Here is a 55120-nt window from a genome sequence, read left to right on the forward strand (position 1 = left end):
TTGCGGGAGGAGACGGCGCTGATGTATCGCGCCTTTCCGGCAGCGCCCTCCTACGACATTTCCGTTCCGATCGACCGGCTCGGCGCCTATCTCGCGCGGATCGCGCCGTCGCTCGAGGCCATCGACGGCCTTTCGCCCTTCATCTTCGGCCATGTCGCCGACGGCAACCTGCATATCGTGCTCGACCGGCCGGGGAGCTGGATGACGGAGGCGCGGCGCGATGCCGTCGAGCAGGTGCTCTATGACGGAATTGGCGCGATGGGCGGGTCGTTCTCGGCCGAACACGGCGTCGGCTCCAAGCGCATTCATGCGCTGCTGGCGACAGGCGATCCGGTGAAGCTGGCGACGATGCGGGCGATCAAGCAGGCGCTCGACCCGAAGGGGTTGTTCAATCCGGGCAAGGTTTTGCCGGTGGCGTAAGGCCGCCTATCACACCAGCCCCTATCACACCAGCATCGAGGCGCCGCGGTCGAGATAGGTGTCGAGGAACTGCTCGAGGCGGGGGTGGCGGGGCTTGCCGAAGACCTCGGACGGCGGGCCGGAGAAGAGCAGGCGGCCCTGATCGAGAAAGCTGATCTGGCTGCCGACCGTCGCGGCAAAGCCGATCTCATGGCTGACGACGACCATGGTCATGCCCTCGGCCGCGAGATCCCGCATGACGTTCAGCACCTCGCCGGTCAGTTCCGGATCGAGCGAGGAGGTGGGTTCGTCGAACAGCATGATCTTCGGCTTCAGCGCCAAAGCTCTGGCAATGGCCACGCGCTGCTGCTGCCCGCCGGACAGCTGCGACGGATAGTGACCGGCGCGGGCCTCCAGCCCCACCTTGACCAGCTGCTCCATGGCGCGGGCCTCGGCGTCCTTCCGGCTCATCTTGTGCACGGTGCGCAGGGCTTCGCTGACATTGCCGAGCGCCGTCATGTGCGGCCAGAGATTGAACTGCTGGAAGACCATGCCGATCTTGGAGCGGATGGCGCGGTTCGTGGCGGCGGGAATGCGCTCGCGCATACCGTTCGAATTCTCCGAGAACCCGAGCACCTCGCCATCCACCGTGATGGTACCGCTTGTCGCCTCCTCCAGAAAGGCCATGCAGCGCAGGAGCGTGCTCTTGCCGGAGCCCGACGGGCCGATGAGGCAGGAGACCTGTCCGGGCGGGATCTCCAGATCGATACCGTGCAGCACGGCGGTGTCGCCGTAGCGCTTGACGAGGTTTCGGACGGCGATGGCGGGAAGGGTCATGTCGGGGAAAACCTGTATCGGGACAAGCGATGCTCGGCATAGCGGCCGAGCTTGTCGGTGACTTCCACCAGCACCCAGTAGAACACGGCGAGCAGGAAGAGCGATTCGACGAAGGCATATTGCTGGGAGCCGATGGCGCTGACGGTCAGCGTCAGTTCCGGCACGGTGATGATGGAGAGGATCGCGGTTTCCTTCATCAGGATCACGGCCATGTTGATGGCGGGGGGCAGCACCAGCATGGTCATTTCCGGCAGAAGGATGCGCCGCACGATCTGGCCTTGGCTGAGGCCGACGCATTCTGCCGCCTCGATATGGCCCTTGGGGATGGCGGCGAAGCCGGCGCGAAAAATCTCGCTGAAATAGGCGGCGCCGTAGATCGTCAGACCCAAGAGCCCGGCGGGGATGGGGTCGAGTGCGAGGCCGATGAAGGGGCCGCCGTAATAGAGAAGGAAGATCTGGATGAGGAACGGCGTGCCGCGCAGCACTTCGACGGCAAGCCCAAGCGGCCAGTCGATGATGCGGCCGCCATAGCGCCGGCCGACGGCGACGAGAAAGCCCAGTGCCGCACCGCCGATGGTGCCGGCGATCCAGAGAAGCAGCGTGACGCCGGCGCCGGAGAGAATGGCCGGGAGCTGGGCGAGAATGACGTTGATATCGAAGGTCATCGCGGCACTCCGGGCAGGGACCGCTCTATGAGGCCGCCGGTACGCGCCACCACCCAGTTGATGACGAGATAGATAAGGCCGGCGCAGGCGAAGAGCTGTAGCGGCAGAAAGGTGCTGCCCGCCAGATCCTGCGCCATGCGCGTCAGCTCGACGATGCCGACGACGGAGACGAGCGAGGAGGCCTTGAGGATGAGGATCGCCTCGTTGACGAGCGCGGGAAATGTCAGCCGCAACGCGATCGGCACCTTGATGCGGCGGAAGGCCTGGGAGGGCGTGAGGCCGACCATCTCGGCCGATTCGATCAGCCCGCGGGGCACGCTGGCAAAGCCGCCGCGCAGGTTTTCCGCCTGATAGGCCGCGGTGCAGAGCGAAAGGCCGATGATGGCGGCGACGATGCTGGGCACGTTGAGACCGATGACGGGCAGGAGATTGTAGATCAGCAGCAACTGCACGAGGAGAGGCACGCCGCGGAAGAAGCTGATGAAAATACGGGCAGGAACCGCCAGCGCGGGGCGGCCGGACAGGAGCATGCCGGAGAGGAGAATGGCAATCGCAAAGCCGATCAGGATCGACACGAGGCTGATGCCGATCGTGTAGAACGAGGCTTTGAGAAGGAGTTCGAACAGCTTGAAGGACATTGCCGGCCAATTCGTCGGGTGGGCTGTCGGACGCGGTACAGTGCGGTGCATCAGATAGGACGCACTCAGGTTCGCTGTAGCGCTTTACACCTGCTGCACCATTCCTGAAATCGATTCAGGACTAATGCAGCGGGGTGAGCGGAAGGGCGGGGCCGACTGTGCGCACATGCGTCGTGCCGGTTCAGCCCCGCTTTGGATCAGGGAACGGTCCTGATCAGAATGCCGGGTCCTTGACGGCATCCGGTGTGTCGAAGCTGGCGCCGAACCATTTTTCCTGGAGCTTGGCGAGGCGTCCGTCGCCCTTCATCTTCAGGAGGGCCGCGTCGATCGCGTCCATCAGCGGCGCGTGGTCCGCATCCTTGGTGCCGATGAAGCCGAAATAGGCCTTCTGGCCGAAGGGCGGCATCACGACCTCGAACGTATCCTTGCGCTGGCTGGCGACGAAGGCGATGTTCGGCAGGGAGTTTGCGACACCGGCGATGCGGCCGGCTGCGAGATCGGCGTAGGATTCGGTGAAGGCAGGATATTCGCGGATATCGACCTTCGCGGGGAGCTTTTCGGAATAACCCTGCAGCTGGGCGAGCTGCGCCGTCGCCTTGCCGACGCCGATCGCTTTGCCGGCGATGTCTTCCGGCTTGGTAATGCTGGTGTCGCCGGCCTTCTTCAGGATCGCGACCGTCGCTTCGGCCACCGGCGGCGTGAAGCGGTAGCGCTCCATGCGGGCCTTGGTGATCGTGGCGGGGCCGGCGACCATGTCGAACTTGCCGGCTTCGAGGCCCGGCAGGACGCCTTCCCAGGGGAGGGCGATCCATTCGATCTCGACGCCGAGTTCCTTGCCGAGTTCGGCGAAGACATCCACGTTGAGGCCGGCATGCTCGCCGGCATCGATGAAGTCGAAGGGTGCGAAGGCGGTTTCGGTGCCGACCTTCATGGTGCCGGCGGCCTTGATGCGGGCGAGCGCGTCTTCGGCATGGGCCGAGAAGGTCGCGCCGAGCAGGAAGGCCGCGGCAACGAGGCCCTTCAGCAGGAAATGGGATTTCATGGTCGTCTCTCCAGTATCGTGCCGCATCTCACGCGGCGTTCCCGTCTTCAGAATTGGATCTGCAGGCTTCTGCGTCCTGCATTTTGACTATACAAATAGACAGGTCCTTGCATAAGGTGTCAACGACAAACTGCCCGCGGTGTGCGGCATCCGCTGCCCTTGTCATGCGAGTGACATGCAAGCGTCGTGCCGTGTCCGCACCGCCTGTCCGCCGACCGGAGCCGTGCCTTGACCTCGCTTCACCAGCGCATTTTCGAAGACATCGAGCAGAAGATCATGAGCGGCACCTGGCCGCCCGGGCAGCGCATTCCGGCCGAGCATGAGCTGGAAGTGACCTATGGCTGTTCCCGCATGACGGTGAGCAAGGCGCTCTCGGCGCTGGCCGCGCGCGGCATGATCGTGCGCCGCCGCAGGGCCGGGTCCTTCGTCGCCTCGCCGCAGATCGACCGGACGGTGATGGACATTTCCGATATCGGAACGGAAGCGAAAGTGGCGGGCCATGCCTACAGCCACCGCATCCTGTCGCGGCGGATCGAGCGGCTGTCGGCGGTGGATGCGGCTGTCATCGAAGAGACGGCGGGGGCCGAGGTGCTGCGGGTGGAATGCCTGCACATCGTGGATGGCAGGCCCAATGCGCTGGAGAAGCGAATGATCCTGCTCGATGCGGTGCCGCAGGCGCGGGACGAGACTTTCGAGACGAGCCCGCCGGGGAGCTGGCTTCTGGATCAGGTACCGTGGTCGGAGGCGAAACACATCATTCGCGCGGTCGCGGCGGATGCGGCAACCGCGAAGCTGCTGACGATCGAGCGACACGCCGCCTGTCTGCTCCTAACTCGTCAGACCTGGCAGAATGGCCGGACGGTGACCTTCGTCGAAATTACGCACCCCGGGGACCGTTACCAGTTCGCCGGGGTGTTTCATCCATCGAAGTGAGAGCAACTACTCCCGGGCGAGCAGGCGCTTGTTGAGGAACAGCGCCAGCATGGTGCAGATCGCGCCCGACAGCAGGTAGTAACCGACGAAGGGCAGGCCGAACTTGCTCGACAGGCCGAGCGTGATCAGCGGCGCGAAGCCGGCGCCGAGGAACCAGGCGAGGTCGGAGGTGAAGGCCGCGCCCGAGTAGCGATAGCCCTGCGTGAACCGCGAGGACACCGAGCCCGCCGCCTGGCCGAAGGAGAGACCGAGCACGCCGAAGCCGGCGATGACGAAGGACGAGATGCCCGTCTGGCCGGAGCCGAGCAGAATCGGGCCGATGAAGCTGAAGATGGCGATGATGATGGCGCCGACGACGAGCTGGCTGCGGCGGCCGATGCGATCGGCAAGCAGGCCCGACGCGATGACCGTGAGAATACCGAGGCCGGCACCCGCAACCTGAACCAGCATGAACGAGCCGATCGACTGGTCGCTGTTGAGGTTCGTCCAGGCCAGCGGGAAGATCGTGACGACGTGGAACATGGCAAAGCTTGCCAGCGGCGCGAAGGCGCCGATGAGGATATCGCGGCCATGGGTGCGGATCAGGTCGGTGAAGGGCACGGCTTCAAGCTCGTGACGCTCCAGCAGGTCGCCGAAATCCTTGGTCATGACGAGACGCAGGCGCGCGAACAGGGCGACGACGTTGATCGCGAAGGCGACGAAGAACGGGTAGCGCCAGCCCCAGGAGAGGAAGTCGGCTTCGGAGGTATTGGCGACGAAGAAGCCGAACAGGATGCTGGCGAGCGCAAAGCCGATCGGCGCGCCGAGCTGCGGGATCATCGCGTACCAGCCGCGGTGCTTCTCCGGGGCGTTCAGCGCGAGCAGGGAGGCAAGGCCGTCCCAGGCGCCACCGAGCGCAAGGCCCTGGCCGATGCGGAAGATGGCGAGCAGGTAGATCGACCAGACGCCGGCATCCTGGTAGCTGGGCAGGAAGCCCATGCAGACCGTGGAGATACCGAGCAGGAACAAAGCGATGGTGAGCTTGGTGCCGCGTCCGTAGGCACGGTCGATTGCCATGAAGATGACCGAGCCGATGGGGCGCGCGACGAAGGCGAGCGAGAAGATCCCGAAGGAATAGAGCGTCGCCGTCAACGGGTCCGGCTCGAACGAGAAGACGAGCTTCGGGAACACGAGGACGGAGGCGAGGCCGAACACGAAGAAGTCGAAGAACTCCGACATGCGGCCGATGATCACGCCAAGCGCGATCGAGCCCGGGGATACGGGTGCGTCGCCGTGGATCTGCCGCGCGTCGCGCTCCAGGGCCGAGGATGAGGGTCCGCCGGACGTCTCTGCTATCGTTGTCATCGGGATGCCTCCATGCCTTTCGCTGGCCGCGCGGTTCAACGCGTGCCGTCTTTTGAACGATGTTGATCAAACGGGCCGGGTTATCAAGTGGCAGGGGTGAGAAATTCTACCCTGCGACGGTATGACCCGTGTCAGGAGACGGTCATTTCAAGGGGAAGGCTCGACTTTCTCATCAGGACCTATATCTCGCATGTCAGCGGGCTGACGATATGAAGTCTGTGGACGACGTGCTGTCGCGAATGGTGGACCGAACCCGAGAGGTCTATCGACGCGGCGGTGAATTTTGCCGCAGGGCATCATTTTTGCTGCGGTGCGACCAAACACCTCATATCGTTCGTGGTCGCAGGGTATTACTCGCAGGGCAAAGATAACGAAAAGAGCATTGGACCATGGCGAACCTCTATCGACACGCTTGTCGCATCCTCATGCTGCCGCTCCTGGCGGGGCTTGCCGGCTGCAACATGGTGGTGATGTCCCCCTCGGGCGACATCGCAACGCAGCAGCGCGACCTTATCTTGGTCTCCACCTTCCTCATGCTCCTGATCATCATTCCGGTGATCGTCCTGATCTTCTATTTCGCTTGGCACTATCGCCGTGCGAATACGGACGCCGTCTACGATCCCGAATGGCATCACTCCACGCGCCTGGAAGTCGTGATCTGGTCGGCGCCGCTCGCCATCATCGTCGCGCTCGGCGCCGTCACCTGGATCAGCACGCACAAGCTCGACCCGTACCGGCCGCTCGACCGGCTGGATGCGGAACGGCCGGTGACTGCCGACATGAAGCCGCTGACCGTCGAGGTCGTGGCGCTCGACTGGAAGTGGCTGTACTTCTACCCGGAATACGGCATCGCCACGGTGAACGAACTGGCCGCGCCGGTGGACGTGCCGATCAACTTCAAGATCACCGCCTCCTCGGTCATGAACTCCTTCTACATCCCGGCGCTTGCCGGCCAGATCTACGCCATGCCGGGCATGCAGACGCGGCTTCACGCCGTCATCAATGCGCCGGGCGAGTTCGAGGGCTTCTCCGCAAACTATAGCGGCGCCGGCTTCTCGCACATGCGCTTCAAGTTCCATGGTCTCGACCAGGCCGGCTTCGACGGCTGGGTCGCCAAGGTCAAGCAGCAGGGCACGATGCTCAACCGCGACACCTACCTGAAGCTCGAAAAGCCGAGCGAGCGGGAGCCGGTTCGCTACTATGGCGGCGTCGAGAACGGTCTCTACGAGGCGGTCCTCAACATGTGCGCCCAGCCCGGCAAGATGTGCATGAACGAGATGATGCATGTCGACATGATGGGCGGCGGCGGCGAGGATAGCGAAGGCAACCGCGAGCGTCTGCAATACGACAACCGCCATGCCGGCACCGGCGAGGGCACGAGCGCTGCAACCTTCCCCGCCACCGGCCAGCCGGCCCGCTCGGAGGGTGCGCCGGAAGGCGGCAACGATCACGGCCAGCACGGTGCCGCGCCGGCCGAAGGCCAGCCCGCTGATGGCGCACAGCCGATGCAGCACGATATGCAGAACATGAACGGGCACGACATGAACGGGCACCAGATGGGTGGCCAGGAAAATGGGGGCGCTCCAGCCCCCGACAGTGGCTCGGCGACGCCCGACAAGGGCTCGATTGCGCCCGAACAGCTGAACAACTCGAAATGATCGCGGCGCTTTTCCGCACCGCTTGCGACTGCAAGAACTGGGGTCACCATGTTTAATCAGGACATTTCCAGCCTCGTCTTCGGACGATTGACCTTGGAAGCCTTTCCGTACCACGAGCCGATCCTCGTGCTCACCTTCATCGGCGTCGTCCTCGGCGGCATCGCCGTCGTCGCGGCTCTCACCTACTTCAAGCTCTGGGGCTATCTCTGGACGGAGTGGCTGACGAGCGTCGATCACAAGAAGATCGGGATCATGTATGTGATCCTCGCGCTGATCATGCTTCTGCGCGGCTTCGCCGACGCCTTGATGATGCGCACCCAGCAGGCCATCGCCTTCAACGGCAATGAAGGCTTCCTGCCGCCGCACCATTACGACCAGGTGTTCACCGCGCACGGTGTCATCATGATCTTCTTCATGGCCATGCCGTTCGTCACGGGCCTGATGAACTTCGTCGTGCCGTTGCAGATCGGCGCCCGCGACGTGTCGTTCCCGTTCCTGAACAATTTCTCGTTCTGGATGACGGCAGCCGGTGCTGCGATCATCATGATCTCGCTGTTCGTCGGCGAATTTGCCCGTACCGGCTGGCTGGCCTATCCGCCTCTGTCGGGCGCGGATTACAGCCCGGGCGTGGGGGTCGATTATTACATCTGGGGCCTGCAGGTGGCGGGTGTCGGCACGACGCTGTCCGGTATCAACCTGATCGCGACCATCGTGAAGATGCGCGCGCCCGGCATGACCATGATGAAGATGCCGATCTTCACCTGGACCTCGCTCTGTACAAACGTTCTGATCGTTGCCTCCTTCCCGATCCTGACCGCAACGCTCGCACTGCTGTCGCTCGACCGCTACGTCGGCACGCACTTCTTCACGAACGATCTCGGCGGCAACCCGATGATGTATGTGAACCTCATCTGGATCTGGGGTCACCCGGAAGTCTACATCCTGATCCTGCCGGCGTTCGGCATCTTCTCGGAAATCGTCGCCACCTTCAGCGGCAAACGCCTGTTCGGCTATGCCTCGATGGTCTACGCCACGGTCGTCATCACGATCCTGTCCTACCTCGTCTGGCTGCACCACTTCTTCACCATGGGTTCGGGCGCCAGCGTCAACGCCTTCTTCGGCATCACGACGATGATCATCTCGATCCCGACGGGCGCCAAGATCTTCAACTGGCTGTTCACGATGTATCGTGGCCGCATCCGGTTCGAAGTCCCGATGCTCTGGACGATCGGCTTCATGGTGACCTTCGTCATCGGCGGCATGACGGGCGTTCTGCTCGCCGTACCCCCGGCCGACTTCGTGCTGCACAACTCGCTGTTCCTCATCGCCCACTTCCATAACGTCATCATCGGCGGCGTGGTCTTCGGCGTCATGGCCGGCGTCACCTACTGGTTCCCGAAAGCCTTCGGCTATCGCCTGAACGACTTCTGGGGCAAGATGAGCTTCTGGTTCTGGCTGGTCGGCTTCTACTTCGCCTTCATGCCGCTCTACGTGCTCGGCCTGATGGGCGTCACGCGCCGCCTCAGCCAGTTCGAGGATCCGTCGCTGCAGATCTGGTTCATCATCGCGGCCTTCGGCGCCGTCCTGATCGCGCTCGGCATCGCCTCGTTCATCATCCAGCTGGTCGTCAGCTTCCTGCAGCGCGAGCAGTTGCGCGACCTTACGGGCGATCCCTGGAACGGCCGGACGCTGGAATGGTCGACGTCGTCACCGCCGCCGGATTACAACTTCGCCTTCACGCCGGTCATTCACGATCACGACTCGTGGTACGACATGAAGAACCGCGGTTACGAGCGTCCGCTGGGTGGCTTCAGGCCGATCCACATGCCGAAGAACACCGGCACGGGGGTCATCCTCAGCGGCTTAAGCGTCGCCTTCGCCTTCGCCGTCATCTGGTACATCTGGTGGCTCGCCATCGTGTCCTTCATCGGCATCATCGCGGTCTCCATCGGACATACCTTCAACTACAACCGCGATTTCTACATTCCGGCGGATGACGTCATCGCAACGGAAGGGGAGCGCACGCGGCGGCTCTCCGGGCAGGCCTGATCATGAGCGCACCGACACACGCCCCTCTCGCCGACGGCGAAAAGCCGGTCTTCTACTTGACGGAAGACCATCATCCGGAAAACAGCACGGGCCTCGGCTTCTGGCTGTACCTGATGAGCGACTGCCTGATCTTCGCGATCCTGTTCGCCACCTATGCCGTGCTCGGCCGCTCCTATGCGGCCGGCCCGTCGCCGGCTGATCTGTTCGACCTGCCGCTGGTGGCGATCAACACCTCCATGCTGCTCCTGTCGTCGATCACCTACGGCTTCGCGATGCTGCAGATGGAGCGCAAGGCGAAGACCGAGACGCTCTTCTGGCTCGGGATCACCGGCATCTTCGGCGCGATCTTCATCGGGCTGGAAATCTACGAGTTCGTGCACCTGATCCATGAGGGCGCCGGCCCCGGCCGCAGCGCGTTCCTGTCGGCCTTCTTCGTGCTGGTCGGCACCCACGGGCTGCACGTCACCTTCGGCATCATCTGGCTGATCACGCTGATGGTGCAGGTGTCGATGAAAGGGTTGATCCCGGAAAATCGTCGCCGCCTGATGTGCCTGTCGATGTTCTGGCACTTCCTCGACGTCGTCTGGATCGGCGTCTTCTCGATTGTCTACCTGATCGGAGTTCTCGGATGAGCACCCACGCCCCTGTCAACACCGTCGGACACGAGGACGCGCACGAAGCCCATCATGGCCACAGCCACGGTCATGAGGCGTCGCATGGTTCCTTCAAGAGCTACATGACCGGCTTCGTGCTGTCGGTCATCCTCACGGCCATCCCCTTCTGGCTGGTCATGGGCGAGGTGTTCGAGAACAAGGCCGTGACGGCCGGTCTCGTCATGCTGTTCGCGGTCGTGCAGATCGTGGTGCACATGATCTACTTCCTGCACATGAACACCAAGTCCGAAGGCGGCTGGACCATGATGGCGCTGATCTTCACGCTCGTGCTGATCGTCATCGCACTGTCCGGTTCGCTCTGGGTCATGCATCATCTGAACACCAACATGATGACCATGACACCGGACATGATGCGCAATGTCCCCTGATACACCCCGGCGGCTGGACACGGCCGCCGGATCCCCTCTGAGGGCTGCACCACCCGCCTCCGGCCGCAGCACCGAGGGGCACGCAGCGGATGGCGGCGCTTCGTCGGGGCGCGGCTCCCGCAGGGGGCTCGTCTTGCTTGGGGCGGTCGCGACCTTCGTCACGGTCGTTCTTCTGGCGCTCGGCATCTGGCAGGTGCAGCGCCTGTTCTGGAAGCTCGATCTGATCGAGCGCGTGGATGCGCGGGTCCATGCCGCACCGGTCGAGGCGCCGCGCGCCGACCAGTGGTCTTCCATCACGGCCGGTAACGACGAATACCGCCATATCAGCGTCAGCGGCACCTTCCGGCATGAGGCTGAAACGCTTGTGCAGGCGACGACCGAGCGGGGGCCGGGCTTCTGGGTCGTGACGCCGCTGGTGCGGGACGACGGCACCGCCATCCTCGTCAACCGCGGCTTCGTGCCGCCCGACCGGCGGGACCCCGCGACGCGAAGCGCCGGGAATGTTTCCGGTTCGACGCATCTCGTCGGCCTTCTCAGGCTGTCGGAGCCGGGCGGCGGCTTCCTGCGCGAAAACGATCCGTCAGGGAACCGCTGGTACTCCCGCGATGTCGCCGCCATCGCCACGGCGCGCGGCCTGCACCAAGCAGCGCCCTATTTCATCGACGCTGACGGCACGGAAAATCCCGGAGGCTTTCCGGTCGGCGGCCTGACGCGCATCGTCTTCCCGAACAACCACCTCGTCTATGCCCTGACATGGTTCGCGCTCGCGGCGATGCTGATCGGTGCGATGCTGGTCATCGGGCGCCGGGAATGGGCGCGCGCCTCGGTCGATCCCGAGGCTTGAGCGTCGTCACATCCGGTGCGCGCTCGCCTCAGGCAAGCAGCGCCAGAAGATCGTCGTGCAGAGGCTTTGGGATCTCGACGCTGCCTGCCGCCTCGCTGCGCTGGCGTGCGGTATAGCGGCGCTGCGAGGGCAGGCGCGCACCCTGGCCGATGATGGCATCGAACAGGGCCTCCGCCCGCTCGGCATTCTCCGTCGCCCGCCCGCCGGAGAGGAGGTTCGGATCGAAGGCGAGCAGCAGTTCGCCGTGGCAGGGTGCGGCCCCGAGGCCGGCGTCGAAGATCTGAGATTCGCGGCTCGTCAGGTCGCCGATCAGTGGTCCGGCCATCAGCTCGACCATGGCGGCAAGGGCCGAGCCCTTGTGGCCGCCGAAGGTCAGCATGGCGCCGGCCATCGCGGCTTCGGCATCCGTCGTCGGCAAACCGTCGCTGTCGATCGCCCAGCCTTCCGGGATCGGCTTTCCGGCGCGCCGGTGCAGCTCGATCTCGCCGCGGGCGGCAGCGCTGGTCGCAAAGTCGAACACGAAGGGGAACGGGCCGGGGCGTGGCCAGGAGAAGGCGATGGGGTTGGTGCCGAAGACCGGTTTGGTGCCGCCGGCAGGGGCGACCCAGCTGTGGCTCGGCGTCATGGCAAGAGCCGCAAGGCCGGCAGCCGCGATGCGCTCGACCTCGGGCCAGAGGGCGGAGAAGTGGAAGCAATTGTTGATGGCCAGGGCCGCGACACCCTGTGTCCGCGCCTTCTCCTGCAGAAGCGGCAGGCCGAGCCGGAAGGCGAGCGGCGAGAAGCCATGTTTCGCATCGACCCTGACGATGCCCGGCGCATGGTCGATCACCTCCGGCACGGCCGTCGCGTTCACCTTGCCCTCGCGGATCGAGCGGACGCAGCCGAGCACGCGGTAGAGCCCGTGCGAGTGGCACTCGTCGATCTGGCCAGCCATGACCGTATCGGCCAGCGCCTCGCAATGCTCGGGCGAAAGGCCGGCACGGGAGAGGGCCTGCACGGTCAGGGCGCGGGCCTCGTCGAGGGGCAGTCGGACGGTTTCGGTCATGGGAACTCCGGTTCGGGGCAGGGTATTGGCAATGGTCTGGGCAAGGTTTCCGGCAGGGGCTGGGATACAGGATTCGCCGGCTATCGATGGACGGTTCAACCCTCGCTCAGCATTTCCGGCTCGCCGGCCAACCGGCCGAGGAGCGAGCGTCGGGTACGGCCGGCATCGCGCAAGGGCGGCGCGCCGAACTGGCGGGCATATTCGCGGCTGAACTGCGAGGGGCTCTCATAGCCCACCTGATGCCCGGCGCTGCCGGCATCCAGCATGTCTTCCACCATCAGCCGGCGCGCCTCCTGAAGGCGAAGCTGCTTTTGGTATTGCATGGGGCTCATGGCGGTGATGGCCTTGAAGTGGTGGTGCAGCGACGAGACGCTCATGCTGACGCGTCGGGCGAGATCCTCAATGCGCAGCGGCAGGGCATAGTGCTCCTTCAGCCAGGCGCAGGCGCGTCCGATCTGGTGCGACTGGCTTTCGACCATCGTCATTTGGCGCAGGCGCGCCGCATGCGGGCCGGTCAAGAGACGGAAGATCAACTCCTGCTCGATCAGCGGCAGCAAAGCGGGAATGTCGCCGGGGCGGTCGAGCAGGCGCAGGAGCCGGAGCGCCGCGTCCTCGAGTTCGGGCGTCAGTGCCGCGACCGACATGCCGCGCTGCTCGGGTGGCTCGGAGGATGCGCCCGCCGGTTCCCGCACTTGCGCCGTGGCGGCGGGACGGTCGAGCAAAGCGAGAAGCGGCGAGATCTTTGCGACGTCGATCTCGAAGACCATGCCGAGATAGGGGCTTTCGGGCGAGGCCTGGACGATCTGGCTCGTCACCGGCAGGTCGAACGAGGTCAGCAGATAGTCCGAGCCGCCATAGATGTAGGTCTCGTGGCCAAGCGTCACCTTCTTCACGCCCTGTGCGATCAGCGCGAAGCTTGGCCGATAAGCGGCGCAGGAGGGAACGGCTTGTTCGGAGCGCCGGTGCACCGTCAGGCCCGGCACCGATGTCGCGTGGTCTCCGTCCTCTCTGGCGAAACGGGCAATGATCTCGACGAAAGGCTGGCGGCGGGCGGCGGAGGGATCGAACATGAGGCAAGCCTTTCCTGAAACGGGGACGCCGGACGACACGGTTCTAACGCGAAAACCTCGAGCGCGACAACGGCTGAATGCCGGGCGGTCAAGCGTCCGGACGCACGCTCTCCCGCATCGCGTGGTGATGATGGTTTCGAGATAGGCCGGATGCGCGACGGCCACAAAGCCTTCGAAGACCATTTGCAGGATCGTGCAAGAAATTTGCAGGAATGGCGCATGCCTATGTTGGTCGCAACTTGCATAGTGCAGGCACCGGCGATGTCTCGACCGGTCCAGATTTGCAGACAGAAGGAAACCACCCATGGCTTTCGCAAAAGGATATGCGGCGACGGACGCGTCGAAGCCGCTCGAACCCTTCACCTTCGAGCGTCGTGCGCCCAACGAAGACGATATCGTCATCGACATCAAGTATTCCGGGATCTGCCACTCGGACATCCACCAGGCCCGCAACGAGTGGGGCAACTCCAAATTTCCCATGGTTCCCGGCCATGAGATCGTCGGCATCGTCTCCGCCGTCGGCTCCGGCGTGACCAAATTCAAGGTGGGCGACAAGGCCGGCGTCGGCTGCTTCGTCAATTCCTGCACGACCTGCGCCACGCGCGATCTCGACCTCGAACACTACATGCCCGGTCTCGTCCAGACGTACAATGACGTCGAGGCCGATGGCACGACGCCGACCTATGGCGGCTATTCCGACAGCATCGTCGTCAAGGAAGGCTATGCGCTTTCCATTCCCGACACGCTCGACTTCGCCGCCACCGCGCCGCTGCTCTGCGCCGGCATCACGCTCTATTCGCCGCTGATGCACTGGAAGGCCGGCCCCGGCAAGAAGGTCGCTATCGTGGGTATGGGCGGTCTCGGCCATATGGGCGTGAAGATCGGTGCCGCACTTGGCGCCGAAATCACCGTGCTCAGCCAGTCGCTTTCCAAGAAGGAAGACGGCCTCAAGCTCGGGGCGACGCATTACTATGCGACCAACGATCCGACGACGTTCGAAACGCTGGCCGGCACGTTCGACCTGATCATCAGCACCGTCGGCGTGACGATGGATCTGAACCCCTACCTGAGCCTTCTCAAGCTCGACGGCTCCATGGTCGTGGTCGGCGTACCGGAAAAGCCATCGCCGATCCACGCCTTCTCGCTGATCGGCGGGCGCCGCTCGCTATCCGGCTCCATGATCGGCTCGATCAAGGAAACGCAGGAAATGCTCGACTTCTGCGGCAAGCACGGCATCGTTTCCGAAATCGAGCTGATCCGCATGGATCAGGTCAACGAGGCCTATGAGCGCGTGCTGAAGAGCGACGTGCGCTACCGCTTCGTCATCGACGCCGCGACGATCTGAGGATCGGTGCCGCGACGATCTGATCGACGCCGCTAAAGGCACTACGAAGAAGGGGCGGCCGGCAGCGGCGGCCCCTTTATCATGAGAGGTGTTCTCTCAGAGCGACAGGCGCTGGCGGATGTCGGCTTCGCGCTCGGGCCGCTGGATGACGACGCCGCACCAGCCGAGGCCGTCGTAGTCCTCGTAGCCGAGCGTGGGGGCGAAGGCGACCAGCGTTCCGTCGCTCATATAGTAGCTGCCGCGCTTCATGCCATCCGGCGGCGTCAGGACGAAGCTGGTGTAGACGAGGGCCGGGCGCGAGGCGGCGATCACCATGCCCTGTCCGTCGAGCAGCAGCACGGTGGTGCGGTCCACGTCGGCCGGCGCGATGTTGGCTTCCTTGTGGACGATGGACTGGCCCTGGTTCGCCCAGTCGAAATAGACGCCGAGCGCGCCGACCAGCGGTGCCGTGGAGACGCCGCCCTGGCGGATGCCGGTGGCGTAGACGAGCGCATCGGCATTGCCGTGCAGGGGGCTCGGCTTGACCACATCGACGATATAGTCGTCGCCTGACCCCGTCTTCATCGCCGCCTTGACCCAGGGTTCGCCGGAGAGGTCGCGGCCCATGATCGTCTTCTGGAAATTCGGATTGGCCGAGGCGACCGCGCGACCGGTTTTGTCCACCATCACGAGATCGAGATAGACCGTGTAGAACCGGTTGATGACCCCTAAGCGCTTGGCAGCGAAGGCCTGCCGGTCGCGATCGGGGTTTTCGAGGGCTTCCCAGAGCGCGGTGTCCGTCGCCCACCAGCGCACGTCTGCCGTCCGCTCGAACAGGTTTCGCACGATCAGCTGGATGAGCGTCTGGGCGAGATCGACGAGGCGCACGCCCTCCATCTCGTGCACCAGCGCGTCCGACAGGGAGCGCCCGAGGTTGACGCGCTCCAGCACTTCCTGCTGGAATTTCGCGGCGATGGCGGCCGAGGCCCCGGCCAGCCGCTGCACTTCGTTCGCGACGACGGCAAAGCCCTTGCCGATGTCTCCGGCGCGGGCGGCCTCGATGCTGGCATTGATGCCGAGCAGGCGGATGTGCCGGACGATATCGTCGTTCTCCCGCCGGAAGCTTTCCAGGTCGTTGCCGATACGCTCGGTGACGGCACGCATGGCGCGTGGCGTCGCGCGCACGGCAGGTGCATCCGTCCTCTCAGCTTCCATCATCGCTCTGGCCCTCTGCCTGGAACCGATCATGGCTCCGCACTATTAGTCGCTTCTCATATGTATGACTGTGAAACTTGTGCGGGTATTGCGCGAGGGCGCCGGGCGGGCGGCAAAGGCCGCTAAAGAAGCGGCAGAGGGCCGTCGTTCTTGATTTCTTCCATGACGGCGTAGGTTCGGGTCTCCTTGACGCCCTGCAACGTCCAGAGGAACTGGCCGAGGAAGTTGCGGTAGGCGCTCATGTCCTCGAAGCGGGTCTTGACGAGATAGTCGAAGCCGCCGGCGACCATGTGGCACTCGATGACGGACGGGGCCTTGCGGATGGCGTCGGCGAAGGTGTCGAAGACTTCCGGTGTCGTCTTGTCCAGCATGACCTCGATGAAGACGAGCAGGCCGAAGCCGAGGCGCTGGGGATCGAGGCGTGCGCCGAAGCCCGAGACATAGCCTTCCTTCAGCAGTCGGCGCATGCGTTCGCTGGTCGCGGTCGGCGACAGGCCGACGCGCTCGGACAGTTCCAGATTGGTGATCCGCCCGTCGGCCTGGAGAATGCTGAGGATCTTGCGGTCGATCCTGTCGATGCCGCTCATCAGGCGCCCAGGCGGCTTTCGGCAAGGCGTACCCAGTAGGAGATGCCGTGGGGGATGGCCTCGTCGTTGAAGTCGTAGCCTGGGTTGTGCAGGCCGGCGCTGTCGCCATTGCCCATGAAGACGAAGGCGCCGGGGCGGGCGAGGAGCATGTAGGAAAAATCCTCGCCGCCCATCATCGGATCGACATTGCCCACCACCTGCGCGGCGCCTGCGACTTCGGTTGCGGCTTCGAGCACATGGCCGGTCTCGGTGGCGTGATTGACCGTGACGGGATAGTTGCGGACGTAGCGGACGCGGGCGGTCGCGCCGTAGGCTGCCGCCAGATGCGTGCAGATCTCATTGATGCGGCGCTCGGCCATATCCCGGTTTTCGGCCATCAGCGTGCGCACGGTGCCGGCCAGCAGCGCCTGTTCGGGGATGACGTTGTGGGCGAAGCCCGCATTGAACTTGGTGACCGAGACGACGACGGCCGACAGCGGATCGGCGGTGCGCGAGGCGATGGTCTGCAGGGCGGTGACGATCTGGGCGCCGAGCACGATCGGGTCGATAGTCTTGTGCGGCTGGGCCGCATGACCGCCGCGGCCCTCGATGGTGATCGAGAACTCGTCGGTGGACGCCATGATGGGGCCGACGCGGGAGGCGAAATGGCCGAGCGGCATGCCGGGCATGTTGTGCAGGCCGTAGACCTCGGAGATGCCGAAGCGCTCCATCATCCCGTCCTTGACCATCTCGTTGCCGCCGCCGCCGCCCTCTTCGGCCGGCTGGAAGATGACGGCGACCGCGCCCTTGAAGTTGCGGGTTTCCGCGAGATACTTGGCGGCACCGAGCAGCATGGCCGTGTGGCCGTCATGGCCGCAGGCATGCATCTTGCCGGGGGTGGTGGAGGCATAGGGCTTGCCGGTCGATTCCGTCATGGGCAGGGCATCCATGTCGGCGCGCAGGCCGATGGTGGTGCCATCGCCCCCTCTGCCATCGCCAAGCCGTCCACGGATGAGCCCGACGACGCCGGTGCGGCCGATGCCGGTCACGATCTCGTCAACCCCGAATTCCCGGAGTTTGTTTTCCACGAAGGATGCCGTATTTTCCACGGCGAACAGAAGTTCGGGCCGGCTGTGGATATGGCGGCGCCACGCGGTGACTTCGTCCTGGAGTTCGGCTGCACGGTTGAGAATCGGCATGATCTATCCTGTCGGTCGTGGTGGCGGCACGCAATCGCATGGCAAAGGTCTTTGCCTTGCCCCTGCCATATAGGTTAAATAGCGCCTCGACACGAGGCAATGCCCGAAAATTTCGAGGTTGAACTGTGGTGACTATGAAGATTCGCATGTCCGGTTCCCAACTATTCGTTGGGGCCATCGCCGGCGTCCTGGCGCTCACGTCCGCCGCACCGGCGCTTGCCAACCCCAAGCTGGTGGTGGATGTGGCGACGCTGAAGGTCTACGAGCAGGAGGATATCTTCCAGCGCTGGTATCCCGCATCGCTGACCAAGCTGATGACGGCCTATACGACCTTCCGCGCGCTCAAAGCCGGGCGGATGACGCTGGAAACGCCGATCGTCATGTCCAAGCATGCGGCCTCCGAGCAACCGAGCAAGATGTACCTGAAGCCCGGGGCGTCGATGACGCTCGACAGCGCGCTGAAGATGATGCTGATCAAATCGGCAAACGACATCGCGGTTGCCATCGGCGAAGCGGTCGGCGGCTCGGAACCCGGCTTCGTCGCCATGATGAATGCCGAGGCGAAGCGGATCGGCATGACGTCGTCGAACTTCGTCAACCCCAACGGCCTTCCCGAACCCGGACAGTATACGACCGCGCGGGACCTCGCCGTGCTCGCCCTCACCATCAAGCGCGAGTTTCCCGAATATTCGGCCTATTTCGCCTATGAGGGCTTCACGACGGGCAAGAAGAGCTATCCCAACTACAATATGCTGATCGGCCGCTTCGATGGCGCCGACGGGATGAAGACGGGCTTCATCTGCGCCTCGGGCTTTAATCAGGTGTCCTCGGCCACCCGCAACGGCCGCAGCGTCGTTTCCGTCGTGCTTGGCGCCGACAGCCTCGGCGGACGGGCGGACGAATCCGCCCGGCTGATGCAGATGGCGCTGACGGCAAGCCCTGCGGGCAAGCCGGGCTTGGGGCAGATCGCCGCCTATGGAGAGACCCGCGACGTGACGGCCGATATCTCCAAGCAGATCTGCTCGGCGCAGGCCGCCAAGGTGCGCAGCGAAGGTCGCGACGAGGCGGGACGCCAGAAGCTGCTGTCGCCCTTCATCCATGAGATCAACCGGCCGCTCAATTTCGTCTCGGCACAGTTGATCCCCGGTCAGGGTGCCAAGGCGGCGGATGTTGACGGGCAGACGAGCGAGGCCCAGGGCGATGTCGCCAACGTGCCGGTGCCCGTGCCGCGGCCGGTGTTCTAAAGATTCTCCTCCCTGACGCACCCCGTATCGCGGGCGTGCCCTCGAAAGCGAACGACATGATCACCCGTTTCGATCCGGTGCCGGTCTCGATCCTCACCGGCTTTCTCGGTGCCGGCAAGACGACGCTTCTCAACCGTCTGCTGAAGGATCCCGACCTCACGGACACCGCCGTCATCATCAACGAGTTCGGCGACGTGTCGCTCGACCATCTGCTGGTCGAGTCCTCAGGCGACGGCGTGATCGAGCTTGCGGACGGATGCCTCTGCTGCACGGTGCGCGGCGAGCTGGTGGATACGCTGGCCGACCTGATGGACCGGATGCAGACGGGCAAGATACGGCCGCTAAAGCGCGTCGTCATCGAAACGACCGGCCTTGCCGATCCCGCACCCGTCATGCAGTCGGTCATGGGACATCCGACGCTGCAACAGAGCTACAGGCTCGATGGCATGGTGACCGTGGTGGACGCCGTCAACGGCCTCTCCACGCTCGACCATCATGTCGAGGCGGTGAAGCAGGTGGCGGTGGCCGACCGGCTGGTGCTGACCAAGGCGACGCTCGCCTCTCCCGAGACCGTGGCGGCGCTCAAGGCGCGCCTTGCAGACCTCAACCCTCGGGCGCCCGTCATCGACGGCGACCTCGAGGAAACGGGCCGTGCAGCGCTGTTCGCCTGCGGGCTCTACGACCCTGCGACCAAGATCGCCGATGTCGGCCGCTGGCTTCAGGACGAGGCGCAGAACGATCATGACCATGATCATGGGCACCATGACCACCATCACGGCCACGACCACCATGGGCATCATCACCACGATGCCAACCGGCATGGCGATGATATCCGCTCGTTCAGCATCGTGCACGACCGGCCGATCTCCGCGATGGCGCTCGATATGTTCGTGGACCTCATCCGCTCGGCGCATGGCGAGAAGCTTTTGCGGATGAAGGCGATCGTCTGCACGGCCGAGCGGCCGGACCGGCCGCTGGTGCTGCACGGCGTCCAGCAGATCTTTCACCCGCCGGAGCGGCTGGCGGCCTGGCCGGACCCCGACGACCGGCGCACACGCATGGTGCTGATCACCAAGGGGCTGGAGGAAAGCTTCGTTCGCGACCTGTTCGACGCCTTCACCGGCAAGCCCGCCATCGACCGGCCGGACCGGCAGGCGCTGTCGGACAATCCGTTGGCGGTGCCGGGCTTGCGGATGTGAGGTGAACCCCGGTCTCAGACCGGGACATTTCCATCAGATGGTTTTGCCCTTGCGGATCAGGAAGCTGTGGCCGCGGTCCGTTGCGTGCCAGCTTTCGAGGCGGTGGCCGTCCTCGGCGCAGAAATGCGGGATGTCGATGACGGCGAGCGGGTCGGTGGTTTCCAACAGCATCAGTGTGCCGGGGGCGAGCGATGCCAGCCGCTTGCGGGTACGAATGACGGGAAGGGGGCACTTCAGGCCTTTGAGGTCGAGATGGAGCGGCGGTTCCTCAGGGTCGTGACCGGGCGACGTCGGGCCTACTTCCAAGGTCATCGGCCCGCTCCGGCCTTTACCAGAGCTTCCAGAACGGCTTCTTCTTGCCGTCGGGCTGTTGCTCGGCCAGCGCCTGCGGTACCGGCATCTCGCCGGAGGCCTGCGCACCTGTCGCGTCGGCGGCAGAGGTTTGCGCGCCGGTCGTCTGGTCTATGGGGGCCGCCTGCGTGCCCTTGTGGCCCGGCTTGACGGTGACCTTGCGTGTCTCCACGTGCACCGGAACACCGGCCGTGATGTCGCGGCTCGTTTTGACGGATGCGATCTGGCTTGCCGTCTGGCTTTGGCCTGTCGTGTCGGCGCTGGCGGTCTGCGGTTCGCCGAGGAGCGGGCCGGCGGCGGGATCGGTGGCTGTGATGGGCGCTGGCTTCTTGAACAGGTTGCCCCAGAAGCCGCCCTGGCCGGGTGCCGGCGATGCGGAGGCGATCTGGGCGACCGGGCGCGGCAGTGGGTTTTCCTGCGGGATGGGCACGCTCTTGCCGTTGCGGGTGCTCTGTTCGAGGGCCGCCGTCTGGATTTCGATGGCTTTCTTGGCCTCTTCGAGCTCGGCGCGGTGGGCTTCCTGCTTTTCGAGGTCGGCGACCTTCATCAGCTTGCCGGCATCGAGCGAGGTGCCCGTCGGGGCATAGGCCAGTTCGCGGCCGGCGCGCTGCTTGGCGACCACGGCCTTGCGCTCGGCTTCGCTCGGCTCGTACCAGACGAGGCCGTCGAGCTTCTTCAGGGCCGTGCCGTAGTCGGCATCGTATTTCTTGTTGTAGTTCGCCAGCGCCATTTCCATGGAGGGCGGCGTGGAGAGCGCCGGGCACTGGCCCGTCGGGTTCATCTTGCCGGCAACGCTCTTGTTGAAGACGTATTTTCGGTCGCAGATCGCAAATTCCGGCGGGCGCTTGGTGATCTCGAACTGGTCGTACCCTTCCTTCAGGTTCTTCCAGAAATCGTAATGCGGGCTGTTGCGGTGCCGCGCCATGTTTTCCGCGGTCATGCGGAAGGGCAGCGCCTGCAGCTGGATGGTCGACTGGCCGCCCTTGAAGGCGTCGCGGGCGAGCGCAAAGATTTCCTGCATCTGCTCGTCGGTCATTGAGTAGCAACCCGAGGACGAGCAGGCGCCGTGGATCATCAGATTGGTGCCGAACCGGCCATTGGCGCGGTCGAACTGGTTGGGGAAGCCGGTGTTGATGGCGAGGTAATAGCTGGAATTCGGGTTCAGCTGGCCGGGGGCGAGGGGATAGTAACCCTCGGGCGCCTGCCGGTCGCCTTCCTTCACCTTGGGGCCGAGCTTGCCGGACCAGGCGCAGATCTTGTATTCGCGCAGCTTTTCGAAGCGATTGGCGGTGTTGGCCTTCCAGACCTCGAGCGCGCCTTCCTCCTTGAAGATGCGCAGCATGATCGGCGAGGTCTTCGCCATGCTCATCGCCTGCATCTTCTGCACGATCTTGCCGGACAGCTCGTAACCGGTTTTGCTGGTGACTTTCTTCAGGTCGACATCGACGCTATCGACGACTTCTTCCGTGGTGCAGCCTGCAAGAAACAGGCCCATGACGGCGGCGGCGAGGATATGTGTCAGACGCATCGGCAAGAGCCCATCGATAGGAAAGTCGGACGCGACTCTTCCCTAACGGCGGAGTCTGACAGAATCAATACGGTTTTATGCTTCACAAATTGTTAACCGCACCGCTCTCCGGAGATCGCGCGCAGGTGGCACCACCAAGGCCCGACAATCATGGCCGAGATGGGGCAGGGCGCCATCGTCTCGCATCCTGCCTCCAGACGCCGGGAAAGCCCGGTCGTATTTAGAGCGAGCGGCCTATGCCCAGATACTTCTCGCGGCGCTCCTTGCGCAGATCCTCGCCCTTGCGGCTGGAGAGATCCTTCAGGGCGTCGGCGATGATGCCGCCGGTGCGGTCGATGGCGAGATCGGCATCGCGGTGCGCGCCGCCGACCGGCTCCTCGATGATGCCGTCGATGATGCCGAAGCCCTTCAGGTCCTCGGCCGTGATCTTCATGTTGGTCGCGGCTTCCTTGGCACGCGTCGAATCGCGCCAGAGGATCGAGGCGGCGCCTTCCGGCGAGATGACCGAATAGATCGCATGCTCCAGCATATAGACGCGGTTGCCGGTGGCGATCGCGATCGCGCCGCCGGATCCACCTTCGCCGAGCACGACGGAAATGATTGGAACCTTGAGGTTGAGACACATTTCTGTGGAGCGGGCGATGGCTTCCGCCTGGCCGCGCTCTTCCGCGCCGATGCCGGGATAGGCGCCGGCCGTGTCGATCAGCGTGATGAGCGGCAGGCCGAAGCGGTCGGCCATTTCCATGACGCGGATGGCCTTGCGATAGCCTTCCGGCCGGGCGCTTCCGAAATTGTGCTTGATGCGCGACTTGGTGTCATTGCCCTTTTCCTGGCCGATGACGGCCACCGGAATGCCGCGGAAGCGGGCGAGGCCGGCCTGAATGGCGGCGTCCTCGGCGAACTTCCGGTCACCGGCCAGTGGCGTAAAGTCGGTGAAGAGGCCGGCGGCATATTCCTGGAAGTGGGGGCGCTGCGGATGGCGCGCGACCTGCGTCTTCTGCCAGGGCGTCAGCTTGGAATAGATCTCGACGGTTGCCTCGCGGGCGCGGACTTCGAGACGTTCGACCTCGTCGCTCGTGTCGATGCTCTCGTCCTCGCCGGCGATCTTCTTCAGCTCGTGAATCTTGCCTTCGAGGTCCGAGATCGGCTTTTCGAAATCGAGATAGTGATGCATGAGATGCGGTTCCGATCGTTTCGACGCGGGTCTCCCGTGGCATTCCAGAACGGGAGGCGAGCGTCCTAATCCTGTTTTTTGGCCTGTTTGGCAAGAGGGTGATGGTTTTGCACAAGGTCGTGCAGCCTTTCCTCGAGCACATGCGTGTAGATTTGTGTGGTCGAAATGTCCGAATGGCCCAGCAGTTCCTGCACGGCGCGAAGATCCGCACCATTGGCCAAGAGATGGCTGGCAAAGGCATGACGCAGCACATGCGGCGAAATCGAGGCGACGCGGACGCCGGCCCGTCCGGCAAGCCCCTTGAGGTCGCGCGCAAAGACCTGCCGGGGGAGATAGCCGGATTCCGAACTGGAGGGGAAAAGCCAGGGGCTGTCCTCGCCACCTTTCGCCGCTGTTTCCGCCTGCATCCGCGCGCCATAGCGCTGCATGGCCGCAATCGCGCTGCGCGACAGGGGCACCATGCGCTCCTTGTTGCCCTTGCCGCGCACGATGAGGAAACGGCCGTCGCGGGCGAGAACCGAGGCGGGCAGGGAAACGAGTTCGCTGACGCGCATGCCGGTCGCATAGAGAAGCTCGATCAGGGCGGCCATGCGCAGGCGCTCGAGCCGCGGCTCGGCCACGGCCTCCGCCTCGGCTTGGGTGATGAGGCGCGTCACATCGTCGACGCTCATGGTCTTGGGCAGCGGGCGGCCCTTCTTCGGCGCATCCAGGACGCCGGTCGGGTCGTCGGTGCGGATGCCCTCGGCATAGAGGAATTTGTAGAACTGGCGGAGCGCCGACAGGCGGCGGGCCTGCGAGGAGGCCTTGAAGCCCTGCGCCGCGAAGTCGGCGAAATAGGCGCGAAAATCGTCCGGCTCCGCTTCGGTCGCCTTCACGCCGCGCACTTTCAGGAAAGACAGGATGTCTTCGAGATCGCGCTGATAGGAGGAGAGCGTGTTGACGGCCGCGCCGCGCTCGACGCTCATCATTTCCAGAAAGGATTCGAGGTGGGCGGACGACAGATCCATTATTTCGGAGCCAATCTTTCGGGATCAAGCCGTTCGGGCGGTATGCGGATCGTCACGTCGCGCTCGGCCGGATCGACGAAGGTGACGAGGGCCAGCATGGTTCCATAAACGGCGCCGGTGATGATGAGGCAGATGATGAGAAACCGGACAAGGGTGGGCATGATCGTCTCCGAGGCGTCGATCTATATGGCGCCGCCTCCGCCGGATCGCAAGCGGGAGCGGGGCTGCCCCGGGGATATGAAAGACGCGAGGCACCCTTGCGCGACTTGACGCTCCCGCCTGTTTTGTCGATAGAACAGGGAAATGGGGAAAGTCTTGCGGTGATGAGCGACGTGGTCGAGCCGGTTTCGGAAACGCTGGTCAAGCGGGCGAGAGCCGTGCTCGGCCGGCGCAACCTCGTCTTCGTCGGGCTGATGGGGGCCGGCAAGTCGGCCATCGGGCGGCTGACGGCGCAGGCGCTGTCGCTGCCTTTCGTCGATTCCGATCATGAAATCGAGCGTGTCTCGCGCATGACCGTTGCCGAACTCTTTGCCGCCTATGGCGAAACGGAATTCCGGGCGCTGGAAACGCGGGTGATCAAGCGGCTGCTGCAGTCGGGCGCCCGCATCGTCTCCACCGGCGGCGGCGCCTATATCAACCCGCAGACGCGCCGGAACATTCAAAAGAGCGGCGTTTCCGTGTGGCTGAACGCCGAACTCGACGTCCTGTGGGAACGTGTCAACAAGCGCGAGGGACGACCTCTCCTGAAAAACGACGACCCCAAGGGTACGCTCGAAAAGCTGATGATCGAGCGATATCCGATCTATGCCGAGGCGGATGTCAGCGTGCTCTCGCGCGACGTCAAGAAGGAGCGCATCGTGGAAGAGGTGCTGGAAGCCATCGCCGCCATGCCTCCGAAAAAATAGGGCAGCCGAAGAAATAGCGCTGCCGAAGAACAGTCGTCAGACACCAGCAACTGAAGTGAGCCGAGCGATGAGCGAAACCCCGACCGTGCGCAAGATCCATGTTCCGCTCGGCGACCGTGCCTATGACATCCTGATCGGTCCCGGCCTGATCGGCTCGGCCGCGCAGGAGATCGCAGCCAGGCTGACGGGCCGGCGGATGGCTGTGGTGACGGACGAGAATGTCGCGCCGCTCTATCTCCAGCCGCTGATGGAGAGCTTAGCGCAGGCGGGGATCGAAGCCGTGTCCGCCATCCTGCCGGCCGGGGAGAAGACCAAGAGCTTCGAGCATCTCGTTCCCGTCTGCGAGACGATCCTCGGGGCGCGCATCGAGCGCAATGATGCGGTCATCGCGCTTGGCGGCGGCGTCATCGGCGACCTCACGGGCTTTGCCGCGGGCATCGCCCGGCGCGGCTCGCGCTTCATCCAGATCCCGACCTCGCTTCTCGCACAGGTGGACAGTTCCGTCGGTGGCAAGACCGGCATCAACTCGCCGCATGGCAAGAATCTCATCGGTGTCTTCCACCAGCCGGATCTGGTGCTGGCCGACACCGACGTGCTCGATACGCTGTCGCCGCGCGAGTTCCGCGCCGGCTATGCCGAAGTGGCGAAATACGGGCTGATCGACAAGCCGGACTTCTTCGCCTGGCTGGAGGCCAACTGGCAGGCGGTCTTTGCCGGCGGTGCGGCGCGCATCGAGGCGATCGCGCTCAGTTGTCAGGCGAAGGCCGATGTGGTCGTGGCCGACGAGCGCGAGAACGGCCGCCGTGCGCTGCTCAATCTCGGGCACACCTTCGGCCACGCGCTGGAAGCGGCCACCGCCTATGACGGCGCCCGGCTGGTGCATGGCGAAGGTGTGGCGATCGGCATGGTGCTTGCGCATGCCTTCTCCGCCCGGATGAACCTTGCGAGCCCTGATGTCACCGCGCGGGTGGAGGCGCATCTGCGCACCGTCGGCCTGCCGACGCGGATGAGCGAGATCCCCGGGCGGCTGCCGGCGGCAGAGGTGCTGATGGATGCCATCGCGCAGGACAAGAAGGTCAAGGGCGGCAAACTGACCTTCATCCTCACCCGCGGCCTCGGCGAAGCCTTCGTCGCCAATGATGTGCCGACCTCGGCCGTGCTGTCGTTCCTTGCCGAAAACCATCCCGATCGCGCGGCATGACCATGGAGGCGCTGATCGCCCTCCTGATCGCCCACGGGCCGGCCGTGCTGGCGATCCTCCTGATGATCGTGCTTGCGGCGTTTCTCTCGGGGTCTGAAACGGCGCTCACGGCCGTGTCGCGCACGCGTCTTCACACGCTCGACGTCCAGGGCGAGGCGCGCGCCGGCGTGGTCGATCGGCTCATCGAGCGGCGCGACCGGGTCATCGGCGCACTGCTGCTCGGCAGCAATCTCGTGCGCGTTCTCGCGACTTCGGTCGCCACCGGCCTGTTTCTCTCGGCCTTCGGCGCGCCGGGCGTCGCCTATGCGACGATCGCGATGACGATCCTGCTCGTGGTGTTTGCCGACGTGCTGCCGCGCAGCTGGGCGAATGCGGCGCCGGAGCGCTTTGCGGTGGGCGTCGCGCGGCCGGTGCGCGTGGTCGTCGCTGTCGTCGGGCCGCTGTCGAGCCTCATCAATGCGATGGTGCGGGCGATCATGCAGGCCTTCGGCTTCAAGCTGTCGCGCGAGGCGCCGATGCTGACGGCGCATGAGGAGCTGCGTGGGGCCGTGGATTTCCTCCACCGGGAAGGCGCCGTGGTCAAGGCGGACCGCGACCGGGTCAGCGGCGTGCTCGATCTCGACGAGCTCGAGGTGTCCGACATCATGGTGCACCGGATGGCGATGCGGGCGCTGAACGCCGACGACCCCCCGGCCGTCAACGTCAAGGCCGTGCTCGATAGCCCCTATACCCGCATGCCGGTGTGGCGCGGCGCGGCCGACAACATCATCGGCGTGCTCCACGCCAAGGATCTCCTGCGGGCGCTGGCCGAGCCCGACGCTCAAGCGGACACGGTGGATATCGTCAAAATCGCGCAGAAGCCGTGGTACGTGCCGGATGCAACGAACCTTGCAAATCAGCTCAGCGCCTTCCTGCGTCGCAAGAGCCATTTCGCCATCGTCGTCGATGAATATGGCGAGGTGCGCGGGCTGGTGACGCTGGAGGATATTCTGGAGGAGATCGTCGGGGATATTGCCGACGAGCACGATCCCGATGTTCGCGGCGTCTATCCGCAGGCCGACGGATCGCTTGTGGTGGATGGCGGCGTGCCGATCCGCGACCTGAACCGGGCGCTCGACTGGTCGCTGCCGGACGGCGAGGCGACCACCATTGCCGGTCTCGTGATCCACGAGTCCCGCACGATCCCGGACGAGCGGCAGGCCTTCACCTTTTACGGCAAGCGTTTCATCGTGATGAAACGCGTCAAGAACCGCATCACCAAGCTGCGCATCCGCCCGGCCGGGGATACGCCCGCAAGTTGATCTTCTGGCCGATCTACCAGCGCGTCTCTTCGCCGGGGGCTGCGGGCTCCACGGCAAGGGCATGCAGGCCGGCGTCGAGTTCCGGTTTCAGGAGGTCGTTGATCGCGCGGTGGCGGGCGATGCGGGACATGCCGGTGAAGGCGCCTGCCACGATGCGCACGCGCATGTGGGTCTCGCCGGTGCCATTGAAATCGGCGTGATGGCCGGCATGCAGGTGGCTTTCGTTGATCACGGCAAGCCGGGAAGGCGCGAAAGCCTCGGTGAGCCTTGTTGTGATACGCTGCTCTAACGACATGGTTCTGCCCTGTTTTTCCGGCTTGTGACACGCGGTGGACGCGGCGGTTGGACCTCTGTCGCTCTACCGGCAAATCACCCTCAAAAAGCCTGCAACATTCGCATTTGTCAATTCTTGTTGTGACCCCTGCATCGCACCATAATGTGTCCCATGAAACTCGACTCAAAATACTTCGATACCATCCGGACGAAGAGACGCGGGACCACCCGGAAACCGGAGCCCGTGGCTCCGATGTGCCAGTGGGACGGCTGCGAGGAAAATGGCGGGCATCGTGCTCCGGTCGGGCGCAATGCCGAGAACCAGTATTTCATGTTCTGCTTCGAGCACGTGAAGGAATACAACAAGGGCTACAACTACTTCTCCGGCCTCTCGGACAACGAGATCGCGCGCTACCAGAAGGAAGCGCTGACGGGGCATCGGCCGACTTGGACGCTGGGCGTGAACCGCAGCGCGAAGAACGCGCCGGAGCAGGGCCAGACGCGGTCCGGCTCGGCGGGCGCCAAGGCGCGGATGAGTGACCCGTTCGGCTTCCTGCACGAGGCGCGGGGGCGTCGGGCGCAGCCCGAGCCGCGCCAGCGCAAGCTGAAGACGCTGGAGACGAAGGCGTTCGACACGCTCGGCCTGCCGGCCACGGCGACCAGCACGGACATCAAGGCCGCCTACAAGGACCTCGTGAAAAAGCACCATCCCGATGCCAATGGCGGAGATCGCGGATCGGAAGACCGTTTTCGCGAGGTCATTCAGGCCTACCAATTGTTAAAACAGGCAGGCTTCTGCTAGGAAGATTCCCGTCACACTGCAATGCGATATGAGGCCTGGCGCGAAGCGCGGCCGCCGGAGACATGATGAGCAAGGTAGACCTCGATATTTCCAATCTTCCCGATACGACCGTATCCGTCCGTGAGGTCTTCGGCATCGACAGCGACCTGCGCGTGCCGGCCTATTCCAAGGGCGATGCCTATGTGCCGGACAACGATCCCGACTATCTCTTCGACCGGGAAACGACGCTTGCGATCCTCGCAGGCTTTGCGCACAACCGTCGCGTCATGGTTTCGGGCTATCACGGCACCGGCAAATCGACGCATATTGAGCAGGTCGCCGCGCGGCTGAACTGGCCCTGCGTGCGCGTCAACCTCGACAGCCATGTCAGCCGTATCGACCTCGTCGGCAAGGATGCGATCGTCGTCAAGGACGGTATGCAGATCACCGAGTTCAAGGACGGCATTCTGCCCTGGGCCTACCAGCACAATGTCGCTCTGGTGTTCGACGAATACGATGCCGGTCGTCCGGACGTGATGTTCGTCATTCAGCGCGTGCTCGAATCCTCCGGCCGCCTGACCCTGCTCGACCAGAGCCGCGTCATCAGGCCGCACCCCGCCTTCCGCCTGTTTGCGACGGCCAACACGGTTGGCCTCGGCGACACGACAGGCCTCTATCACGGCACGCAGCAGATCAACCAGGCGCAGATGGACCGCTGGTCGATCGTCACCACGCTCAACTACCTGCCGCACGACAACGAAGTCGATATCGTCGCTGCCAAGGTAAAGGGCTTCACCGAGAAGCGCGGCCGCGACACGGTGTCGAAGATGGTGCGCGTCGCCGATCTCACCCGCGCCGCCTTCATCAACGGCGATCTGTCGACCGTCATGAGCCCGCGCACGGTCATCACCTGGGCCGAGAACGCGCATATCTTTGGCGATATCGCCTTTGCGTTCCGCGTGACGTTCCTCAACAAGTGCGACGAACTGGAGCGGGCACTGGTGGCCGAGCATTACCAGCGGGCCTTCGGCGTCGAGCTGAAGGAAAGTGCCGCCAACATCGTTCTCGAAGCGACGGCCTGATCGCATGGCAGGGCGCGGCGACAATACGAGACCGAAACCCGGCGTCCAGGTGGATGTCGAACCGTTCCGCCGCGCGCTGACCGGCTGCATCCGCTCGATCGCCGGTGATTCGGAGATCGAGGTCGTGTTCGCCAACGAGCGGCCCGGCCTCACCGGCGACCGCATGCGCCTGCCGGACATTTCCCGCCGCCCGACGCGGCAGGAACTGTCGGTGACGCGCGGCATCGGCGACAGCATGGCGCTGCGCAAGGCGTGCCATAACGATCGCATCCACGCGACCATGTCGCCGCAGGGCGCGGACGCGCGCGTCATCTTCGATGCCGTCGAGCAGGCGCGCTGCGAAGCCATCGGCTCGATGCGCATGGACGGGGTGGCGGAGAACATCTCCTCCATGCTGGACGAGAAATATGCCCGCGCCAATTTCGGTGCGATCGACAAGCAGTCGGATGCGCCGATCGAGGAGGCCGTGGCGCTGATCGTGCGCGAGCGGCTGACCGGGCGCAAGCCGCCGGAATCGGCCGGCAAGGTGCTCGATCTCTGGCGTTCCTTCATCGAGGAGAAGGCGGGTCGGGAGATGGAAAACCTCTCAGGCGCCGTCAACGACCAGCAGGCCTTCGCCCGCGTCGTGCGCAACATGCTCGCTTCCATGGATGTGGCGGAGAAATATACGGACGAGGAAGCCGAGCCGGACGACCAGGAAACGCAGACGGACGAGGACCAGCCGCGCAGCCAGGAGCAGGACGAGTCCACCTCCGAGGAGGATGCGGGATCGGATGCCGCGCCGTCGGAAGAAAACGAATCTGCCGAAGAACAGATGGACGACGGCGAAATGGACGGCGCCGAGATTTCCGACGAGGAAATGTCGGATGACGGCGACGAGGACAGCGAGACCCCTGGCGAGGTCAAGCGGCCGAACAGCCCGTTCGACGACTTCAACGAGAAGGTCGATTATTCCGTCTTCACCGAGGAATTCGACGAGACCACCACCTCGGAGGAACTCTGCGACGAGGCAGAGCTGGACCGGCTGCGCGCCTTCCTCGACAAGCAACTCTCGCATTTGCAGGGTGCCGTTGGCCGTTTGGCGAACAGGCTGCAGCGCCGCCTGATGGCGCAGCAGAACCGCTCCTGGGAGTTCGACCTCGAAGAGGGTTATCTCGATCCGGCGCGCCTCACGCGCCTCATCATCGACCCGATGCAGCCGCTCTCCTTCAAGCGGGAGAAGGACACGAACTTCCGCGATACGGTGGTGACGCTGCTGATCGACAATTCCGGCTCCATGCGCGGCCGGCCGATCACGGTCGCCGCCACCTGCGCCGACATTCTGGCGCGGACTCTGGAACGCTGCGGCGTGAAGGTCGAGATCCTCGGCTTCACCACGAAGGCGTGGAAGGGCGGTCTGGCGCGCGAGAAGTGGCTCGCCAGCGGCAAGCCGCAGGCGCCGGGCCGGCTCAACGATCTGCGCCATATCATCTACAAATCGGCCGACGCGCCCTGGCGCCGGGCACGGCGCAATCTCGGCCTGATGATGCGGGAAGGCCTGCTGAAGGAAAACATCGACGGCGAGGCACTTATCTGGGCGCATAACCGTTTGCTGGCGCGACCCGAGCAACGGCGCATCCTCATGATGATCTCGGACGGGGCGCCGGTCGATGATTCGACGCTGTCGGTCAATCCGGGCAACTATCTGGAGCGGCATCTTCGCGCCGTGATCGAGCAGATCGAGACCCGCTCGCCGGTCGAGCTGCTGGCCATCGGCATCGGCCATGACGTGACGCGCTATTACCGCCGCGCCGTCACCATCGTGGATGCCGACGAACTGGCCGGCGCGATGACCGAGCAGCTCGCCTCGCTGTTCGATGACGAGAACGGACGCGGACGACGCGCAGCCCGACGTGCGGGCTGAGCCGGTCTTGAAGGCTGCCTGCCTTCGGCTCGTGCTCCTGGCTGGGCTCTGCGCCTTACCCGCGCAGGCGGCAAAGCCGGAGCCGGATCGGCCGGTGACCGAGACGATGACGATCTTCTCGAAGAAGATCGAGACGTTCCGGTTCGGGTCCGACCAGCGGGTGTTCGGTAAGCTGGAGTTCATCGGCGGTCTCGACCTCACCTCCGATAACGCGCTGTTCGGTGCTTTTTCGTCGATCCGTTTTCGCCCCGACGGCGCGCATTTCGTCGGCGTGCTCGATACGGCCCACTGGCTGGAAGGCCGCATCGAGCGGGATCCCGGCGGACGGCTGTCCGGTCTTGGCGATGTCACCGTTACATCGATGAAGGACCGGCAGGGCCGCACCGAGAGCGCCAAGGCGCGCATGGACTCCGAAGGGGTCGCATTGCGGGACGGGCAGGTGCTCGTCAGCTTCGAAGGCGACGCGCGGGTGGACATCTATCCCGACCCCGGCTTCACGCAGTCCCGACCGCTGAAGACCTTGCCGATCCTGCTTCCACGAGACAGGCTGAAACGCAATCGCAGCCTCGAGATGGTGGCGGTTTCGCCGCAAGACAGCCCGCTCGCCGGCGCGCCCGTCATCGTCGCGGAGCTGTCGTTCGACAAGGACGATCACCTTCTCGCCGCGGTGCTCGAAGGTCCGCGCAAGGGCGTGTTCGGCGTCGTGCAGAAGGATCCTTTCGCTGTGACCGACGGTGCGTTTCTGCCGAACGGCGATCTGCTTCTGCTCGAACGCCGCTTCAGCTTCGCCGCCGGCCTCGGCATGGAAATCCGGCGCATCAAGGCCGACGATATCCGCCCCGGCGCCGTCGTCGATGGCGAGGTGCTGATCTCCGCCGACCTCGGCTACCAGATCGACAATATGGAAGGCCTCGATGTGGTCGTCCAACCCAATGGCGACACCCACCTCATCCTCGTCTCCGACGACAACCATTCGATTCTCGAGCGGTCGCTGATGCTGGAGTTCAAGCTTCTGCCGTAATGGGTGGGGTGGGTGTTGCGCTGCGCTGCGCTGCGCTGCGCGCTGCCCCTCATCTGCCTGCCGGCATCTTCTCCCCGCCTGTGGGGAGAAGAGACTCGTCGTTCCCAACCACAACCGTCACGAAGAAGCGAGCGTTCGCCGCATGTCCCTTCGCCCCGCGCGCGGGGAGAAGGTGGCGGCAGCCGGATGAGGGGCTGCGACGTCCGCTAACCTCAGACGCGCGCGCCGGGTGCCCCCGGCATCGGCTTCAGCACGGTCATCAAGGCGCCGTAGGGCAGCAGGAGGACGAGGCCGACGAGGATCTTGACGACGAGGTCGCCCAGCGTCCAGGAGATCCAGCGGGGGGCCTCCGTGGTGAGGATGCCGAGGATCGGGGAGGATGCCAGCGCGAAGGGATCGTTCGGGCCGATGAAGGCGAAGATAGGCGCGAAGGCGAGGGAGAAGAAAATGGCCGTGTCGAGCGCCGAACCGAACAGCGAGCCGGCGAGCGGCGCGCGCCACCAGCGTTGACGGCGCAGGCGGTTGAAGACGGAGATATCCAGAAGCTGCCCGAACAGGAAGGCCGAGCCGGAGGCAATGGCGATGCGCGGCGTAGCGACCATGATGGAGATCACGACGGCGACCACAAAGCCGCAGACGACGACGCGGCGCGCGATCTTCGGGCCGAACTGGCGATTGGTGAGGTCGGTCACCAGAAAGGCGGCGGGATAGGTGAAGGCACCCCAGGTGAGAAGATCGCCCAGCTGCATGCCGGCGATGGAGCCGGGCAGGGGGAACTGCACCAGAAAATTGGAAGCGACGACCACGAGGGTCATGAAGGCAACGTAGGTTGCGAACAGGCGTGTGTTCAGCATTTTTTTATCCTGGGTGATGCCACCAGTTGGAGGAGAGGACTTGGCTGCCCGAACGGCGGCACATCCCTATGACATATCGATCAGACGCTCATGGAAAAGGCCCGCCCGTAAAGGCAGGCCGTGATCCGCAATGCGTACACCTTCGTGCCGATCAGGCAGCGATGGCTTCTGCCGTCTTCTTGACGATCTGGCGGCGCAGCAGGCGTGCGCGCTGCGACAGGTCCAGTTCGCTGGCCTTCAGCAGGAACGCGTCGAGACCGCCGCGATGCTCGACCGTGCGGAGAGCCGCAGCCGAAACGCGAAGACGGAAGCGCTGGTTGAGCGAGTCCGAGATCAGCGTGACCTGGCACAGGTTCGGCAGGAACTTGCGCTTGGTCTTGTTGTTCGCGTGGCTCACATTGTTGCCCGACTGGACGCCCTTGCCGGTCAATTCGCAACTACGGGACATGGAATCACCTATTTCTTTTCGCCTGCGTTCAATGCGTTTGCGGGCCACAAGCCCAAGCAGCATTCCCACCGGTCATGATTGGAAAGTTGCGGTTCTATAGTCACCGGCGCGCCGCGCGTCAAGACAAAACACCGGATTTTCCCGGAAAGTCGGGGCAGGGCCGTGGAAAAAGCGGCGGGATGGCGGCCAATACCAGATCGGGACCAGGCTCGGGCGCGGGCTCGATACCACGGGCGTAGAAATGCCGCAAACGCTTCCTATCTCTCTGTTTTTCTCCCGATCTCTTTCGGAAAGGTTCTCGGCATGGCCCTGCGTGTCGGTCTTGCGGCTCTCGCCGCAATGTCCCTGGTGACGGTTCCCACGAATGCGGCGCGGCCGGCGGATGTCGTGCACGACACGGATTATACCATCTCGCTTGCCGGCCTGCCGATCGCGAAAGCCTCGTTTCATACCAAGCTCGAGGATCGGCGCTACACGATCTCGGGAACGCTGAGTTCGGCGGGGCTCGCCGATATCCTGTCGAGCACGAGCGGGCGCACCGAGGTGTCCGGCACGATCGAGAGCGACAAGCTCGTCGCCACCGACTATTCCGTCCGCTACCAGACCGGCAAGAAGAAGCGCGCGATCGACATCGCCTTCGACAAGGGCAATGTGACCTCCGCGACGCTGACGCCGCAGCGCAAGAGGCCGCCGAAGAACTGGGTGCCGGTGACCAAGGACGACATGCGCGGCGTGGTCGATCCGCTGTCGGGGCTGATCTTTCCGGCCAGCGCCAAGGTGTGCCCGAAGACGCTGCCGGTGTTCGACGGCGAATCGCGCATGGACCTGAAGCTGAGCGCCAAGGGCACGAAACCGTTCAAGACCGAGGGTTTTAGCGGCGACGTCATCGTTTGCGGCATCCAGTTCGTGCCGAAATCGGGCTACCGCAAGGGGCGCGAGGACGTGGATTACCTGCGCAAGCTTGACAGCATGGAGATCTGGTTTGCCAAGTCGGATAGCGTGCAGGTATATGCTCCGGTCTATGTCCGGATCCCGACGAAGTACGGTCCGGTGACCGTGTGGGCCACGCGCTTCAAGGGGTGATCCGTTCAGGGGCTCGCCCTATCGCCGCCCGCTGCAATCGGAGAGTGGGCGAATGCAGACCAGAGCGACGTTGATCGGATTTTCCGCCATTCTGATGTGGGCGCTGCTGGCGCTCTTCACGGCCGCCTCCGGCACCATGCCGCCCTTCCAGCTTTCGGCGATCTGCTTTGCCATCGGCAGCCTTCCCGGCCTCGTGGTGCTGGCGCTCAGGCCGGAGCGGCTGGCGCTGTTGCGGCAACCGCCACGGGTCTGGGTGGTCGGCATCGTCGGGCTGTTCGGCTATCACGCACTCTATTTCACGGCGCTGCGCAACGCGCCGGCCGTCGAGGCCGGGCTGATCGCCTATCTCTGGCCGCTGCTGATCGTGGTGGGTTCGGCGCTGCTGCCGGGCGAGCGCCTGCGATGGTATCATGTTGCGGGCGCGCTTTGCGGTCTGGCCGGGACGGCGATGATCGTCGCGCGCAATGGCGTGGCGTTCGATAGCGCCTATACGCTCGGCTACGGCGCAGCACTTTGCTGCGCCTTCACCTGGGCCATCTATTCCCTGATGACGCGACGGTTCGAGGCGGTATCGACCGATGTCGTCACCGGCTTCTGCCTTGCGACGTCGGTTCTGTCGCTCCTCTGCCATCTCGCGCTGGAGACGACCGTGTGGCCGGACACCGGTACGCAGTGGCTGGCGGTCGCCGGCCTCGGGCTCCTGCCGGTGGGTGCTGCCTTCTATGCCTGGGATTACGGCGTGAAGAACGGCAATATCCAGCTGCTCGGCGTTGCGAGCTACTCGGCGCCGGTGCTCTCCACGCTGACGCTCATGCTGTTCGGCTTTGCCGAGCCGTCGCTCAGCATCGCGCTGGCCTGCCTGCTGGTGACGGGCGGCGCGCTGCTGGCCGCGCGCGACGTGATCTTCTCGTCGCGCAAGGTGCAGGCCCCGGCCGAAGACCGGGTTCAGCCGGCGTCATGAGGTGCTGGCGGCTCCCACCCGGGCGGCGCCATTTCGAAGACGCTGAAGTCGAAGCCGGGCGCGACGGTGCAGCCGACGAGGGTCCACGCGCCGCGTGATTCGGCCGACTGCCAGCTGCCTGCGGGCACCACGCCTTGCGGGCGTTCGCCGTTTTCCAGATCCGTGCCGAGGACGATGATCGAGGCGGGCTCGCCCGGTGCCGCAATCCGGAGGGTCAGGGCCGCGCCGGCATAATGGTGCCAGACCTCGGCGGCGTCGCGCACGCGGTGCCAGTGCGACCGCTCGCCCGCTTCCAGCAGATAATAGATCGCCGTGGAATGCCCGCGTGTGCCGCCGGCTTCGTCGCGAAAGGTTTCGGCATACCAGCCGCCTTCCGGATGCCGGATCATGCCGAGTGCGGAGACGATCGACCGTGCGTCCTGTGCCTCACCGTGTGCTGCCATCAGAAATTATCCTTGCGCTTGCGGATCTCGGCAAAGACCTCGCCGTCGCTGGCGGAGGGCATGCCGAGATGGGCGCGGATGCCGGGGTCGGCCGGGCGCAGGAAGGGATTGGTGCGTTTCTCCAGCCCCAGCGTCGTCGGTGCGGTGAAGCCGCCGCGCTCGCGCAGCGCCTCGATCTCGGCGGCGCGGGCCTTCAGTTCGGCATTGTCGGGATCGACCGTCACGGCGAAGCGGGCGTTGGAGAGGGTGTATTCGTGGCCGAAATAGACCTGTGTGTCATCCGGCAGCGCCATCAGTTTCTGCAGCGAGGCCCACATGTCGGCCGGCGAGCCTTCGAACAGGCGGCCGCAGCCGAGGGCAAAGAGCGTGTCGGCGGCAAAGAGCAGGCGGTCGTCGGGCAGGTGGTAGCAGATATGGCCGGCGGTGTGGCCCGGCGTGCCGATGACGTGGACCTTGTGACCGGCAAAGGTGAAATCGCCGCCGTCGCCGATGGTCATGTCGATGCCGGGAATGCGCGAGGCCTCGCGATCCGGGCCGATGATCGTGGCGTCATAGCGGGTCTTCAAGGCGAGGTTCGCCTCCACATGGTCGCTGTGGTGGTGCGTGGTGAAGATATGCGTCAGCGTCCAGCCGCGCCGCTCCAACGCGTCGAGGATCGGCTGTTCCTCGGGCGCGTCGATCGAGGCCGTCTCGCCGCTCTCGGGGTCGTGAAGGAGAACACCGAAATTGTCGGTCCGGCAGAGGAACAGGTCGAGATCGAGCGCTGGCATGATGGGGTCCTCGGGGAGAGCTGGGACGTGGGAATCGCAAAGGGAATGTAAAGGCGGCTGAGGGGAAGTCCAGCAACAGCATGCAGGCGCGAAAATCGGCGCCACACCGGTTTCCTTTCTCCAAGCCACGCACTACCCTTTGGCTATGCACGCCGATATCGTCGATCTTCGTCAGTTCTACCATTCGCGGCTCGGGCGCTTTACCGAGCAGGCGATCTCCATGGCGCTCGCTTCCATCTGGGCGCGGTTGCCGGAGGAGCGGCTGGTCGGGCTCGGCTATGTCCTGCCCTATCTGGAGCGCTTTCGGGCCGATACGGAGCGGACCTTCGCTTTCATGCCGGCGGGGCAGGGGGCGGTGAACTGGCCGGTTGCCGAGCTGTCCTCGACGGCGCTGGTCTTCGACGAGGAACTGCCGCTGCCCGACAGCTCGATCGACCGCATTCTCATGGTCCACTCGCTGGAGTTCGCCGAGAACCCGCGCGAGACCATGAAGGAGATCTGGCGGGTGCTCGCGCCCGGCGGGCGGCTCGTCATCGTGGTTCCCAACCGGCAGGGCGTCTGGGCGCGGATGGACCATACGCCGTTTGGCTCCGGCCGGCCCTATTCGCGCGGGCAGCTGACGGCGCTCCTGCGGGAGACGAATTTCACGCCGGGGGCCTCCTGCGAGGCGCTGTTCTTCCCGCCATCGACCACGAAGACCGTGCTGAAGCTCGGGCGCGCCTTCGAAAAGATCGGGCGGGCGCTCTGGCCTGTGTTCTCAGGCGTCATCATCGTGGAGGCGCAGAAGCGGCTCTATCAGGGGCTGCCGGTCGCGGCACGGGCCTCGCGCCGGGTGTTCGTGCCCGTGCTTGCGCCGCAGGGTGTGCCGACCACGCGCGACGGCCAGCCGCCGACGCGGTGAGCGGGAGACTTTCTCTGCTAGCCTAAGCCCTCGACAAGGCGGCGGCGGGGCGGTAATGGCAAAGCCATCCGAGACACCAGCGAAAGCCAGACCATGAGCTCCCTCCCGAACGCTCCGACCCCGCGCCCCGGCATTCTCGACATCGCCGCCTATGTGCCGGGCAAGGAGCACGCTCCGGGCGTGGCCAAGGTCTACAAGCTGTCCTCCAACGAGACGCCGCTGGGCGCGAGCCCCAAGGCTCTGGAGGCCTTTCGCCAGGCGGCCGGCCAGCTGGAGCGTTATCCGGACGGCCAGGCGATCGAGCTTCGCAACGCGATCGCCGAAGTCTACGCGCTGAACCCCGCGAACCTGATGTGCGGCAACGGCTCGGACGAGCTTCTGGGGCTGCTGGCGCACACCTATCTCGCTCCCGGCGACGAGGCCGTTATCACCGAGCATGGCTTTCTCGTCTACAGGATCCAGATCATGGCGGCCGGCGGCGTGCCCGTGACGGTGAAGGAGCGGGATTGCCGCGTCGATGTCGATGCGATCCTCGCCGCCGTGACCGAGAAGACGAAGCTCGTGTTCATCGCCAATCCTGGCAATCCCACGGGCACCTTCGTGCCCGTCGAAGACGTGCGCCGCCTGCAGGCCGGCCTGCCGAAGCATGTGCTGCTCGTGCTGGACGCGGCTTATGCGGAATATGTGCGGCGCAACGACTACGAGGCGGGGATCGAGCTGGTCTCGTCCAACCAGAACGTCGTGATGACGCGCACCTTCTCCAAGGTCTATGGTCTGGCCGCCCTTCGCGTCGGCTGGATCTATGCGCCGGCCGCCGTCATCGATGCGCTGAACCGCAGCCGTGGGCCGTTCAACCTGAATGCGCCGGCGATTGCGGCCGGTGCCGCTGCCGTTCGCGACCAGGCGTTCACGGCCGCAGCCGTCGATTTCAACGCGGAATGGGTGGCGAAGGTGAGCGAGAGGCTGACGGCGCTCGGTCTTAAGGTCACGCCGTCGGTTGCGAATTTCGTGCTGTTCCACTTCCCCGATGTTGCCGGCAAGCGGGCGGAGGATGCGGATGCGTTTCTGACCAGCCGCGGCTTCATTCTGCGGGCGGTGCGTGGCTACGGGTTCCCCAATTCGCTGCGCCTGTCGATCGGCACGGAGGAGGCGAACGAAGGCGTTCTCGCTGCCCTTGCCGAATTCCTCGGGAAGAACTGAGACCTGACATGGCCAAGCTCTTCGAAAAGGTCGCGCTGATCGGCATCGGCCTCATCGGCTCCTCCATCGCGCGGGAGATCCGCGACAAGGGGCTTGCGGCCGCGGTGACGATCTCGACCCGCAGCCGCGAGACGCTCGACCGGGCGGAGGTGCTCGGTCTCGGCGACCGCTATGTGCTCTCGGCCGGCGAAGCGGTGGAGGATGCGGATCTCGTCATCGTTTCCGTGCCGGTCGGGGCATCCGGCACTGTCGCGCAGGCGATCGCGCCACATCTCAAGGCCGGTGCCATCGTCACGGATGTCGGCTCCACCAAGGGCTCCGTCATCGCGCAGATGGCGCCGCACCTGCCGGCGAGCGTCCACTTTATCCCCGGCCACCCCATCGCGGGAACGGAATATTCCGGCCCGGATTCGGGCTTCGTCGGACTGTTCAAAAGCCGCTGGTGCATCCTGACGCCGCCGGCCGGCACAGACGAGACCGCCAAGGGGCAGCTGCGGGCCTTCTGGGAGGCGCTTGGCTCGGATGTCGAGGAGATGGACCCGGAACACCACGACAAGGTGCTGGCCATTGTTTCCCACCTGCCGCACATCATCGCCTACAATATCGTGGGCACGGCGGATGATCTGGAGACGGTGACGGAATCCGAGGTCATCAAATACTCGGCCTCGGGCTTCCGCGATTTCACGCGTCTCGCCGCATCCGACCCGACCATGTGGCGCGACGTCTGCCTGCACAACAAGGACGCGATTCTCGAAATGCTGTCGCGGTTTTCCGAGGATCTCGCCTATCTGCAGCGGGCGATCCGCTGGGGCGACGGCGACAAGCTGTTCGACCTCTTCACCCGCACCCGCGCGATCCGCCGCTCGATCATCCAGGCCGGTCAGGATACCGACATGGTCGACTTCGGCCGGCATGCGCTGGACGCGAAGTCCTGACGCCCGCCATATCTTGACGGCTTGGATCAGAGCTGCGGCAGCACGCCGATCGGGATGAAGGCGAGGAAGGCGGTGCCGTCGCGCACATTGAGCGTGACGGTGGTGTCGTTGCCGCCTGCGGCGAGTGCCGTCAGCATGTTGGCGGCGTTGTCGAGCATGTTTTCGCTCTCCGGAAAAGCCGTTGCCAGTGCCGTGCGCCACGCCTGGACATCCTGCATCGTCACCTTGAAGGCGCCGGAGATCAGCCCCTGATCGTCGATGGTGAACGGGCCGTTTGCCGTCGTTACTATGCCGTTCCCAAGGTCGAGCGTGAGGTTGCGCACCTCGCCCGCACTGTTGCGCAGCGCATGGCGCGAGAGGCCGCCACGATCGAGCACCGTCGCACGGTCCTTGACCGTGAGGTCGATCGCGGCATTCATCAGCGGCAGCAGGCTTGCGCCGTTGCCGGGCTTTAGGTCGAGGCCTGTGATGGAGACGGCGGCATCGAGATCCGCCGCGTTCTGGCGCAGATGCAACTCCGTATGGCTGGTGGCAAAGCCGAGCACGTCTTCGCCCAGCGTGGGCACCAGCGTGCCGGTGAGGCGTTCGGAGACGATGGATGTGCGGCTGAGGCCCGACAATGTTGCCTGAATGCTTGCCCTGAGGGCTTGCCAGTCCATGGATGTCGCGATGCCGGGGGAAAAGCGCAGCTCGGCCGGGCCATCCACCTCGATCACGGCGTGGCCGGGCCAGTAGACCTGCGCTGCGGACCGGAGAGCACCCGCGGAGCCGGATGCCCCGAGCTGGGTATCATCAACCTTCACGGAATCGCAGAACAGTCCGATGCGGAAGGGGAAGCCGCGTACGGTCAGGCCGTCGCAGCGGGCTGTGGCGCTGCCGGAGCGGCTGGTGAGGAAGCTTGCGAGCCGCGTTTCGATCTGGTGGGCAGCGAGAAACCAGATGCCGCTATAGACCGCGAGGAAGATCACGATGCCGATGCCGAGACGCTTGATACGGATACCTGCGGCCGGCGGTGCTGTCTGTGTCATGGGGGTCTCCGGTCGGCGGGTCTGGATGCGGTGAGGGATCGGCGCGGTGGACGGCGCTCTCTGGCACCGCCGGCACCCCTCCAAGGGCTGCGTCTTGCGGGTCTTCTAGCGCATAACATCACTGATCGGAATGCGTTCGGAAAAATAGCCGGATCCTTGTAGGCTCGTTCCGCTGGCCGCCGTTTTGCAGTAGGAGGGCAGGACCGGCAGACATGTCCGGCATGTGACGATGGGATGGACCTTCTGTGACGGACCTTGTGGTAACGGATTCGGACGACGTGTGGGTGTTCGGCTATGGCTCGTTGATGTGGAATCCGGGCTTTGCCTTCGTCGAGCAGGCCCGAGCGCGCGTGTTCGGTTATCGCCGGGCGCTGTGCGTGCGCTCCCATGTGCATCGCGGCACGGCCGAAAGCCCCGGCCTCGTGCTCGGCCTCGATCTTGGCGGCTCCTGCCTCGGCATGGCGTTCCGCATCGCACCGGAGGACCACGAGGCTGTCATCGCCTATCTGCGCGAGCGCGAACTGGTGACGCATGTCTATAAGGAGCGCATGCTGCCGCTGCGGCTCGCCGACGGGCGAACGGTCATGGCGGTCGCCTATGTCATCGACCGGGCCCACCTGCAATATGCGGGCGCCCTCCAGGCCGACGAGGCGGCGCTGGTCGTCGCCCATGCGCGCGGTCGCTCGGGCGAGAATGTCGATTATGTGATGAACACGCTCGAACATCTGCGCGCGATGGGCATCCGCGATCACTGGCTGGAAGAGGTCGGCCGCGGCGTGCAGGTTCTGCTCGCCAAACGCTAGCGTTTCTCCGGCACGGTTACGCCGAGTTCGGCAAGCCGTGTGCGCGCGGTGTCCGGCAGGGGGAGATGCGGGTTGTTGCGGACGGTTTCGACCAGCAGTTCGTCGCTTGCGGCTTCTGTCACCGCGATGAGCGTCTTCAGGAAGGTGTCGGCGTCCAGTCCGGGGCCGATCGGGGGCAGAATGCGGACCTTGAAGTGGCCGGGGAAGCGGAGCGTCGTGCTGCGGGGCCAGAAGAGACCGGGATGCATCGCCACGGGCACGACGGGCACCTGCAGATCGCGATAGAGACGGGCGATGCCATACTTGTAGTCCGGCGGCGCCCCGGGCGACCGCCGGGTGCCTTCGGGATAGATGATCAATTGCCGGCCCGTGGCGATTTCCGCCTTGGCGCGCTTCATGACGGCCGCCATCGCCCGACCGCGCGCGCTGCGGTCCACCGGCACCATGCGCTGCTTGGCGACATACCAGCCGAACAGCGGAATGCGCATCAGCTCGCGCTTGAGGATGAAGAACGGGTCCGACAGCCATGGCAGAAGGGCATAGACGTCCCAGAAGGACTGGTGCTTGGGCGCCAGGATATAGACGCCGTCCTTCGGAATATTGTCGAGCCCCTCGATCTCGAAGGTCGTGCCGACGATCACCCGCATCAGCCAATGATTGCTGCGCGCCCAGTTCTTCGGCACGAACCAGGACGTCTTGCGCGACACAATAAAATAGATCGGCGTCAGCAAGACCATGCGCATGATGAGGTTGGCGTAGAAGACGACGTTGAAGATGACCGAGCGAAGGCGAATCATGGGCGGCTTTCGAAGAGCGAGCGGCAGCACGGATCGAGCGTGCCCTGCCGGGTGCCTACACCAATAAAGCGGCGACGAAAACCGGGATCTCGCGCGCGACGGCGCATATGCCTATTGGGCGCTTTGTGCGCGTTCCGTCCGCAAGCCGCTATCCGTCGGGGTGCCCAGGAGATCGCGCAGCGACGCTACCGTCAGCTTGGCATATTCGGTGAGGATCGACTTCAGCACCATGGGGTTGGCCATCCAGTTCGTGCTTTTCAGATCGGAATTGACGACCGGATAGGGCACGAAGGCGATGCCGGGATTGGCACGGCGAAGCTCCAGCAGGCTGCGGGGCATGTGGTAATTGTTGGTGACGACCAGAATGCTCTTATAGCCGTTGTTGCGGATCCAGTTCGCGGTCTCGTGCGCATTGCCGATCGTATCAATGGCATCGTGGCCGATATCGACGCAGCAGCGGAAGAGATCGGCCGAGCTCTGGGTGTTGCGGCGGATCTGGCTGCTGGTGGTGGTGGGGTGCACGCCGGAAATCAGCAGGCGCTGGCCGGCGCCGGCCTTCAGCAGATCGACCGCCTGGTCGATGCGCTGGAACCCGCCGGTCAGCACGACGATGGCATCGGCCTTGGGATCGACCGGCGGCTGAAGCGAGGCGACCTGATCGGCAAAATAGAGAAGGCTGGCCGTGCCGCAGCCGGCAACCACCAGCATGACATAGAAGGTCAGGCGGACGAGCTGCCGCCTGAAGCTGACATGCCGGCGCGTTCGCCGCGCAAGGCGCTTGCGCTCGGTTTCGCCGGAAGTCTCCGCCTCGGAGGTTTCGTCCGCCATCATGATGTTCTTCCACCGTCACGCCGGATGTCTGCGGCGCGACGGGACGGGTGTTGCGATGCTGCGCGACCGGTGAACCAGCTTTGCGCCTTAACGATGGCTTGAGCGGCCGGAGCGAGGAAAATGGCCGGCTCAAGAAAAAGGGGAGGAGGAGAGGGCGCGCGCATGGGCTTGTCAGGAATTCGGGATGAGATCGGCCCGTGCCGGGTCGGAGCGGATGCGGTCGATTTCGTAGATGGTGCGCATGACGGTGAAGCGCGCCGTCAGTGTGGTGAGGAGCGCGATGACGAGCATGATGGCGGCGATGCCGAGATAGCCCGTGTAACCGATGGTGAAGGTGCCGAACAGCGCCGTTGCCTGATCGCTCTGGGGCGTGGCGAGCGAGCGGGACTGCCACCAGCCGGCCATGGCAAACGAGAGGGCCGCCAGCAGCCCGCCCGCGCCGGCACCCTTGAAGCTGATCTTCAGGAAATGCTTCTGGAATTCGGAGGCGACGAAGCCTGCCTCCGCGCCGACGAAGTGCAGCACCTCGACGATATGGCGGTTGCCCGACAGCGTGCCGCGTGTGGCGAAGATGACGGTGAGGACCATAGCGGAGAAGACGAGCGTGAGCACGCCTGTGCCGATCAGCGCTGTCGTGTGCGCCATCGCCACCAGCCGGTCCACCCATGTGCGGTGATCGTCGAGCGTCGCCTGCGGGATTTCGCCTGTCAGGCGCGCCCGCATTCCGGTGAAATCCGGCGGGTTGCGCTCGTCGATGGTGATGATGACGAGGCGGGGCACCGGCAGTTCGTCGATATCGAGGCCTTCGCCGAGCCAGGGCTCCAGCAGACGGGCGGTCGCCATGCGATCGACGATATTGCCGTTGACGGTGCCGTCGAAGGTGAGGGCGATGTCGCGGGCGTCGCGCAAGGCCTTTTCCATGTCGAGCCCTTCCTCGGGCCGGATCTGGATCGTCACCTCGCGAGAGATCTCGCTCTGCCAGCTCTCGGCCGTCGAGCGCACCATGGAGACCGCACCGAGCGTCAGGCAGGCGAGGAAGGACATGATGGCGATGACCAGCATCAGCGCATTGCCCGAGACGTTGACCGGGGGAACGATGGGCGCCATCGGGCGGACGCGCATGGGCGCCTTGCGCCCTTCCGTTTCCGCAGGCGTGTTGCGGGCGGGGCCCTTCACTGCGGTAGGTGGCTTTTTCCGGGCGTCAGTCATAGATGTCGAGCCGCCCTTGCGACAGGATCATGCGGCGCGCCTCCACCTGATCCATCAGCGAGAGATCGTGCGTCGCGATGACGACGGCGGTGCCGAGGCGGTTGAGCTCCATGAACAGGTTGAGCAGGCGGCGGGCCATGGGCGGATCGACATTGCCGGTCGGCTCGTCGGCCAGCAGGATTTCCGGCCGGTCGATCAGCGCACGGGCAATGGCGGCACGCTGTTTTTCACCGCCTGAGAGAACCGGCGGCAGGACATTGATCCGCTCGCCGAGGCCGACCCAGCCGAGAAGCTCCAGCACGTCGGAGCGATAGGATGATTCGTCCTTGCCCCGGACGCGTAGCGGCAGCGCGACGTTTTCGTAGGTCGTGAGGTGATCGAGCAGGCGAAAGTCCTGGAAGACGATGCCGACGCGGCGGCGCAGCATGGGCAGCTCGTCGCGTGGGATGGCGGTGATGTTGCGGTCGAACATGCGGATCAGGCCGCGCGTCGGCTGCAGGGATAGGAACAGAAGGCGCAGCAGCGTCGTCTTGCCGGCGCCCGAGGGGCCGGTGAGAAACTGGAAGGATTTGCGTGGGATGTCGAAGGTCAGGTCGCGGAGAATTTCCGGTCCCATGCCGTAGCGCAATCCGACGTTTTCGAAATGAATCAACTTCCAGCCTCTGAGATGGACGCTCTACCGCCAAGCGCGGGCGCGATCCGACCAGCATGGTTAAACACTGGTTAATATTCCCTTTAACGTCACATGCAAAAACGTCGCTTTAAGGGCCGTAACGGCTTCGGAACCTCTCGCGAGGGCGTTGTGCGGGAACGTTTCCGTTCTGTTAACCCTTCGTCTTTACCTTTCGGAAAGGATTTTCTTCGTCTTCGGGCGAACACATGGCGGAGGACGACGCATGGCCGGCTTTTCGAGCGCTTCGCGAAGGATCGATCTCCTGCCGCCGGAACGGACCCGTACGGCGCGTCCCGCACCGCGCGTGCTACGGCAGACCGATGCGGTCGACGCCGTTTTCGAGGTGGTGCCGCTTTCCCGTGCGCCTGTGTCCCGTGCCGCATCGCATTCGCCAATTCCAGCCCGGCCCGTCGAGCATCGGCCTGGTTTCCTGAGGTCGGTCGAGCGGACATTGCAAGCCATCTCGCCGCGCATTTTCGCAGGCTTGACGATCGGGCTTTGCGCTGCTGCCTTCGGCCTTGCCATCACGCTTGCGCCGACCGCACCGCAAGCCGCACCGGCGCTCGGCTTTGGCGATGTGCGCACGGAGCTTCAGGATGCGAGCGGCCTGAAGGTCGTCGCCGTCTACGGCACGGTGGTCAACGCGACATCCGCACCCCGCGAGATTCCTCATATCAAGGTCGATGTCGCCGCCTCCGGCCAACGCATGACGGCCGAGGGACAGCTTGCCGGCATCCGCATGCTGGCTCCGGGTGAAAGCCGCGCCTTCTCCGCACGCCTGCCGCATGCCGGTGGATCGGCGCCGATCGTGCAAATTTCCTTCGGCCCAGCGGGTGCTTCGCCGCGCTGACTGTGCTAACGCCAAGCCTTGAAGGACGCCGGACGGCGTCCCGTCGCCTGGAGCCATTGCCATGCCCGTCGTTCGCGGAAAGATGATCGAGACGCTGTTTTCGCCGGACGTGATTGCGACGCGCAACACGGAGATGGCGGCCGAAATCGTCAAGGGCCGCAATGACGACCTGCTGGTCATCTCGGTGCTCAAGGGCTCCTTCATCTTCGCGGCCGACCTTATCCGCGCCATGCATCATGCGGGGCTTGCGCCGGAAGTCGAGTTCATCACCCTGTCGAGCTACGGCACGGGCACGGTGTCGCGCGGCGTGAAGATCATCAAGGATATCGACAGTGACCCGCGTGACCGCGACGTGCTTCTGATCGATGATATTTTGGAATCCGGCCGGACCCTGCGCTTTGCACGCGACCTGATGCTGGAGCGCGGCGCGAAATCGGTGTCGATTGCCGTTCTCCTCGACAAGAAGGTGAAGCGCGAGGTCGATTTCGAGGCCGATTTCGTCGGTTTCGAATGCCCCGATTATTTCGTCGTCGGCTACGGCATGGACGTCGCCTATGCCTTCCGTGAGCTGCCCTTCGTCGGCGTGGTCACCGGGGACGCCGACAAGGTTTGACGCACGGGATGTCCGCTCTTTACGGTTTTCAAAGGAAACTCTGCGCTTTGTAGGCTTCCGAACCGTAGGAGGCCATGATGGCAAAGATCCTGATCACCGAGGACGAGGATTCTCTTCGCCGCTTCGTTGCGCGCGCGTTGCAGATGGATGGGCATGACGTGGTGCAGGCCGGCGATGGCGCCGAAGGCCTCGAGCACCTGCACGGTGCCCCGTTCGACCTCCTGCTCTCCGACATCCGCATGCCTGTCATGGACGGCATCGCCCTTGCGCACGAAGCTGCTGCTGCTTTTCCCAAGCTGAAGATTTTGCTGATGACCGGCTATGCCGAACAGCGCGAACGCGCCGACGACCTCGCGGACAAGATCATCGACGTCGTCGCCAAGCCGTTCAGCCTGCCGGATATTCGCAAGGCGGTTGCAGGGGCTTTGGCGGCTTGAGGTCGCATGTTGTGTTCAACGTCCTGGTCTTGGCGGCCCCTCATCCGGCTGCCGCCACCTTCTCCCCGCGCGCGGGGAGAAGGGACTCGTGGCGATCGTCTGGTCTCTAAGTTCCGTTTTTAGAGCGAGCGGGTGCCACATCGCCCTTCGCCCCGCTGGCGGGGAGAAGGTGGCGGCAGCCGGATGAGGGGCAGCCGCAACCCCAAACACCTCACCGAATATCCAGCAACCGCTCCAGATACTGCCGCTCCACCTCCGGCGAAACGTTGTTGCCCAGGCGACGGCGGATTTCGTCGAGGATTTCGCGGGCGCGCTGGGTGTCGATCTCGTCGGGCACCTTCACCTGATCGCCGAAGTCGGGGCCGGGATTCTGCTGGCGGCGGCCGAGGGGGTCGCGGCCGTTCTGGCCGTATTGGGGGATGCCCTGGCCGGGACCTTGCCCCTGGCCCTGACCCTGGCTCATCTGGTTCATCATGTCCTGCGCGCCCTCACGCAGCGCCTGCAACGCGCGGCCCTGGCTGCCGACGGCCTGTTCGCCCTGACCTTCGCCGAGCTGGCCCGAGGCGCCCTTCATCTCGCGACCGGCCTGGCCAAAGCCCTTGCCGGGCTTGATGCCCATGCCCTCAAGGCCCTTCTGCAGCTCGCCGAGCTGCTTTTCCAGGGCCTGTTGCTGGCCCTGAAGATCCTTCAGCGCCTGACGCAGTTGCTCCTCGGTCATCTGCCCGGTCGGGTCGCCGCCCTGTTGCTCCTGCTGTTGTTGACCCTGCTGCTGGTTCTGCTCTCCGGGCTGCTGCTCGAACAGGTTCTCGTCCGTCAACGGATCGCCCATCTGCATACGGTTGCGCAGGGCCTGATCGTGCTTGAACGTCTGTTCCATCAGCCGCTGCTGCTCCTGCATCAGCTGGCCGAGCTTGTCCATCTGCTGGCGCATCTCGCTATTGTCCTGACCCTGCTGCATATCCTGCGGCGTCCGGCCAGCCTGGAGATTGTTCATCATGCGCTGCATTTCCGACAGCATCTGGCGGGCCTGATCCTTCGAGCCGGATTTCGCGAGGTTCTCGATCTGGTCCATCATCTTGTCCAGATCCTTGCTGCTCAGCATGTTCTCCATGTTGGGTCGCGCGGCCATCTGCGGGTTCTTCATCGCCTGTTCGGCGAGCGCCTGCATGAATTCTTTCATCGCCTCGCGCAGCTCCTGCATCGCCTTGGCGATCTCCTCGTCGGAGGCGTTGCGCTCCAGTGCATCCGACAGCTTCTGCTGGGCTTCGCGCAGATTGCGTTCGGCCAGCGACAGGTTGCCGTCCTCGATGCCGAGCGCGACCTCCCAGAGATAATCGGCGGTGCCGCGCATCATCTCGTCGTCGCGCGCGAGCTCCATCCGGCCCTTGGCGGATTGCAGCAGAAGGAAATGGGTGAGGTTGGGGATGTTGTCTTCCGGGCGGATGTTCAGCGCGTCGTTGAGCTCGATCGCACGCGGCAGGTCCTTGCTGTTCAGCGCCATGACCTGGCGCTCCTCGGCAACCGCGCCGGCGAGCGGCTGGTTGAAGCGGCGGGCGGGCAGGATCATCTCCTGCGGCGCGCTGCGGCCTTCCTGGCCGGCGGCATCGCGGGCAACCAGCGTGATGCGCACGCGCTTGCCGGCCAGCGGATGTTCCGACAGGTTCCGGCTGGCGGTCGCCTTGGCGTCCTTGGCGTTGCGACGGGGCAGGTCGAGCCGGTATTCGGGCGCGGGATAAAGCGGCGTCGCTTCGGCCGGCGCTGCTTCGGTCGGCACGATCTCGGCGAAGGCTTCGCTGAGCCCGTAATCGTCTTTCGCAAGGAAGGGGATCTCCAGCGCGGCGTTGACCGTGGCGCGCGGGGTGCCGTCGAAGGCGATGTCCGGCACGGCGTCGGGAATGACGGCGAACTGCCATGTCTCCTTGCCGACCGTCAGCGTGCCGTCGCGGGTGATCTTGTAGAGATGGGTGCTGTTGTCGATCGGCGCGTTTGCCGCGGCTTCAGGAGCAGGCGGCGCATTGCCGGCCGCAGCCTCCTGCACGGGTGCCTTTTCCGGTTTTTGCGGCGGGATCGGCGTTGTGGCGGTCGCACCCTTGTCGAGGAAGGTTACGGTGGTGTCGGTGGCCGTACCCGCGCTCGTGACGCGTACGGTGACGTCGCTGAACTGTGGGATGCGGAACAGGCTCGCCTCGGTGCCCTGAGGCTCCGTGCCTGCCGGCGGCTGGTCCTGCCGTCCGGTGAGGAAGACCGGTGCGCGGCCGGTATAGGCAGGCGGGGTGACCCAGGCGTCGATGCGCACATCCGGCGGTGCCACGATGTTCTCGGGAATGCGGAAGGCATCGGATATGAGTCCGGCGCGGTTGGAATAGGAGTAGGCGAAGGCGATGGCGACGAGGAGGACCGGCAGGGCGCGCAGGCCGAAGCCGTCATGGCGGGCGATATCCGGCCGTGGCAGGCCGGTTTCGAGCGCACCGATCATCCGAGCCATGCGGCTCTGGTGTTCGAGCCAAAGCGCCTGCCCGAAGGCGCCGCCGGTCGCCGGTTTGTCGTCCTGCACGCCGATGGCCTGATGCGGCAGGGCGTTACGCTCTTCGAGCAGCCGGTCGGCCTCGTGCGTATCGGGCAGGCGGACGCGGAAGACCGGCACGAGAGCCGCGATGAAGGCAAGGACGAAGGCGAGAAGCAGGCCGGCATGCACCAGCGGCGGCACGGCGCGGAAGAGGCCGAACCAGGCTGCGGACAGGAAGACGAAAGCAACCGCAATGGGGGGAAGTGCGCGGGGCGCTAAGCGCTCGGCAATGATAACGAAGCGCGCAAAGCCGCGCTTGCGCGCCAATGCGCGCGCCATGCCGGACACGCCGTCTTTCTTGCCCGAACTCGTCTGCCGCCGGAATTCTGCCATCCGTACCGTCCTGCTCATGGGTCAGGGCCTGTCGTCACGCGATTCCCGCGCGCGTCTGACGCCTGTTTGCCGGCAAGGATACCATTGTTTGTGGCGAAGACGAGGGCGAGAACGCAATCGTGAACGTTCCTCGCCCGCGCGCCAAAGGCGCTCAGTCTTCCGAAAGCCAGTCCGGCAGGCTGTCGAGGCCGATCAGGTCTTCGATGGTGGTGCGGGGCCGCACGACGTGGAAGCGGTTGCCCTTGACGAGAACTTCGGGAACCAGAAGCCGTGAATTGTAGGTGCCTGCCTGAACGGCGCCGTAAGCGCCGGCCGTGCTGACGGCAAACAGATCGCCGGCGCGCGGCATGGCCATTTCGCGGTCGAGCCCCAGATAATCGCCGGTCTCGCAGACCGGGCCGACCACGTCCGCCCGGATACGCGGCGCGTTGGCGGCGGAAATCCGAACAGGGCGGATTTCGTGATAGGCTTCATAGAGGGTCGGGCGGATGAGGTCGTTCATCGCGGCATCGACGATGACGAAGGTTTTCGACCCGCCATCCTTCACATAGATCGTTTCCGTCACCAGAATGCCGGCATTGCCGACGATCAGGCGACCGGGCTCCATGACGATGCGGCAGTTCAGGCCGGCGAGCTGCTCCTTGACGATCGCCGCATAGGCGTCCGGCAAGGGCGGGGGATTGTTGTCTTCCTTGTAGGGCACGCCGAGGCCGCCGCCGACATCGACATGGTCGATGACATGGCCATCGGCGCGCAGCGTCTCCACCAGGTCGCGCAGCACCTTGAAGGCATCCTCGAACGGCTGCAGATCGGTGATCTGGCTGCCGATATGCATATCGATTCCGGTGACCTTGATGCCGGGAAGCGTGGCGGCATGGGCGTAGACGGCGCGGGCGCGCTCGAAGCCGATGCCGAACTTGTTTTCCTTCTTGCCGGTCGAGATCTTGGCATGGGTCTTGGCGTCCACATCCGGATTGATGCGGAAGGAGACGTGCGCCTGACGGTTGAGCCGCACGGCACGGGCGTTGAGCACTTCGAGCTCGGGCTCGGACTCGACGTTGAAGCAGTAGATGCCGGCTTCCAGCGCCAGATCCATCTCGCCGGCCGTCTTGCCGACGCCGGAGAACATGATGCGCTCGGCCGGAATGCCGGCCGCCAGCGCGCGCGCGAGTTCGCCGCCGGAGACGACGTCGATGCCGGCGCCGAGGCGGCCGAGCGTCTTCAGCACGGCCTGGTTGGAGTTCGCCTTCATCGCATAGCAGACGAGCGCGTCGATGCCCTCGAAGGCCTTCGAAAAAACGGTGTAGTGCCGCTCCAGCGTCGCTGTGGAATAGCAGTAGAAGGGCGTGCCGACGGCGCGGGCGATGTCGGTGACCGGCACGTCTTCCGCATGCAGAACGCCGTCGCGATATTCGAAATGATTCACGGGATGGGCCTTGAGATGGCTGTCAGAGCAGCGGATCGAGGAGGAAGGGGCGCTCGGGGACGTCGGTCTGGTCGCCGGTGCGGCCGCTGCGGGCGGCTGCGTTGTCCGACCCGGGAACGACGTTCATCTGTGTGACGGCCGTCGTCTGGCTGGATGCGTTGCCGGTCACGGCGGAACTGGCCGGTACGGCGCCGCTTGCCGGCCGTACGAGGCTGGACGGGGTGGCCGAAGGCGTACGGGTTGTGTTCCCGGCCTCTTTCGCAGCCTGCGCGCGGGCGACGCTCGGACGCTCGAGATCCCCCTTGCGGCCGCAGCCCGAGGCCGTCAGCACCGTTGCCGTCAGAAGCAGCGCCGTCAGGGCGGCAGTCCGGAATGTCATCGTCGCGGGTCCTTTGCGAAGGCAGGCGGTTCCTCTTAGCTGTTTTTCAAGGACCGCGCACGTTCGAAATTCTGATGGATTGCCCGGGAAAAATGATGGGTTTCCCCGGGGCTGTGAGCTGGGGGGCTGTGGGCCGGATCGCCTCAGTTGCGCGCGCGCCACCAGGCGATCTGGCGGCGGACTTCGGCCGGAGCCGTGCCGCCGAAGGAGGTGCGGCTGGCGACGGAGGCCTCGACGGTGAGGACATCGAAGACCTTGTCGGTGATCGCCTCATGAATGGCCTGGAGGTCTTCGAGGCTGAGTTCGCCGAGGTCGCAGCCCTTGCTCTCGGCCAGCGCCACGGCGCGGCCCGTCACATGGTGCGCATCGCGGAAGGGGAGGCCGGCTTCGCGGACCAGCCAATCGGCAAGGTCGGTCGCGGTGGAGAAGCCGGAGCCGGCCGCCTTTTTCATGCGGTCGGTGTTGATGGTCATGTCGCGGACCATGCCGGTCATGGCGGCGAGGCCCAGCTCCAGGCTTTCCGCGCTATCGAAGACCTGTTCCTTGTCTTCCTGCATGTCCTTGGAATAGGCGAGCGGCAGGCCCTTCATGATGGTGAGGAGCGCGATCAGCGAGCCGTTGATGCGGCCGGTCTTGGCGCGCACCAGTTCGGCGGCATCCGGGTTTTTCTTCTGCGGCATGATGGAGGAGCCGGTGGAAAAGGCATCCGACAGGCGGACGAAGCCGAATTGCGGCGTCGACCAGATGACGATCTCTTCGGCAAGGCGCGACAGGTGGGTGGCGGAGATCGCCGCGATCGACAGGAACTCCAGTGCGAAATCGCGGTCGGAGACGGTGTCGATGGAATTGCGTGTCGGGCCGGAGAATCCGAGCGCCTTCGCCGTCATATGACGGTCGATCGGAAAGCCGGTGCCGGCCAGCGCCGCTGCGCCGATCGGGCTTTCGTCCATGTGTTCGATGGCGTGCCGCACGCGGGCGCGGTCGCGGCCGAACATTTCGACATAGGCCATGCAGTGATGGCCGAAGGTCACCGGCTGCGCCGTCTGCAAGTGCGTGAAGCCGGGCATGACCGTATCGGCATGTTCCTCGGCGCGATCGAGGAAAGCGGCGATCAGGCGCGTCAGCGCGGTCTCGACCCTCTGCAGCTCTTCCTTGACCCAGAGGCGGAAGTCGAGCGCGACCTGGTCGTTGCGCGAGCGCGCGGTGTGCAGCCGGCCGGCCGCAGGGCCGATCAGCGTTGCCAGCCGCGATTCGACGTTCATGTGGATGTCTTCGAGGCGGCGGGAAAATTCGAAGGTACCGGCTTCGATCTCCGACTGGATCGTGTCGAGGCCACCGAGAATGGCGTCCTTGTCGGCGACGGAAATGATGCCCTGATGCGCCAGCATTTCGGCATGGACCTTGGAGCCGCGGATATCCTGGGCATAGAGCTTCTTGTCGAAGCCGATGGAGGCGTTTATCTCCTCCATGATCGCGTCGGGTCCGGACGCGAAACGACCGCCCCACATCTGGTTGGAGGTTTTCGTCTCGGAAGCGCCGTCGGCCATCGCAGATATCCGTTCCTCAAAAAAGGTACAAGTCTTGAAAACCGACATGACAGACCCGGGAAAACCCCGCTCCGCCCTGCGGCTCGTGGCGCTTGCAGCCCTTCTGGGCCTGATCGCCGGTGCGGCTGCGGTATACGTCAGGCAAAGCGGGTCTGGCAATGCTCCGGAGGTCGCTTCCCAAGATGACGCCGGGCAATGCGCGGCGGCAGCGCCGAAGATCGCCGGTTTGACGCCGCTGATGAAGGGTCAGGTCGCTGCCATGGCGCCCGCCGACCGGCCGCGGCGTCTGGAGGGGCTGACGTTCAAAGACAGTGGCGGCAAGGACCTGACGCTTGCCGATTTCAAGGGCCGAGCGGTGCTGCTCAATCTCTGGGCCACGTGGTGCGTGCCCTGCCGCGAGGAAATGCCGGCGCTCGACAGGCTGGAGAGGGCCGAGGGGAACGACCGCTTCGAGGTGGTCGCCGTCAACATCGATACCGGTAGCGACGAGAAGCCGAAAGCGTTTCTCTCTGAAACCGGTGTCACGGCGCTGAAACCCTATCGCGATGCTTCCATGGGCGTCTTCAACGCTCTGAAGAAGGAGGGGCTCGCCTTCGGTCTGCCGGTCACCGTGCTGCTCGACGACAAGGGCTGCCTGCTCTCGGCGATGAACGGCCCGGCGGCCTGGGATGGCGAGGAGGGGCGTGTGCTGGTGCGCGCTGCCGCGTTAGCGGGCGCCGGCTCCTGAGGCAGGCGGGGTCGTTGCCGCGGCCACTCCCTGCGAACTGCTTCGCAGCAGGTACCAGTCCACGAGGCCGGGCTTGAAATGACGGCGTGCGGCACGCTCCCAGAGCGGCGTCTGGTGATCGCCGACGATGAGGATGTCGGTCGGCCGCAGGTCCGGATCCCGCGCGATGACGGCCACCGAGCGGAAGAGGTCGCTCCACAGGTTCGTCAGGTCGCACACCGTGCGGTTGTCGATGGCCGGCGCCATGGTGGCGCAGCCGAGCCTGTCGCTGGCGGAGGGCTGATAGGGAATATGCGTGTTCAGCGTCAGGAAGTAGACGAATTTCTGCGTGTCCGGATCGGCCTTGAGCGCGGCATCCACGACGCCGGCGATTTCCGTGTCGCAGAGCCCCTTGAAGACATTGCCGCAGCGCGATGGCGTGGGGCTCGGCACGTCTGCCGCCATGTCCTCCATGAAGGTGCTGCGT

General features: G+C 64.7%; 57 protein-coding genes (2 of these 57 running past the window's edge). 27 read left to right on the forward strand and 30 right to left on the reverse strand.

Going from position 1 to position 55120, the window contains the following annotated elements:
- Nucleotides 1-420 carry the final stretch of an FAD-binding oxidoreductase gene (locus G8E10_RS20520; protein ID WP_167130499.1) on the forward strand. Its footprint begins 966 nt before the window's first position, so only the last 420 of its 1386 coding nucleotides appear in the window; its start codon lies beyond the left edge, outside the window; it ends in the stop codon at nt 418-420.
- A 24-nt stretch (nt 421-444) separates the two neighbouring features.
- Here G8E10_RS20520 and G8E10_RS20525 read toward each other — a convergent pair whose 3' ends face one another.
- The 4 genes from G8E10_RS20525 to G8E10_RS20540 all read right to left on the reverse strand — a co-directional run bounded on the left by G8E10_RS20525 (nt 445) and on the right by G8E10_RS20540 (nt 3581).
- On the reverse strand, nt 445-1236 hold the full coding sequence (locus G8E10_RS20525; RefSeq protein ID WP_167130500.1) for an amino acid ABC transporter ATP-binding protein: 792 nt from the start codon (nt 1234-1236) through the stop codon (nt 445-447).
- Nucleotides 1233-1901: an amino acid ABC transporter permease gene (locus tag G8E10_RS20530; protein ID WP_132442859.1), complete on the reverse strand. Its 669-nt coding sequence runs from the start codon at nt 1899-1901 to the stop codon at nt 1233-1235. The genes G8E10_RS20525 and G8E10_RS20530 overlap by 4 nt, the downstream gene beginning before the upstream one ends.
- Nucleotides 1898-2539, reverse strand: coding sequence for an amino acid ABC transporter permease (locus G8E10_RS20535; protein ID WP_167130501.1), 642 nt, complete (start codon nt 2537-2539; stop codon nt 1898-1900). Before G8E10_RS20535 ends, G8E10_RS20530 begins: the two co-directional genes overlap by 4 nt.
- A 214-nt stretch (nt 2540-2753) precedes the next feature.
- Nucleotides 2754-3581 carry a transporter substrate-binding domain-containing protein gene (locus G8E10_RS20540; RefSeq protein WP_110730057.1) on the reverse strand — a complete coding sequence of 276 codons (828 nt, stop codon included), beginning with the start codon at nt 3579-3581 and terminating at the stop codon, nt 2754-2756.
- A 228-nt stretch (nt 3582-3809) separates the two neighbouring features.
- Here G8E10_RS20540 and hutC point away from each other — a divergent pair, with 228 nt between their 5' ends.
- On the forward strand, nt 3810-4514 hold the full coding sequence (gene hutC / locus G8E10_RS20545; protein ID WP_132665096.1) for a histidine utilization transcriptional repressor HutC: 705 nt from the start codon (nt 3810-3812) through the stop codon (nt 4512-4514).
- Between the two features lie 6 nt (nt 4515-4520).
- Here the strand turns inward: hutC and G8E10_RS20550 are convergent, their stop codons facing one another.
- Nucleotides 4521-5849: an MFS transporter gene (locus G8E10_RS20550; RefSeq protein ID WP_167130536.1), complete on the reverse strand. Its 1329-nt coding sequence runs from the start codon at nt 5847-5849 to the stop codon at nt 4521-4523.
- 398 nt (nt 5850-6247) lie between these two features.
- On the opposite strand from G8E10_RS20550, the gene cyoA reads away from it, so the two are divergent.
- Genes cyoA through G8E10_RS20575 form a run of 5 tightly spaced genes read left to right on the forward strand, consistent with a single transcriptional unit; the run spans nt 6248 to nt 11451 of the window.
- The gene (gene cyoA, locus G8E10_RS20555; protein ID WP_167130502.1) at nt 6248-7516 is read left to right on the forward strand and encodes a ubiquinol oxidase subunit II; all 1269 of its coding nucleotides are present in this window, start codon (nt 6248-6250) and stop codon (nt 7514-7516) included.
- A 48-nt stretch (nt 7517-7564) separates the two neighbouring features.
- Nucleotides 7565-9565, forward strand: a complete 2001-nt coding sequence (gene cyoB, locus G8E10_RS20560; RefSeq protein WP_167130503.1) for a cytochrome o ubiquinol oxidase subunit I — start codon at nt 7565-7567, stop codon at nt 9563-9565.
- Between the two features lie 2 nt (nt 9566-9567).
- Nucleotides 9568-10197, forward strand: coding sequence for a cytochrome o ubiquinol oxidase subunit III (cyoC, locus tag G8E10_RS20565; protein WP_110800717.1), 630 nt, complete (start codon nt 9568-9570; stop codon nt 10195-10197).
- Nucleotides 10194-10607, forward strand: coding sequence for a cytochrome o ubiquinol oxidase subunit IV (gene cyoD, locus G8E10_RS20570; protein WP_132448440.1), 414 nt, complete (start codon nt 10194-10196; stop codon nt 10605-10607). The genes cyoC and cyoD overlap by 4 nt, the downstream gene beginning before the upstream one ends.
- A complete protein-coding gene (locus G8E10_RS20575) occupies nt 10597-11451 on the forward strand; it encodes an SURF1 family protein (protein ID WP_167130504.1) in 855 nt (284 codons plus the stop codon). Before cyoD ends, G8E10_RS20575 begins: the two co-directional genes overlap by 11 nt.
- A 28-nt stretch (nt 11452-11479) precedes the next feature.
- Here G8E10_RS20575 and G8E10_RS20580 read toward each other — a convergent pair whose 3' ends face one another.
- Both G8E10_RS20580 and G8E10_RS20585 read right to left on the reverse strand, forming a co-directional pair.
- The gene (locus tag G8E10_RS20580) at nt 11480-12496 is read right to left on the reverse strand and encodes an Ldh family oxidoreductase (RefSeq protein ID WP_167130505.1); all 1017 of its coding nucleotides are present in this window, start codon (nt 12494-12496) and stop codon (nt 11480-11482) included.
- A gap of 95 nt (nt 12497-12591) precedes the next feature.
- The gene (locus G8E10_RS20585; RefSeq protein ID WP_167130506.1) at nt 12592-13566 is read right to left on the reverse strand and encodes an AraC family transcriptional regulator; all 975 of its coding nucleotides are present in this window, start codon (nt 13564-13566) and stop codon (nt 12592-12594) included.
- Nucleotides 13567-13870: 304 nt separating this feature from the next.
- Between G8E10_RS20585 and G8E10_RS20590 the strand changes: the two genes are divergently transcribed.
- Nucleotides 13871-14911 (forward strand): NAD(P)-dependent alcohol dehydrogenase, encoded by a 1041-nt coding sequence (locus G8E10_RS20590; RefSeq protein ID WP_110730066.1) that lies wholly within the window; start codon nt 13871-13873, stop codon nt 14909-14911.
- Between the two features lie 96 nt (nt 14912-15007).
- On the opposite strand, the gene G8E10_RS20595 is transcribed toward G8E10_RS20590, so the two are convergent.
- From G8E10_RS20595 to G8E10_RS20605, 3 genes are all read right to left on the reverse strand, one after another.
- The gene (locus G8E10_RS20595; RefSeq protein WP_110800713.1) at nt 15008-16108 is read right to left on the reverse strand and encodes a methyl-accepting chemotaxis protein; all 1101 of its coding nucleotides are present in this window, start codon (nt 16106-16108) and stop codon (nt 15008-15010) included.
- Nucleotides 16109-16227: 119 nt separating this feature from the next.
- The gene (locus tag G8E10_RS20600) at nt 16228-16692 is read right to left on the reverse strand and encodes an Lrp/AsnC ligand binding domain-containing protein (protein WP_092935505.1); all 465 of its coding nucleotides are present in this window, start codon (nt 16690-16692) and stop codon (nt 16228-16230) included.
- Nucleotides 16692-17870 (reverse strand): M20 aminoacylase family protein, encoded by a 1179-nt coding sequence (locus G8E10_RS20605; RefSeq protein ID WP_167130507.1) that lies wholly within the window; start codon nt 17868-17870, stop codon nt 16692-16694. The genes G8E10_RS20600 and G8E10_RS20605 overlap by 1 nt, the downstream gene beginning before the upstream one ends.
- Before the next feature lie 146 nt (nt 17871-18016).
- Here G8E10_RS20605 and G8E10_RS20610 point away from each other — a divergent pair, with 146 nt between their 5' ends.
- Nucleotides 18017-19114 carry a D-alanyl-D-alanine carboxypeptidase family protein gene (locus G8E10_RS20610; protein ID WP_110800928.1) on the forward strand — a complete coding sequence of 366 codons (1098 nt, stop codon included), beginning with the start codon at nt 18017-18019 and terminating at the stop codon, nt 19112-19114.
- A gap of 56 nt (nt 19115-19170) precedes the next feature.
- On the forward strand, nt 19171-20313 hold the full coding sequence (locus G8E10_RS20615; protein ID WP_167130508.1) for a CobW family GTP-binding protein: 1143 nt from the start codon (nt 19171-19173) through the stop codon (nt 20311-20313).
- Nucleotides 20314-20346: 33 nt separating this feature from the next.
- Here G8E10_RS20615 and G8E10_RS20620 read toward each other — a convergent pair whose 3' ends face one another.
- The 5 genes from G8E10_RS20620 to G8E10_RS20640 form a co-directional block, all read right to left on the reverse strand.
- Nucleotides 20347-20625, reverse strand: a complete 279-nt coding sequence (locus tag G8E10_RS20620) for a sulfurtransferase TusA family protein (RefSeq protein ID WP_167130509.1) — start codon at nt 20623-20625, stop codon at nt 20347-20349.
- A gap of 16 nt (nt 20626-20641) precedes the next feature.
- Nucleotides 20642-22192 (reverse strand): L,D-transpeptidase family protein, encoded by a 1551-nt coding sequence (locus G8E10_RS20625; protein ID WP_167130510.1) that lies wholly within the window; start codon nt 22190-22192, stop codon nt 20642-20644.
- A 220-nt stretch (nt 22193-22412) separates the two neighbouring features.
- The gene (locus G8E10_RS20630) at nt 22413-23366 is read right to left on the reverse strand and encodes an acetyl-CoA carboxylase carboxyltransferase subunit alpha (protein ID WP_167130511.1); all 954 of its coding nucleotides are present in this window, start codon (nt 23364-23366) and stop codon (nt 22413-22415) included.
- A 65-nt stretch (nt 23367-23431) separates the two neighbouring features.
- Nucleotides 23432-24376 (reverse strand): site-specific tyrosine recombinase XerD, encoded by a 945-nt coding sequence (gene xerD / locus G8E10_RS20635; protein ID WP_167130537.1) that lies wholly within the window; start codon nt 24374-24376, stop codon nt 23432-23434.
- Complete coding sequence (locus G8E10_RS20640; protein WP_165916984.1) at nt 24373-24534, reverse strand: hypothetical protein; 162 nt, start codon at nt 24532-24534, stop codon at nt 24373-24375. The genes xerD and G8E10_RS20640 overlap by 4 nt, the downstream gene beginning before the upstream one ends.
- Nucleotides 24535-24696: 162 nt before the next feature.
- Here G8E10_RS20640 and G8E10_RS20645 point away from each other — a divergent pair, with 162 nt between their 5' ends.
- From G8E10_RS20645 to G8E10_RS20655, 3 genes are all read left to right on the forward strand, one after another.
- The gene (locus G8E10_RS20645; protein ID WP_132448429.1) at nt 24697-25278 is read left to right on the forward strand and encodes a shikimate kinase; all 582 of its coding nucleotides are present in this window, start codon (nt 24697-24699) and stop codon (nt 25276-25278) included.
- A 67-nt stretch (nt 25279-25345) separates the two neighbouring features.
- Complete coding sequence (gene aroB, locus G8E10_RS20650) at nt 25346-26479, forward strand: 3-dehydroquinate synthase (RefSeq protein ID WP_167130512.1); 1134 nt, start codon at nt 25346-25348, stop codon at nt 26477-26479.
- Nucleotides 26476-27780, forward strand: a complete 1305-nt coding sequence (locus G8E10_RS20655; protein ID WP_167130513.1) for an HlyC/CorC family transporter — start codon at nt 26476-26478, stop codon at nt 27778-27780. The genes aroB and G8E10_RS20655 overlap by 4 nt, the downstream gene beginning before the upstream one ends.
- A gap of 13 nt (nt 27781-27793) precedes the next feature.
- Here the strand turns inward: G8E10_RS20655 and G8E10_RS20660 are convergent, their stop codons facing one another.
- Nucleotides 27794-28075, reverse strand: coding sequence for a BolA family protein (locus tag G8E10_RS20660; RefSeq protein ID WP_110800705.1), 282 nt, complete (start codon nt 28073-28075; stop codon nt 27794-27796).
- Between the two features lie 141 nt (nt 28076-28216).
- Between G8E10_RS20660 and G8E10_RS20665 the strand changes: the two genes are divergently transcribed.
- The 4 genes from G8E10_RS20665 to G8E10_RS20680 all read left to right on the forward strand — a co-directional run bounded on the left by G8E10_RS20665 (nt 28217) and on the right by G8E10_RS20680 (nt 32840).
- On the forward strand, nt 28217-28855 hold the full coding sequence (locus G8E10_RS20665; RefSeq protein WP_110730078.1) for a J domain-containing protein: 639 nt from the start codon (nt 28217-28219) through the stop codon (nt 28853-28855).
- A 65-nt stretch (nt 28856-28920) separates the two neighbouring features.
- Nucleotides 28921-29916, forward strand: coding sequence for a cobaltochelatase subunit CobS (gene cobS, locus G8E10_RS20670; protein WP_110800703.1), 996 nt, complete (start codon nt 28921-28923; stop codon nt 29914-29916).
- Between the two features lie 4 nt (nt 29917-29920).
- Nucleotides 29921-31819 carry a cobaltochelatase subunit CobT gene (cobT, locus tag G8E10_RS20675; RefSeq protein ID WP_167130514.1) on the forward strand — a complete coding sequence of 633 codons (1899 nt, stop codon included), beginning with the start codon at nt 29921-29923 and terminating at the stop codon, nt 31817-31819.
- Nucleotides 31773-32840: an esterase-like activity of phytase family protein gene (locus G8E10_RS20680; RefSeq protein WP_167130515.1), complete on the forward strand. Its 1068-nt coding sequence runs from the start codon at nt 31773-31775 to the stop codon at nt 32838-32840. Before cobT ends, G8E10_RS20680 begins: the two co-directional genes overlap by 47 nt.
- Nucleotides 32841-33052: 212 nt before the next feature.
- Here G8E10_RS20680 and G8E10_RS20685 read toward each other — a convergent pair whose 3' ends face one another.
- On the reverse strand, nt 33053-33694 hold the full coding sequence (locus G8E10_RS20685) for a queuosine precursor transporter (RefSeq protein ID WP_167130516.1): 642 nt from the start codon (nt 33692-33694) through the stop codon (nt 33053-33055).
- A gap of 151 nt (nt 33695-33845) precedes the next feature.
- On the reverse strand, nt 33846-34142 hold the full coding sequence (gene rpmB, locus G8E10_RS20690; RefSeq protein ID WP_110730082.1) for a 50S ribosomal protein L28: 297 nt from the start codon (nt 34140-34142) through the stop codon (nt 33846-33848).
- A 303-nt stretch (nt 34143-34445) separates the two neighbouring features.
- Between rpmB and G8E10_RS20695 the strand changes: the two genes are divergently transcribed.
- Nucleotides 34446-35225 (forward strand): DUF3108 domain-containing protein, encoded by a 780-nt coding sequence (locus G8E10_RS20695; protein ID WP_110730083.1) that lies wholly within the window; start codon nt 34446-34448, stop codon nt 35223-35225.
- Nucleotides 35226-35277: 52 nt separating this feature from the next.
- Nucleotides 35278-36186, forward strand: a complete 909-nt coding sequence (yddG, locus tag G8E10_RS20700; protein ID WP_110736288.1) for an aromatic amino acid exporter YddG — start codon at nt 35278-35280, stop codon at nt 36184-36186.
- Here yddG and G8E10_RS20705 read toward each other — a convergent pair.
- Together G8E10_RS20705 and gloB are read right to left on the reverse strand one after the other, a co-directional pair.
- Nucleotides 36171-36629 (reverse strand): cupin domain-containing protein, encoded by a 459-nt coding sequence (locus G8E10_RS20705; protein ID WP_167130517.1) that lies wholly within the window; start codon nt 36627-36629, stop codon nt 36171-36173. The genes yddG and G8E10_RS20705 overlap by 16 nt on opposite strands.
- Complete coding sequence (gloB, locus tag G8E10_RS20710; protein ID WP_167130518.1) at nt 36629-37399, reverse strand: hydroxyacylglutathione hydrolase; 771 nt, start codon at nt 37397-37399, stop codon at nt 36629-36631. The genes G8E10_RS20705 and gloB overlap by 1 nt, the downstream gene beginning before the upstream one ends.
- Nucleotides 37400-37544: 145 nt before the next feature.
- Here gloB and G8E10_RS20715 point away from each other — a divergent pair, with 145 nt between their 5' ends.
- From G8E10_RS20715 to G8E10_RS20725, 3 genes are all read left to right on the forward strand, one after another.
- Nucleotides 37545-38300, forward strand: coding sequence for a class I SAM-dependent methyltransferase (locus G8E10_RS20715; protein ID WP_167130538.1), 756 nt, complete (start codon nt 37545-37547; stop codon nt 38298-38300).
- A 93-nt stretch (nt 38301-38393) separates the two neighbouring features.
- Nucleotides 38394-39500 carry a histidinol-phosphate transaminase gene (gene hisC, locus G8E10_RS20720; RefSeq protein WP_167130519.1) on the forward strand — a complete coding sequence of 369 codons (1107 nt, stop codon included), beginning with the start codon at nt 38394-38396 and terminating at the stop codon, nt 39498-39500.
- 8 nt (nt 39501-39508) lie between these two features.
- A complete protein-coding gene (locus G8E10_RS20725) occupies nt 39509-40435 on the forward strand; it encodes a prephenate/arogenate dehydrogenase family protein (RefSeq protein ID WP_167130520.1) in 927 nt (308 codons plus the stop codon).
- A 26-nt stretch (nt 40436-40461) separates the two neighbouring features.
- Here G8E10_RS20725 and G8E10_RS20730 read toward each other — a convergent pair whose 3' ends face one another.
- Nucleotides 40462-41463: a DUF2125 domain-containing protein gene (locus G8E10_RS20730; RefSeq protein ID WP_167130521.1), complete on the reverse strand. Its 1002-nt coding sequence runs from the start codon at nt 41461-41463 to the stop codon at nt 40462-40464.
- Between the two features lie 257 nt (nt 41464-41720).
- On the opposite strand from G8E10_RS20730, the gene G8E10_RS20735 reads away from it, so the two are divergent.
- Nucleotides 41721-42266: a gamma-glutamylcyclotransferase gene (locus G8E10_RS20735; protein WP_110730152.1), complete on the forward strand. Its 546-nt coding sequence runs from the start codon at nt 41721-41723 to the stop codon at nt 42264-42266.
- On the opposite strand, the gene G8E10_RS20740 is transcribed toward G8E10_RS20735, so the two are convergent.
- From G8E10_RS20740 to ftsE, 4 genes are all read right to left on the reverse strand, one after another.
- Complete coding sequence (locus G8E10_RS20740) at nt 42263-43063, reverse strand: lysophospholipid acyltransferase family protein (RefSeq protein ID WP_132713706.1); 801 nt, start codon at nt 43061-43063, stop codon at nt 42263-42265. The two genes, G8E10_RS20735 and G8E10_RS20740, sit on opposite strands and share 4 nt — an antisense overlap.
- Before the next feature lie 111 nt (nt 43064-43174).
- A complete protein-coding gene (locus G8E10_RS20745) occupies nt 43175-43894 on the reverse strand; it encodes a YdcF family protein (protein WP_132448418.1) in 720 nt (239 codons plus the stop codon).
- 171 nt (nt 43895-44065) lie between these two features.
- On the reverse strand, nt 44066-45016 hold the full coding sequence (locus tag G8E10_RS20750) for a cell division protein FtsX (RefSeq protein ID WP_132713769.1): 951 nt from the start codon (nt 45014-45016) through the stop codon (nt 44066-44068).
- Between the two features lie 79 nt (nt 45017-45095).
- Nucleotides 45096-45755 (reverse strand): cell division ATP-binding protein FtsE, encoded by a 660-nt coding sequence (ftsE, locus tag G8E10_RS20755; protein ID WP_092935472.1) that lies wholly within the window; start codon nt 45753-45755, stop codon nt 45096-45098.
- A 244-nt stretch (nt 45756-45999) separates the two neighbouring features.
- Between ftsE and G8E10_RS20760 the strand changes: the two genes are divergently transcribed.
- From G8E10_RS20760 to G8E10_RS20770, 3 genes are all read left to right on the forward strand, one after another.
- Nucleotides 46000-46626 (forward strand): hypothetical protein, encoded by a 627-nt coding sequence (locus G8E10_RS20760; RefSeq protein ID WP_132713710.1) that lies wholly within the window; start codon nt 46000-46002, stop codon nt 46624-46626.
- Nucleotides 46627-46687: 61 nt separating this feature from the next.
- On the forward strand, nt 46688-47239 hold the full coding sequence (gene hpt, locus G8E10_RS20765; protein ID WP_110730094.1) for a hypoxanthine phosphoribosyltransferase: 552 nt from the start codon (nt 46688-46690) through the stop codon (nt 47237-47239).
- A gap of 77 nt (nt 47240-47316) precedes the next feature.
- The gene (locus G8E10_RS20770; RefSeq protein WP_092935466.1) at nt 47317-47676 is read left to right on the forward strand and encodes a response regulator; all 360 of its coding nucleotides are present in this window, start codon (nt 47317-47319) and stop codon (nt 47674-47676) included.
- A 211-nt stretch (nt 47677-47887) separates the two neighbouring features.
- Here the strand turns inward: G8E10_RS20770 and G8E10_RS20775 are convergent, their stop codons facing one another.
- The 4 genes from G8E10_RS20775 to argH form a co-directional block, all read right to left on the reverse strand.
- Nucleotides 47888-50575, reverse strand: a complete 2688-nt coding sequence (locus tag G8E10_RS20775) for a TIGR02302 family protein (RefSeq protein ID WP_167130522.1) — start codon at nt 50573-50575, stop codon at nt 47888-47890.
- Nucleotides 50576-50726: 151 nt separating this feature from the next.
- The gene (lysA, locus tag G8E10_RS20780; protein ID WP_167130523.1) at nt 50727-52001 is read right to left on the reverse strand and encodes a diaminopimelate decarboxylase; all 1275 of its coding nucleotides are present in this window, start codon (nt 51999-52001) and stop codon (nt 50727-50729) included.
- A 22-nt stretch (nt 52002-52023) separates the two neighbouring features.
- Nucleotides 52024-52380, reverse strand: coding sequence for an LPS translocon maturation chaperone LptM (gene lptM, locus G8E10_RS20785; RefSeq protein ID WP_165916982.1), 357 nt, complete (start codon nt 52378-52380; stop codon nt 52024-52026).
- 143 nt (nt 52381-52523) lie between these two features.
- Nucleotides 52524-53927 (reverse strand): argininosuccinate lyase, encoded by a 1404-nt coding sequence (gene argH / locus G8E10_RS20790; RefSeq protein WP_110800685.1) that lies wholly within the window; start codon nt 53925-53927, stop codon nt 52524-52526.
- 46 nt (nt 53928-53973) lie between these two features.
- On the opposite strand from argH, the gene tlpA reads away from it, so the two are divergent.
- Nucleotides 53974-54654: a thiol:disulfide interchange protein TlpA gene (tlpA, locus tag G8E10_RS20795; protein ID WP_167130524.1), complete on the forward strand. Its 681-nt coding sequence runs from the start codon at nt 53974-53976 to the stop codon at nt 54652-54654.
- Here tlpA and G8E10_RS20800 read toward each other — a convergent pair.
- Nucleotides 54634-55120 carry the 3' end of a hypothetical protein gene (locus tag G8E10_RS20800; RefSeq protein WP_167130525.1) on the reverse strand. It continues 899 nt past the right edge of the window, so only the last 487 of its 1386 coding nucleotides appear in the window; its start codon lies beyond the right edge, outside the window; its stop codon occupies nt 54634-54636. The genes tlpA and G8E10_RS20800 overlap by 21 nt on opposite strands.

Origin of the sequence: Ferranicluibacter rubi (assembly GCF_011603255.1) — a bacterium.
In the GTDB taxonomy this organism is placed as follows: Bacteria; Pseudomonadota; Alphaproteobacteria; order Rhizobiales; family Rhizobiaceae; genus Ferranicluibacter; species Ferranicluibacter rubi.

Excerpts from the sequence above, each read along its gene's own strand:
- G8E10_RS20685 (WP_167130516.1), bottom strand. The coding sequence starts at position 33,694 with ATGCTGAACACACGCCTGTTCGCAACCTACGTTGCCTTCATGACCCTC.
- G8E10_RS20620 (WP_167130509.1), bottom strand. The coding sequence starts at position 20,625 with ATGACCTTGGAAGTAGGCCCGACGTCGCCCGGTCACGACCCTGAGGAA.
- G8E10_RS20625 (WP_167130510.1), bottom strand. The coding sequence starts at position 22,192 with ATGCGTCTGACACATATCCTCGCCGCCGCCGTCATGGGCCTGTTTCTT.
- argH (WP_110800685.1), bottom strand. The coding sequence starts at position 53,927 with ATGGCCGACGGCGCTTCCGAGACGAAAACCTCCAACCAGATGTGGGGC.
- cobT (WP_167130514.1), top strand. The coding sequence starts at position 29,921 with ATGGCAGGGCGCGGCGACAATACGAGACCGAAACCCGGCGTCCAGGTG.
- cyoC (WP_110800717.1), top strand. The coding sequence starts at position 9,568 with ATGAGCGCACCGACACACGCCCCTCTCGCCGACGGCGAAAAGCCGGTC.
- cyoB (WP_167130503.1), top strand. The coding sequence starts at position 7,565 with ATGTTTAATCAGGACATTTCCAGCCTCGTCTTCGGACGATTGACCTTG.
- G8E10_RS20760 (WP_132713710.1), top strand. The coding sequence starts at position 46,000 with ATGGCCGGCTTTTCGAGCGCTTCGCGAAGGATCGATCTCCTGCCGCCG.
- G8E10_RS20730 (WP_167130521.1), bottom strand. The coding sequence starts at position 41,463 with ATGACACAGACAGCACCGCCGGCCGCAGGTATCCGTATCAAGCGTCTC.
- cyoD (WP_132448440.1), top strand. The coding sequence starts at position 10,194 with ATGAGCACCCACGCCCCTGTCAACACCGTCGGACACGAGGACGCGCAC.
- G8E10_RS20645 (WP_132448429.1), top strand. The coding sequence starts at position 24,697 with ATGAGCGACGTGGTCGAGCCGGTTTCGGAAACGCTGGTCAAGCGGGCG.
- G8E10_RS20750 (WP_132713769.1), bottom strand. The coding sequence starts at position 45,016 with ATGCGCGTCCGCCCGATGGCGCCCATCGTTCCCCCGGTCAACGTCTCG.
- cyoA (WP_167130502.1), top strand. The coding sequence starts at position 6,248 with ATGGCGAACCTCTATCGACACGCTTGTCGCATCCTCATGCTGCCGCTC.
- G8E10_RS20580 (WP_167130505.1), bottom strand. The coding sequence starts at position 12,496 with ATGACCGAAACCGTCCGACTGCCCCTCGACGAGGCCCGCGCCCTGACC.
- G8E10_RS20590 (WP_110730066.1), top strand. The coding sequence starts at position 13,871 with ATGGCTTTCGCAAAAGGATATGCGGCGACGGACGCGTCGAAGCCGCTC.
- aroB (WP_167130512.1), top strand. The coding sequence starts at position 25,346 with ATGAGCGAAACCCCGACCGTGCGCAAGATCCATGTTCCGCTCGGCGAC.
- G8E10_RS20575 (WP_167130504.1), top strand. The coding sequence starts at position 10,597 with ATGTCCCCTGATACACCCCGGCGGCTGGACACGGCCGCCGGATCCCCT.
- rpmB (WP_110730082.1), bottom strand. The coding sequence starts at position 34,142 with ATGTCCCGTAGTTGCGAATTGACCGGCAAGGGCGTCCAGTCGGGCAAC.
- G8E10_RS20705 (WP_167130517.1), bottom strand. The coding sequence starts at position 36,629 with ATGGCAGCACACGGTGAGGCACAGGACGCACGGTCGATCGTCTCCGCA.
- G8E10_RS20745 (WP_132448418.1), bottom strand. The coding sequence starts at position 43,894 with ATGATGGCGGACGAAACCTCCGAGGCGGAGACTTCCGGCGAAACCGAG.
- gloB (WP_167130518.1), bottom strand. The coding sequence starts at position 37,399 with ATGCCAGCGCTCGATCTCGACCTGTTCCTCTGCCGGACCGACAATTTC.
- G8E10_RS20655 (WP_167130513.1), top strand. The coding sequence starts at position 26,476 with ATGACCATGGAGGCGCTGATCGCCCTCCTGATCGCCCACGGGCCGGCC.
- G8E10_RS20535 (WP_167130501.1), bottom strand. The coding sequence starts at position 2,539 with ATGTCCTTCAAGCTGTTCGAACTCCTTCTCAAAGCCTCGTTCTACACG.
- G8E10_RS20600 (WP_092935505.1), bottom strand. The coding sequence starts at position 16,692 with ATGAGCGGCATCGACAGGATCGACCGCAAGATCCTCAGCATTCTCCAG.
- G8E10_RS20770 (WP_092935466.1), top strand. The coding sequence starts at position 47,317 with ATGGCAAAGATCCTGATCACCGAGGACGAGGATTCTCTTCGCCGCTTC.
- hpt (WP_110730094.1), top strand. The coding sequence starts at position 46,688 with ATGCCCGTCGTTCGCGGAAAGATGATCGAGACGCTGTTTTCGCCGGAC.
- G8E10_RS20695 (WP_110730083.1), top strand. The coding sequence starts at position 34,446 with ATGGCCCTGCGTGTCGGTCTTGCGGCTCTCGCCGCAATGTCCCTGGTG.
- cobS (WP_110800703.1), top strand. The coding sequence starts at position 28,921 with ATGAGCAAGGTAGACCTCGATATTTCCAATCTTCCCGATACGACCGTA.
- G8E10_RS20725 (WP_167130520.1), top strand. The coding sequence starts at position 39,509 with ATGGCCAAGCTCTTCGAAAAGGTCGCGCTGATCGGCATCGGCCTCATC.
- G8E10_RS20680 (WP_167130515.1), top strand. The coding sequence starts at position 31,773 with ATGACGAGAACGGACGCGGACGACGCGCAGCCCGACGTGCGGGCTGAG.
- G8E10_RS20615 (WP_167130508.1), top strand. The coding sequence starts at position 19,171 with ATGATCACCCGTTTCGATCCGGTGCCGGTCTCGATCCTCACCGGCTTT.
- G8E10_RS20585 (WP_167130506.1), bottom strand. The coding sequence starts at position 13,566 with ATGTTCGATCCCTCCGCCGCCCGCCGCCAGCCTTTCGTCGAGATCATT.
- yddG (WP_110736288.1), top strand. The coding sequence starts at position 35,278 with ATGCAGACCAGAGCGACGTTGATCGGATTTTCCGCCATTCTGATGTGG.
- tlpA (WP_167130524.1), top strand. The coding sequence starts at position 53,974 with ATGACAGACCCGGGAAAACCCCGCTCCGCCCTGCGGCTCGTGGCGCTT.
- G8E10_RS20530 (WP_132442859.1), bottom strand. The coding sequence starts at position 1,901 with ATGACCTTCGATATCAACGTCATTCTCGCCCAGCTCCCGGCCATTCTC.
- G8E10_RS20665 (WP_110730078.1), top strand. The coding sequence starts at position 28,217 with ATGTGTCCCATGAAACTCGACTCAAAATACTTCGATACCATCCGGACG.
- G8E10_RS20605 (WP_167130507.1), bottom strand. The coding sequence starts at position 17,870 with ATGCCGATTCTCAACCGTGCAGCCGAACTCCAGGACGAAGTCACCGCG.
- G8E10_RS20775 (WP_167130522.1), bottom strand. The coding sequence starts at position 50,575 with ATGGCAGAATTCCGGCGGCAGACGAGTTCGGGCAAGAAAGACGGCGTG.
- G8E10_RS20525 (WP_167130500.1), bottom strand. The coding sequence starts at position 1,236 with ATGACCCTTCCCGCCATCGCCGTCCGAAACCTCGTCAAGCGCTACGGC.
- G8E10_RS20640 (WP_165916984.1), bottom strand. The coding sequence starts at position 24,534 with ATGCCCACCCTTGTCCGGTTTCTCATCATCTGCCTCATCATCACCGGC.
- G8E10_RS20540 (WP_110730057.1), bottom strand. The coding sequence starts at position 3,581 with ATGAAATCCCATTTCCTGCTGAAGGGCCTCGTTGCCGCGGCCTTCCTG.
- G8E10_RS20595 (WP_110800713.1), bottom strand. The coding sequence starts at position 16,108 with ATGATGGAAGCTGAGAGGACGGATGCACCTGCCGTGCGCGCGACGCCA.
- G8E10_RS20610 (WP_110800928.1), top strand. The coding sequence starts at position 18,017 with ATGTCCGGTTCCCAACTATTCGTTGGGGCCATCGCCGGCGTCCTGGCG.
- G8E10_RS20740 (WP_132713706.1), bottom strand. The coding sequence starts at position 43,063 with ATGATTCGCCTTCGCTCGGTCATCTTCAACGTCGTCTTCTACGCCAAC.
- G8E10_RS20660 (WP_110800705.1), bottom strand. The coding sequence starts at position 28,075 with ATGTCGTTAGAGCAGCGTATCACAACAAGGCTCACCGAGGCTTTCGCG.
- G8E10_RS20630 (WP_167130511.1), bottom strand. The coding sequence starts at position 23,366 with ATGCATCACTATCTCGATTTCGAAAAGCCGATCTCGGACCTCGAAGGC.
- G8E10_RS20715 (WP_167130538.1), top strand. The coding sequence starts at position 37,545 with ATGCACGCCGATATCGTCGATCTTCGTCAGTTCTACCATTCGCGGCTC.
- lptM (WP_165916982.1), bottom strand. The coding sequence starts at position 52,380 with ATGACATTCCGGACTGCCGCCCTGACGGCGCTGCTTCTGACGGCAACG.
- hisC (WP_167130519.1), top strand. The coding sequence starts at position 38,394 with ATGAGCTCCCTCCCGAACGCTCCGACCCCGCGCCCCGGCATTCTCGAC.